Source organism: Kitasatospora sp. NPDC056138, from assembly GCF_042264695.1.
Lineage (GTDB): Bacteria > Actinomycetota > Actinomycetes > Streptomycetales > Streptomycetaceae > Kitasatospora.
In genome coordinates this window covers 1-57,671 of record NZ_JBHJVK010000029.1, presented here as the reverse complement: position 1 = coordinate 57,671, position 57,671 = coordinate 1, and the positions used below count along the sequence as shown (strand labels likewise).

The window sequence follows — 57,671 nt, the reverse complement described above, 5'->3', positions numbered from 1 at the left end:
AGGCGTCCGAGGCGGAGGTCCTGCCGCTGCTGACGGCCGAGGTGGGTGTCGCGGCGGTCAACGGGCCTTCGTCGGTGGTGATTTCGGGTGCCGAGTCGGCCGTTCTGGAGGTCGCGGAGCGACTGGCGGCCGAGGGTCGCAAGACCAAGCGGCTGACGGTGAGCCACGCGTTCCACTCGCCGCTGATGGAGCCGATGCTGGCGGAGTTCCGGGCGGTCGCGGAGGGTCTGACCTTCCACGAGCCCCGGATCCCGGTCGTCTCCACCCTCACCGGCAAGGCCGCTTCGGCGGCGGAGCTGTGCTCGGCGGAGTACTGGGTGCGGCACGTCCGCGAGGCCGTCCGCTTCCACGACGCCGTTCAGACCCTGGAGGGTGAGGGCGTCCGTACGTTCGTGGAGCTGGGCCCGGACGGGGTCCTCTCCGCGATGGGCCAGGACTGCGTGACCGAGACGGCCGTGTTCGCGCCGGTGCTGCGCGCGGACCGCCCGGAGGCCGGGGCTCTGACCGCAACCCTGGCGCAGGCGTACGTCCGTGGCGTGGCGGTGGACTGGCAGACGTTCTTCGCCGGCACCGGCGCCCGCCGGGTCGACCTGCCCACCTACGCCTTCCAGCGGCAGTGGTACTGGCTGGAGAACCTGGCGGCCCCGACCCCGGGCGTGGCCGCTCTCGACGCGGTGGATGCGAGTTTCTGGGAGGCCGTGGAGAAGGGTGACCTGGAGGCGCTGTCCTCGGCTCTGGAGCTGGACGGCGACCAGCCGTTGAGCTCGGTGCTGCCGGCTCTCTCGGCGTGGCGCCGGCAGAGCCGTGAGCAGTCCATGGTGGACGGCTGGCGCTACCGGGTGAACTGGAAGCCGGTCGGCGAGGCCGCCTCCGGCGTGCTGGCGGGAACGTGGCTGGTGGCCGTCCCGGCCGGGTGCGCCGAGGACTCGACCGTGCTGGACGTGCTCCGGATGCTGGCCGGACGCGGCGTGGACGTCCGCCGGGTCGAGCTGGACGGTGCCGATCGCGCTGCGGTGGCCGAGCTGCTGCGCGGCTCCGTCGCGGACGGCGCGGCGATCGCGGGTGTGCTGTCGCTGGTCGCCCTCGACGAGGGTGACTCCGTCTCGACCGTGCCGGCGCTGACCGCAACTCTCGTGCAGGCGTTGGGTGATGCGGGTGTCGGTGCTCCGCTGTGGTGTGTGACACGGGGCGCGGTGTCGACGGGTCGTTCGGACCGTCTGGTGAGTGCGGTGCAGGCTCAGGTGTGGGGTCTGGGCCGGGTGGTGGCCCTGGAGCACCCGGAGCGCTGGGGTGGTCTGGTCGACCTGCCGGAGGTCGTGGACGAGCGTGTGTTCGGTCGGCTGGCTGGTGTGCTCGCGGGTGCTGCGGGTGAGGATCAGGTCGCTGTGCGGGCGTCGGGTGTGTTCGCGCGTCGTCTGGTGCGGGCCGTGCGTGGTGAGGCTGTCGAGGCGTGGAAGCCGGGCGGCACGGTGCTGGTCACCGGTGGTACGGGTGCGCTGGGTGCGGAGGTTGCGCGCTGGCTGGCCCGCAACGGTGCCGAGCACCTGCTGCTGACCAGCCGTCGTGGCCCGGACGCGCCGGGCGCGGCCGAACTGCGGGACGAGCTGGTCGGGTTGGGTGCTGCCGTCACGGTGGCCGCGTGCGATGCGGCGGACCGTGAGGCACTGGCCGGTCTGCTCGACTCGGTCGAGCTGTCGGCGGTGTTCCACACGGCCGGTGTCCTGGACGACGGTGTCGTCGACGGCCTGACGGTGGAGCGTTTCGCCGCTGTGGCTCGTCCGAAGGTGGACGCGGCGCTCAACCTGCACGAGCTGACGGCAGGGATGGACCTGTCCGCCTTCGTGCTGTTCTCCTCCATCGCCGGTTCGGTCGGCAGCGCCGGCCAGGGCAACTACGCGGCGGCGAACGCCTTCCTGGACGCTCTCGCCGAGCAGCGCCGGGCCGACGGCCTGGCCGCGACCTCGATCGCCTGGGGCCCCTGGGCACAGAGCGGTATGGCCGCCGACCGCACCCTCGAGGAGCGGCTGCGCCGCGAGGGTGTCCCGCCGATGGCCCCCCAGCCGGCGATCACCGCACTGCAACAGGCCCTGGAACAGCGTGACGTCGCGCTCACCGTCGCCGACATCGCCTGGGACCGGTTCCTGCCCGCGATGACGGCCGGCCGCCCGAGCGAGCTGTTCAACGAGATCCCCGAGGCCCGCCTGGCGGCTGCCGGTGCCGCTGCCGGTGCCACCGGTGCGACCTCCGCACAGTCCGGGCGCCTGGCCGGCCTGTCGGAGGCCGAGCAGCAGCGAGCCCTCCTCGACCTCGTACGCACCAACGTCGCCGCTGTCCTGGCGCACTCCGGATCCGAGACCGTCGAGGCCGGGCGAGCGTTCAAGGAGCTCGGCTTCGACTCGCTGACCGCCGTCGAGCTGCGCAACCGCCTCAACGCGGCCACCGGCCTCCGCCTCCCGACCACCCTGGTCTTCGACTACCCGTCGGCCGCCGCCCTCGCGGAGCACCTGCGCTCCGAGCTGCTGGGCCGGGACTCGGCCACCGCGGCCCAGGTGACAGCACGGGCCGCCACCGACGACGAGCCGATCGCGATCGTCGCGATGAGCTGCCGATTCCCCGGCGGGGTCAGCACGCCCGAGGAGCTGTGGCAGCTGCTCACCTCCGGCGGGGACGCGATGGCAGGTCTGCCGACCGACCGCGGCTGGAACGTCGACACCCTCTACGACCCGGACCCGGACCAGGTCGGCAGGATCTACACCCGCGAGGGCGGATTCCTCTACGACGCCGCCGAGTTCGACGCCGCGTTCTTCGGGATCTCGCCGCGCGAGGCGCTGTCGATGGACCCGCAGCAGCGGCTGCTGCTGGAGACCTCCTGGGAGGCGTTCGAGCGGGCGGGCATCGACCCGGCCACCCTGCGCGGCAGCCGAACGGGCGTCTTCGCCGGCACCAACGGCCAGGACTACCTCGCTCTCCTGATGAATTCCCCGGAGGAGCTGGAGGGCCAGCTCGGCACGGGCACAGCAGCGAGCGTGGTCTCCGGCCGGCTCTCCTACACCTTCGGCCTGGAGGGCCCGGCGGTCACCGTCGACACCGCCTGCTCCTCCTCGCTGGTCGCCCTGCACCTCGCCGTGCAGGCGCTGCGCAACGGCGAGTGCTCGCTGGCGCTGGCCGGCGGTGTGACCGTGATGGCCACCCCGGACACCTTCCTTGACTTCAGCCGCCAGCGCGGCCTGTCCGCCGACGGCCGCTGCAAGGCGTTCGCCGCTTCGGCGGACGGCACCGCCTGGGGCGAGGGCGTCGGCATGCTGCTCGTCGAGCGGCTCTCCGACGCGCAGCGGAACGGGCACCCGGTGCTGGCCGTTGTACGCGGCAGCGCGGTCAACCAGGACGGTGCGTCCAACGGTCTGACCGCCCCCAACGGTCCGTCGCAGCAGCGGGTGATCCGGCAGGCCCTGGAGAACGCAGGACTGACGGCGGCTCAGGTCGACGCGGTCGAGGCGCACGGCACCGGCACCGCACTGGGTGACCCGATCGAGGCGCAGGCGCTGCTGGCCACCTACGGGCAGGAGCGTTCGGAGGACCGGCCGCTGTGGCTGGGCTCGGTGAAGTCGAACATCGGCCACACGCAGGCGGCCGCCGGTGTCGCCGGTGTGATCAAGATGGTCCTCGCCATGCAGCGCGGTGTGCTGCCGCAGACCCTGCACGTGAACCAGCCGACCCCACACGTCGACTGGTCGGCGGGCGCGGTCTCGCTGCTCACCGAGACGACCGAGTGGCCGGAGACCGGCGAGCCGCGCCGCTCTGCCGTGTCGTCCTTCGGCTTCAGCGGCACCAACGCGCACACGATCCTGGAGCAGGCGCCGGTTGTCGAGGTCGAAGCCGTCGAGGCGAGCGTGTCGCCGTCGGTGGTGCCGGTGGTGCTGTCGGCGAAGGGTGAGGTGGCGCTGCGGGCTCAGGCCGAGCGGTTGCTGTCCGCTGGTGATGCCGAACTGGTTGATGTGGCGTACTCGTTGGCGACGGGTCGGGCGGGGCTGGAGCACCGCGCGGTCGTCGTGGCGGGTGGGCGTGAGGAGTTCCTGCGGGGGCTTGGTGCGCTGGCTGCCGGTGAGTCCGGTTCGGGTGTGGTGCAGGGTTCGGTGGTTGAGGGCCGGACGGCGTTCCTGTTCACGGGGCAGGGCAGTCAGCGGGCCGGGATGGGCGCCGAGCTGTACGAGGCGTTCCCAGTGTTCGCGGATGCGCTGGACGAGGTGTTCGCGCACCTGGACCAGCATCTCGACCGTCCGCTGCGCGAGGTGATGTTCGCGGGTGAGGACGGTCTGCTGGACCGGACCGAGTACACGCAGCCCGCACTGTTCGCGGTCGAGGTGGCGCTGTTCCGCCTCACCGAGTCGTGGGGTGTGCGGCCGGACTTCCTGGCCGGTCACTCGATCGGTGAGCTGGCCGCCGCGCACGTCGCCGGGGTCCTCTCCCTGGCAGATGCTGCGGCTCTGGTCGCGGCGCGTGGCCGGCTGATGCAGGCGCTGCCCGCCGGTGGTGCGATGGTGGCGGTGCAGGCGTCCGAGGGCGAGGTCCTGCCGCTGCTGACCGCCGAGGTCGGTGTCGCGGCGGTCAACGGGCCTTCGTCGGTGGTGATTTCGGGTTCCGAGGCGGCTGTTCTGGAGGTTGCGGAGAAGCTTGCTGCTGATGGCCGGAAGACGAAGCGGCTGACGGTGAGCCATGCGTTCCACTCGCCGTTGATGGAGCCGATGCTGGCGGAGTTCCGGGCGGTGGCCGAGGGTCTGACCTTCGAGGCCCCCCGGATCCCGATCGTGTCGACGCTGACCGGCAAGCTCACCGATGAGTTGGTCACCCCCGAGTACTGGGTGCGGCACGTCCGTGAGGCGGTCCGCTTCCACGACGCCGTGCAGACCCTGGAGGGCGAGGGCGTCCGCACTTACGTGGAGCTGGGTCCCGACGGCACCCTCTCGGCGATGGGCCAGGAAGGCGTGTCGGAGGAGGCCGTCTTCGCGCCGGTCCTGCGCACGGGACGCCCCGAGGCGCAGACGGTGACCACCGCGCTCGCCCAGGCGTACGTGCGTGGCGTGGCCGTCGACTGGCAGGCGGTCTTCGCCGGCCAGGGCGCCAGCCGGGTGGATCTGCCCACCTACGCCTTCCAGCGCCAGCGCTACTGGCCGCGTACCCCGATCCTGGCGATGGGTGATGTCGCGTCGATCGGGCTCGGTGCGGCGGGGCATCCGTTGCTGGGTGCGAGTGTGGAGCTGCCGGATTCTGACGGAGTGGTGTTCACGGGCCGGCTGTCGGTGCAGTCGCATCCGTGGCTGGCGGATCACGCGGTGATGGGCAGTGTGCTGCTGCCGGGTACCGCGTTCGTGGAGTTGGCGATCCGGGCCGGTGACCAGGTCGGCTGCGCGGTGCTGGAGGAGCTGACGCTGGAGGCGCCGCTCGTTCTGCCGGAGCGTGGTGGTGTTCAGCTGCGGCTGGTGCTGGGTGCGGCCGATGAGAGCGGGCGGCGTGGTCTGAGTCTGCATTCGCGGGCCGAGGACGTGCTTGCGGATGAGCCGTGGACGCGGCATGCCACCGGCGTGCTGATGCCCGGTGTTGGTGCCGGGGCGTCGTTCGAGCTGGGGGAGTGGCCTCCGGCCGGTGCGGTGACGGTCGCGGTCGATGACCTGTACGAGCGGCTGGCGGCTGCCGGGTTCGGGTACGGCCCGGTGTTCCAGGGCCTGCGCGCCGCCTGGCGCAAGGACGGCGACGTGTACGCCGAGATCCGCCTGCCCGAGAGCGAGCACGAGGACGCCGAGCGCTACGGTCTGCACCCCGCGCTGCTGGACGCCGCACTGCACGCCCTCGGCCTCGACCTCACCAGCTCCGAAGGCACGGACGGCCCCCGCCAGGCCCGCATCCCGTTCTCGTGGAACGGCGTGACCCTGTACGCGACCGGCGCCGCCGCGCTGCGCCTGCGACTCTCCGAGACCAACGAGGACACTGCCTCGCTGCTGCTCGCGGACGAGTCCGGTCAGCCGGTCGCCTCGGTCGAGTCGCTGGTCTCGCGTGAGGTCTCCGAGGAGCAGGTGCGCAGTGCGCGCGGCGGCTTCGTGGAGTCGCTGTTCCGGGTGGAGTGGACCGCACTGCCGGTCTCGGCCGCACCCGCAGGCCGCTGGGCGGTGCTCGGGTCCGACGCTCTCGGAGCGGTCGGCGCCGGGGCCGAAGGATTCGCCGATCTGGCCGCGCTGGGCGCGGCGGTGGACGGCGGCGTGCCGGCCCCCGACGCGGTCTTCGTGTCGCTGGCGCCGATCGCAGCCGATGACTCTGCTGCCGACGCGGCCTCGACTGTCCGTACGGTGCTGCACGGTGTGCTCGCCGTGGTCCAGGAGTGGCTGGCGGACGAGCGGTTCGCCACCTCGCGCCTGGTCCTGGTGACCCGTGGCGCGGTGGCCGGCGGTGACGACCTCGTCCACGCCCCGGTGTGGGGCCTGGTGCGCTCCGCCCAGGTCGAGAACCCCGACCGCCTGGTGCTGCTGGACGTGGACGGCGGTGACTTCTCCCGCGAGGCGCTGTCGGCGGCGCTCGCCTCCGGTGAGCCCGAACTGGCCGTGCGGGGAGGCGCGTTGCGCGCACCCCGACTGGCCCGGGTGGCTGCCGCGTCCGGTGAGCTGCCTCCGGTGTTCGACGGTCGGGGCACGGTGCTGGTGACCGGTGCGTCCGGGATGCTGGGTGGTCTGGTCGCGCGTCATCTGGTGGCCGAGCACGGGGTGCGCAGTCTGCTGCTGGTTTCGCGTCGTGGTGCCGAGGCGCCGGGTGCGGCCGAACTGGCGGCCGAGCTGGTCGAGTCGGGGGCCGAGGTTGCCTGGGCGGCGTGCGATGTCGCCGACCGTGCGGAGCTGGCGGGCGTGCTGGCGTCCGTGCCGGCGGAGTTCCCGCTGACCGGTGTGGTGCACACCGCCGGTGTGCTGGACGACGGCATCGTCTCCTCGCTCACCCCCGAGCGCCTGGACGCCGTGCTGCGTCCGAAGGTCGACGCGGCGCTCAGCCTGCACGAGCTGACTGCCGGTCTCGACTTGAGCGCGTTCGTGCTCTTCTCCTCCGCCGCCGGCACGCTGAGCAGCCCAGGTCAGGGCAACTACGCCGCCGCGAACGTCTTCCTGGACGCTCTGGCCACCCGGCGCCGCGCCCAGGGCCTCGCGGCCACCGCGCTCGCCTGGGGCCCGTGGGCCGACAGCAGCGGGATGGTCGGCAGCCTGGACGAGCTCGACGTCCAGCGGATGAACCGCAGCGGCATCCACGGCCTCTCCTCGACCGAGGGCCTCGCGCTGCTCGACGCCGCCACCGCCACCGGCGATGCGGCGCTCGTCCCGATGCGGCTCGACCTGGCCGCGCTGCGCCCGCAGGCCGCCGCCGGGACCCTCCCCGCCCTGCTGCGCGGACTGGTCCGGGCCCCGGCGCGTCGGGTGGCGCGGGCCGGTTCGGCCGGTGGCTCGGAGCTGGCCGCTCGCCTGCTCGCGCTGCCTGCGGCCGAGCGGGAGCAGTCGGTGCTGGACCTGGTCCGGACCCGGGTGGCTTCGGTGCTGGGTTACCCGGACGTCAGCGCCGTGGAGGCGGGACGGGCGTTCAAGGAGCTCGGGTTCGACTCGCTGACGGCCGTCGAGCTGCGCAACGAGCTCAACGGCGCGACGGGTCTCCGACTGCCGGCGACGCTGGTGTTCGACTACCCGAGCCCGGTCGCGCTCGCGGCCTTCCTGGTCGCCGAGCTGCTGGGTGACGAGTCCGACCCGACCGGCGCAGCGCCGGTGCGGTCGGCCGGATCCCTGGACGACGAGCCGATCGCGATCGTCGGTATGAGCTGCCGCTACCCGGGTGGTGTGGAGTCGCCCGAGGACCTGTGGCGGCTGGTCTCCGAGGGCGGAGACGCGATCTCCGGCTTCCCGACCGGACGTGGCTGGGACCTCGACGGCCTCTACCACCCGGACCCGGACCACCAGGGCACGACCTACGCCCGCGAGGGCGGTTTCCTGCACGACGCCGGGCTGTTCGACCCGGACTTCTTCGGCATCTCGCCGCGCGAGGCGCTGGCCATGGACCCGCAGCAGCGGCTGCTGCTGGAGACCTCGTGGGAGGCCATCGAGCGGGCGGGCATCGACCCGGCCACCCTGCGCGGCAGCCGGACCGGCGTGTTCGCCGGTGTGATGTACCACGACTACGCCACCGGCATCAGCGAGCTGCCGGAGGGTGTCGAGGGCTACCTGGGCACCGGAGTGTCGGGCAGCATCGCCTCCGGGCGCGTCGCCTACACCTTCGGTCTGGAGGGCCCGGCGGTCACTGTCGACACGGCGTGCTCCTCGTCGCTGGTCGCCCTGCACTGGGCGATCCAGGCGCTGCGCAACGGCGAGTGCACGATGGCCCTGGCCGGCGGTGTGACCGTGATGGCCACCCCGGAGACCTTCGTCGACTTCAGCCGCCAGCGCGGCCTGTCGGCGGACGGCCGCTGCAAGGCGTTCTCGGCGGACGCGGACGGCACGGGCTGGGGCGAGGGCGTCGGCATGCTGCTCGTCGAGCGGCTCTCGGACGCGCGGCGCAACGGCCACCAGGTGCTGGCGATCGTCCGTGGTTCCGCCGTCAACCAGGACGGCGCGTCGAACGGCCTGACCGCGCCGAACGGCCCGTCGCAGCAGCGGGTGATCCGGCAGGCGCTGGCGAACGCGGGTCTGTCGGCCGACGAGGTCGACGCCGTCGAGGCGCACGGCACCGGCACCACCCTCGGCGACCCGATCGAGGCGCAGGCGCTGCTGGCCACCTACGGCCGGGACCGCGACGAGTCGGCGCCGCTGTGGCTGGGTTCGCTGAAGTCGAACATCGGTCACACGCAGGCGGCGGCGGGTGTCGGCGGGATCATCAAGATGGTGATGGCGATGCGACGGGGTGTGCTGCCGCAGACGCTGCATGTGAACGAGCCGTCGCCGAAGGTGGATTGGGCTTCGGGTGCGGTGTCGCTGCTGACGGAGTCGCGGCCGTGGCCGGAGACGGGTCGTGCGCGTCGTGCGGCGGTGTCCTCGTTCGGTATCAGCGGGACCAACGCGCACACGATCCTGGAGTACGCCGCCCCCGACACCGTCGCCGCTCCCGGTGCCGGCGACGAGCCGGCAGTCGACGACAGCGGCGTTGTGCCGCTGCTGCTCTCCGCCAAGAGCGACAAGGCGCTGGCGGGTCAGGCGGCTCGACTGCTCTCCCTCCTCTCGGAGCGGCCCGAGGTCGGCCTGCTCGACGTCGGTCACTCGCTGGTGGCGTCGCGGGCCGGGTTCGAGCACCGGGCGGTGGTGGTCGCGGGTGACCGTGAGGCTGCTGTCCGTGGCCTGGAGGCGCTGGCGTCCGGTGAGCCGGGTGCGGGTGTGGTGCAGGGTGTTGCGGGGTCTGCGGGGAAGGTGGCGTTCGTCTTCCCGGGTCAGGGTTCGCAGTGGGCGGCGATGGGTGCCGGGTTGTGGGCGGAGTCGGCGGTGTTCGCGGGGCGGATCGCCGAGTGCGGGGCTGCGTTGGCGCCGTTCACGGACTGGTCGTTGGAGGATGTGCTGCTCGGCCGGGCCGGTGAGGCGTGGCTGGATCGGGTGGATGTGGTCCAGCCGGTGCTGTGGGCGGTGATGGTGTCGCTGGCGGAGGTGTGGCAGTCGGCGGGGGTCCGTCCGGCTGCGGTGGTGGGTCATTCGCAGGGTGAGATCGCGGCTGCTGTGGTGGCGGGTGCGCTGTCGCTGGAGGATGGTGCGCGGGTGGTGGCCCTGCGCAGCAAGGCGATCGCGGCCGGTCTGGCGGGGCGTGGCGGGATGGTGTCCGTTGCGCTGCCGGTGGAGGCCGTGCGCGAGCGGCTCGCAGCCTGGGGCGAGGAGCGGGTTTCGGTCGCTGCGGTCAACGGGCCGTCGTCGGTGGTGGTTTCGGGTGAGCCGGCCGCGCTGGAGGAGCTGCTGGCCTCCTGCGAGGCGGACGGTGTCCGGGCCCGTCGGGTGCCGGTGGACTACGCCTCGCACTCCGCACAGGTCGAGTCCATCCGCGAGGAGCTGGCCGAAGCGCTGGCGGGGATCACTCCACAGGCCGGCCGGGTGCCGCTGCTGTCCACGGTGACCGGTGAGCTGGTCGACGGTTCCGGCATGGACGCCGAGTACTGGTACACCAACCTCCGCGAGACCGTGCGTCTGCAGGAGGCCACCGAGGCCCTGCTGGCCGACGGCTACGGAACGTTCGTCGAGGTCAGTGCGCATCCCGTCCTCGTGATGGCGGTCCAGGAGAGCATCGAGGCGGTCGGCCGGGACGCGGTGGCGTTCGGGACGCTGCGCCGTCACGAGGGCGGTCTGGAGCGGCTGTTCGCGTCGCTGGGCGAGGCCCAGGTGCGCGGTGTCGCGGTCGACTGGCAGTCGTTCTTCGCGGGCCGGGATGCCCGCCGGGTGGACCTGCCGACCTACGCCTTCCAGCGCGAGCGGTACTGGCTGGAGTCCGACGGGTCTGCCGCAACGGTCGAGGTTCCGGTCGACGCGGTGGATGCGAGTTTCTGGGAGGCCGTGGAGAAGGGTGACCTGGAGGCGCTGTCCTCGGCCCTGGAGCTGGACGGCGACCAGCCGTTGAGCTCGGTGCTGCCCGCTCTCTCGGCGTGGCGCCGACAGAGCCGTGAGCAGTCCACGGTGGACGGCTGGCGCTACCGCGACAGTTGGAAGCCGGTCACCGATGGTGGCGCTGGTGCGCTGTCGGGGACGTGGCTGGTGGCGATCCCCGCCGGGTGCGCCGAGGACGCGGCGGTGCTGGGTACGGTCCGGATGCTGGCCGGTCGCGGCGTGGACGTCCGCCGGGTCGAGCTGGACGGCGCCGATCGCGGAGCGGTGGCGGAGTCGCTCCGGCAGGCGCTCGCGGACGGCTCGCCGGTCTCCGGCGTCCTGTCGCTGCTGGCGCTGGACGGGACCGTGCTTGAGTCGGGTGTGTCTGCCGGGCTCGGTGGGATGTTGGCGCTGGTGCAGGCGCTGGGCGACTGCGGTGTCGCTGCTCCGCTGTGGTGTGTGACGCGGGGTGCGGTGTCGACGGGTCGTTCGGACCGTCTGGTGAGTCCTGTTCAGGCCCAGGTGTGGGGTCTGGGCCGGGTGGTGGCCCTGGAGCACCCGGAGCGTTGGGGTGGTCTGGTCGACCTGCCGGAGGTCGTGGACGAGCGTGTGCTCGGCCGTCTGGCTGCTGTGCTCGCTGCCACCGCTGGTGAGGACCAGGTCGCCGTACGTGCTTCGGGTGTGTTCGCGCGTCGTCTGGTGCGGGCCGTGCGTGGTGAGGCCGTTGAGGCGTGGAAGCCGGGCGGCACGGTGCTGGTCACCGGTGGTACGGGTGCGCTGGGTGCGGAGGTTGCGCGCTGGCTGGTCCGTAGTGGTGCCGAGCAGTTGCTGCTGACGAGCCGTCGTGGCCCGGATGCGCCGGGTGCGGTCGAACTGCGTGATGAGCTGGTCGGGTTGGGTGCGACCGTCACGGTGGCCGCGTGTGATGTGGCCGACCGTGCGGCGCTGGCCGGTCTGCTCGACTCGGTCGAGCTGTCGGCGGTGTTCCACACGGCCGGTGTGCTGGACGACGGTGTCGTCGACGGCCTGACGGTGGAACGGTTCGCCACGGTGGCGCGTCCGAAGGTGGACGCGGCACTCAACCTGCACGAGCTGACGGCAGGGATGGACCTGTCGGCGTTCGTCCTGTTCTCGTCGATGGCGGGTTCGGTCGGCAGCGCCGGCCAGGGCAACTACGCGGCGGCGAACGCCTTCCTGGACGCTCTGGCCGAGCAGCGCCGGGCCGACGGCCTGGCGGCGACCTCGATCGCGTGGGGCGCCTGGGCCGAGGCGGGCCTGGCGACCGACGACCTCGTCGCCGAGCGCCTGCGCCGCGACGGCGTGCCGGGCATGGCGCCCGCTCTGGCGATCACTGCCATGCAGCAGGCCCTGGACCACGGTGACGTCGCAATGACCATTGCCGACATCGTCTGGGACCGGCTCGCCGCCGAGTTCGCCGCCGTCCGGCCGAGCGCTCTCTTCCACGAGATCCCGGAGGTCGTCCGATTCCTCGCCGCCACCGAGTCGCAGTCCGAGGACTCCGGACCGGTGGCCGGCTCCTCGCTGGCGCGGCGTCTGGCGGGTCTGTCGGAGGTCGAGCGGAACCGTGCGCTGCTGGAGCTGGTGCGGGCCCAGGTCGCGGCTGTTCTCGGTTACGCGGGGTCGGAGGCGGTGGAGTCGGGCCGGGCGTTCAAGGAGCTCGGGTTCGACTCGCTGACCGCCGTCGATCTGCGCAACCGTCTGAACGCGGCCACCGGTCTCCGTCTCCCGGCCACGCTGGTGTTCGACTACCCGTCGGCGACCGCGCTGGCGGAGCACCTGCGGAGTGAACTCCTGGGCCAGGAGCCCGAGATCACCGTGCCGGTGCCGGTGGCGGCTGCCGCCGATGACGAGCCGATCGCGATCGTCGCGATGAGCTGCCGCTTCCCTGGCGGGGTCCGTTCGCCCGAGGAGCTGTGGCAGCTGCTCATGGCAGGCGGCGACGCGGTCGTGGACTTCCCGACCGACCGAGGCTGGGACCTCGACGGCCTCTTCGACCCGGACCCGGACCAGCTCGGCAAGATCTACACCCGTAAGGGAGCCTTCCTCCAGGACGCGACCCGGTTCGACCCCGCGTTCTTCGGCATCAGCCCGCGCGAGGCGACCGCCATGGACCCGCAGCAGCGCCTGCTGCTGGAGACGTCCTGGGAGGTCTTCGAGCGGGCGGGCATCGACCCGGTCACCCTGCGCGGCAGCCAGGCGGGTGTCTTCATCGGCACCAACGGCCAGGACTACATCTCGCTGCTCACCGAGGGACAGGAAGGCGCCGAGGGCCACCGTCTGACCGGTACGGCGACGAGCGTGGTGTCCGGCCGGCTGTCCTACACGTTCGGGCTGGAAGGCCCGGCGGTGTCGGTGGACACGGCGTGTTCGGCGTCGTTGGTGGCGCTGCACCTGGCGGTGCAGGCACTGCGCAACGGCGAGTGCTCGCTGGCGCTGGCCGGCGGTGTGACGGTGATGTCGACGCCGGACCTGTTCGTGGAGTTCAGCCGTCAGCGCGGGCTGTCGGTGGACGGCCGGTGCAAGGCGTTCGCGGGTGCCGCGGACGGCACGGGCTGGGGCGAGGGCGCGGGCGTGCTGCTCGTCGAGCGCCTCTCCGACGCCCAGCGCAACGGACACCCGGTGCTCGCCGTGGTCCGTGGTTCCGCCGTCAACCAGGACGGTGCGAGCAACGGCCTGGCCGCGCCGAACGGCCCGTCCCAGCAGCGGGTGATCCGCCAGGCGCTGGCCTCTGCCGGACTCACCGCCGACCAGATCGACGCGGTGGAGGCGCACGGTACGGGTACGCGGCTGGGTGACCCGATCGAGGCGCAGGCGCTGCTGGCCACCTACGGCCAGGAGCGGTCGGAGGACCGGCCGCTGTGGCTGGGCTCGGTGAAGTCGAACATCGGCCACACGCAGGCGGCTGCCGGTGTGGCGGGTGTGATCAAGATGGTGATGGCGATGCGGCACGGTGTGCTGCCGCAGACGCTGCACGTCGATGCGCCGACCCCGCACGTCGACTGGGCCTCGGGCGCGGTCTCGCTGCTGACCGAGGCGACGGAGTGGCCGGAGACCGGCCGTCCCCGCCGGGCGGGCATCTCCGCCTTCGGCGTCAGCGGTACCAACGCGCACACGATCCTGGAGCAGGCGCCGGTTGTCGAGGCTCCTGCTGCCGGGGAGACGGTCTCGCCGTCGGTGGTGCCGGTGGTGCTCTCGGCGAAGGGCGAGACCGCACTTCGGGCCCAGGCCAGGGAGCTCCAGTCGCGGGTCGAGGCCGACCCCGAGCTGACCGTCACGGACCTCGGTTACTCGCTGGCGACGACGCGAGCGGCTTTCGAGCACCGCGCAGCTGTCGTGGCGGGTGGGCGTGAGGAGTTCCTGCGGGGGCTGGGTGCGCTGGCCGAGGGCGAGTCGGCTGCGAATCTGGTGCAGGGTTCGGTGGTGGAGGGCCGTACGGCGTTCCTGTTCACCGGGCAGGGCAGCCAGCGGGCCGGGATGGGCGCCGAGCTGTACGAGGTGTTCCCGGTGTTCGCGGATGCGCTGGACGAGGTGTTCGCGCACCTGGACCAGCACTTGGAGCGTCCGCTTCGCGAGGTGATGTTCGCGGAGGGCAGCGAGCTCCTCGACCGGACCGGCTACACCCAGCCCGCGCTGTTCGCGATCGAGGTGGCGCTGTTCCGCCTCACCGAGTCGTGGGGTGTTCGGCCGGACTTCCTGGCGGGTCACTCGATCGGTGAGCTGGCGGCCGCGCACGTCGCGGGGGTTCTCTCCCTGGCTGATGCTGCTGCCCTGGTGGCGGCTCGTGGCCGGCTGATGCAGGCGCTGCCCGCCGGTGGTGCGATGGTGGCGGTGCAGGCGTCCGAGGACGAGGTTCTGCCGCTGCTGACCGCCGAGGTCGGTATCGCCGCGATCAACGGCCCGAACTCGGTGGTGATCTCGGGTGCCGAAGCCTCGGTGCTCAAGGTCGCCGAGCAGCTGGCGGCCGAGGGCCGCAAGACCAAGCGGCTGACGGTGAGCCACGCGTTCCACTCGCCGCTGATGGAGCCGATGCTGGCGGAGTTCCGGGCGGTGGCCGAGGGTCTGAGCTTCCACGAGCCGAGGATCCCGATCGTCTCCACCCTCACCGGCGAGCTCACCGACGAGCTGGTCACCCCCGAGTACTGGGTGCGCCACGTCCGCGAAGCCGTCCGCTTCCACGACGCCGTGCAGACCCTGGAGGACGAAGGCGTCCGCACGTTCATGGAGTTGGGCCCGGACGGTGTCCTGTCCGCGATGGGCCAGGACTGCGTGACCGAGGCGGCGCTCTTCGCGCCGGTCCTGCGCGCAGGCCGTCCCGAGGCGCAGACGGTGACCACCGCGCTCGCCCAGGCGTACGTGCGTGGCGTGGCCGTCGACTGGCAGGCGGTCTTCGCCGGCCAGGGCGCCAGCCGGGTGGACCTGCCCACCTACGCCTTCCAGCGCCAGCACTACTGGCCGGAGCGGGTGTCCGTGACTGCCGGTGATGTCACGGCGGTCGGTCTGGTGCCAGCCGGCCATCCGCTGCTCGGTGCCGCCGTGTCGCTCGCCGCCGTGGACGGTTTCCTCTTCACGGGCCGGCTGTCGGTGCAGACGCACCCGTGGCTGGCGGACCACGCGGTGATGGGGAGCGTGCTGCTGCCGGGTACGGCGTTCGTCGAGTTGGCGATCCGGGCCGGTGACCAGGTCGGCTGTGCGGTGCTGGAGGAGCTGACGCTGGAGGCGCCGCTCGTTCTGCCCGAGCAGGGCGGTGTCCAGGTACAGCTCTCCGTGGAGGCGGCCGACGAGTCCGGGCGGCGCCCGGTCAGCCTGCACTCCCGTCCGGAGGAAGCCTCCGGTGAGGAACTGTGGACGCGGCACGCCACGGGTGTGCTCGCCCCGAGCGCCGTTGCCGGATCCCCGGCTTCGTTCGAGCTGGGGGAGTGGCCCCCGGCCGGTGCGGTCACTGTTGCGGTCGACGACCTGTACGAGGTGTTCGGCGAGGCCGGGTTCGGGTACGGACCGGTGTTCCAGGGCCTGCGCGCCGCCTGGCGCAAGGGCGAGGACGTGTACGCCGAGGTCCGGCTGCCCGAGGGCGCGCGTGCGGATGCCGCGCTCTTCGGCCTGCACCCGGCCCTGCTCGACGCCGCGCTGCACGCGGTGGGCATCGGCAACCTGCTGGAGGAGAACGGCGGCGGACGTCTCCCGTTCGCCTGGAACGGTGTGACCCTGCACGCGGCCGGTGCGTCGGCGGTGCGGGTGCGGATGTCACCGGCGGGCAGCCGGGACACGGTCTCGCTGGTGCTGGCGGACGAGTCCGGTCAGCCGGTCGCGTCGGTCGAGTCGCTGGCGATGCGCGAGGTGTCCGAGGAACAGGTGCGGGCCGCCCGTGCGGGCTTCGTGGACTCGCTGTTCCGGGTGGAGTGGACCGTACTGCCGGTGCCGGCGGTTCCCGCGGGCCGCTGCGCGGTTCTGGGCAGCGACCCGATCGGGACCGGGGCCGAGATGTTCACCGGTCTCGCCGAGCTCGGTGCGGCCGTCGAGGCGGGGCAGACGCTGCCCGACGAGGTGTTCCTCGCGCTGGACGCCGCCGACGCCGCTGTCGAGACCGCCTCGGCTGTCCGTGCCGCGCTGCACGGTGTGCTCGGTGTGGTCCAGGAGTGGCTGGCGGACGAGCGGTTCGCCTCCTCGCGCCTGGTCCTGGTGACCCGAGGCGGGGCGACCGGCGATGACAACCTCGTCCACGCCCCGGTCTGGGGTCTGCTGCGCTCGGCGCAGTCCGAGAACCCCGGCCGGTTCGTGCTGCTCGACCTCGACGGAGCGGAGGACTCGGACCGGGCCGTGGCGGGTGCCCTGGCCTCCGGCGAGCCCCAACTGGCCGTCCGCGAGGGCGTCGTACGGGTACCGCGGCTGGCCCGGGTGGCTGCCGCGTCCGGTGAGCTGCGGCCGGTGTTCGACGCGCTCGGCACGGTGCTGGTGACCGGTGCGTCCGGGATGCTGGGTGGCCTGGTCGCCCGTCATCTGGTGGCCGAGCACGGGGTGCGCAGTCTGCTGCTGGTCTCGCGTCGTGGTGCGGAGGCACCGGGAGCGGCCGAACTGGTGGCCGAGCTGGCCGAGTCGGGTGCTTCCGTGGTGATCGCGGCGGCCGATGTCGCCGACCGTGCGGCGCTGGCTGACGCGCTGGCGTCCGTTCCGGCGGAGTTCCCGCTGACCGGTGTGGTGCACACGGCCGGTGTGCTGGACGACGGCATCGTCTCCTCGCTCACCCCCGAGCGGATCGACACCGTGCTGCGTCCGAAGGTGGACGCGGCGCTCAACCTGCACGAGCTGACCGCAGGTCTCGACCTGAGCGCGTTCGTGCTCTTCTCCTCCGCCGCCGGCACCTTCGGCGGGCTGGGGCAGGGCAACTACGCTGCGGCCAACGTCTTCCTGGATGCTCTGGCCACCTGGCGCCGCGCCGCCGGACTGCCCGCGACCTCGCTCGCCTGGGGTGCCTGGGCGGACGGCGGGATGGTCGGCAGCCTGGCCGAGGCGGACGTGCGACGGCTGAACCGTGGCGGCGTGCAGGGCATGCTCGCGGCCGAGGGCCTGGCGCTGTTCGACGCGGCGTGCGCTGCGGACGACCCGATGCTGGTGCCGATGCAGCTCGACCTGGTGGCGCTGCGCGCCGAAGCCCGGGCGGGCACCCTGCCGCCGCTGCTGCGCGGACTGGTGAGGACGCCGGTTCGCCGGGCCGTCGAGGCCAACTCCGCTGATGCGGCGACCGGTTCGAGCCTCGCCCGAAGCCTGGTCGCACTCTCCGAGGCCGAGCGGGACACGGTGCTGCTCGACCTGGTCCGGACCCGGGTGGCCTCGGTGCTGGGCTACCCGGACGTCGCTGCCGTGGAGGCGGGCCGGGCGTTCAAGGAGCTCGGCTTCGACTCGCTGACGGCGGTCGAGCTGCGCAACGAGCTCAACGGCGCGACCGGTCTCCGACTCCCGGCGACGCTGGTGTTCGACTACCCGACGCCGGCCGCGCTGGCCGGGTTCCTGCGGTCGGAGCTGGTGGGCGAGCAGCCCGCAGCCGTGGCGGTGGCCGGTCCGGTCGTGGCACTGGACGACGAGCCGATCGCGATCGTCGGTATGAGCTGCCGCTACCCGGGTGGTGTGGAGTCGCCCGAGGACCTGTGGCGGCTGGTGTCCGAGGGCGGTGACGCGGTCTCGGGCTTCCCGGCGGGCCGTGGCTGGGACCTCGACGGTCTCTACCACCCGGACCCGGACCATCAGGGCACCTCGTACGCCCGTGAGGGCGGTTTCCTGCACGACGCGGGCCTGTTCGACCCGGCGTTCTTCGGGATCTCGCCGCGCGAGGCGATTGCGATGGACCCGCAGCAGCGGCTGCTGCTGGAGACCTCCTGGGAGGCGTTCGAGCGGGCAGGCATCGACCCGGCGACCGTGCGCGGCAGCCGGACCGGTGTCTTCGCCGGTGTGATGTACCACGACTACGCGACGGGTGTCGGTGAACTGCCCGACGGCGTCGAGGGCTACCTCGGCACGGGTAACTCCGGCAGCATCGCCTCCGGCCGCGTCGCCTACACGCTCGGCCTCGAAGGCCCGGCGGTCACCGTCGACACCGCCTGCTCCTCCTCCCTGGTCGCCCTGCACTGGGCGATCCAGGCGCTGCGCAACGGCGAGTGCACGATGGCCCTGGCCGGCGGCGTCGCGATCATGTCCACCCCCGAGGTGTTCGTCGACTTCAGTCGTCAGCGGGCGCTCTCGGCGGACGGCCGCTGCCGGGCGTTCTCGGCGGACGCGGACGGCACGGGCTGGGGTGAAGGTGTCGGCATGCTGCTCGTCGAGCGGCTCTCCGATGCCCGCCGGAACGGGCACCCGGTGCTGGCGGTTGTGCGGGGTTCGGCGATCAACCAGGACGGTGCGTCGAACGGTCTGACCGCGCCGAACGGTCCGGCGCAGCAGCGGGTGATCCGTCAGGCGCTGGCGAACGCGGGTCTGTCGGCCGACGAGGTCGATGCGGTGGAGGCGCACGGCACGGGTACGACGCTGGGTGACCCGATCGAGGCGCAGGCGCTGCTGGCCACGTACGGGCGGGAGCGGGACGAGTCGGCGCCGTTGTGGCTGGGTTCGCTGAAGTCGAACATCGGTCACACGCAGGCGGCGGCGGGTGTCGGCGGGATCATCAAGATGGTGATGGCGATGCGGCAGGGTGTGCTGCCGCAGACGCTGCATGTGAACGAGCCGTCGCCGAAGGTGGACTGGTCCGCCGGGGCGGTGGAGCTGTTGACGGAGTCGCGGCCGTGGCCGGAGACGGGTCGTGCGCGTCGTGCGGCGGTGTCCTCGTTCGGTATCAGCGGGACCAACGCGCACACGATCCTGGAGTACGCCGCCCCCGACACCGCCGCCGGGCGGACAGCAGATGACGGCGTTGTGCCGCTGCTGCTCTCCGCGCAGAGCGCGTCGGCCCTGCGGGGTCAGGCGGCGCGGCTGAGCGCGCATCTGGCGGAGTGGCCGGAGCTGTCGCTGGCGGATGTCGGGTACTCGTTGGTGGCGTCGCGGGCGGGGTTCGAGCACCGGGCGGTGGTGGTTGCGGGTGACCGTGAGGGTGCTGTCCGTGGCCTGGAGGCGCTGGCGTCCGGTGAGCCGGGGGCGGGTGTGGTGCAGGGTGTTGCGGGGTCTGCGGGGAAGGTGGCGTTCGTCTTCCCGGGTCAGGGTTCGCAGTGGGCTGCGATGGCGGTGGAGTTGCTGGAGTGCTCTGCGGTGTTCGCGGAGCGGTTGGGGGAGTGTGCGGCTGCGTTGGCGCCGTTCACGGACTGGTCGCTGCTGGACGTCGTGCGGGGCACGGCGGGTGAGGCGTGGCTGGATCGGGTGGATGTGGTCCAGCCGGTGCTGTGGGCGGTGATGGTCTCGCTGGCGGAGGTCTGGCAGTCGGCGGGCGTTGAGCCGTCGGTCGTGGTCGGCCATTCGCAGGGTGAGATCGCCGCTGCTGTGGTGGCGGGTGCGCTGTCGCTGGAGGACGGTGCGCGGGTGGTGGCCCTGCGCAGCAAGGCGATCGCGGCCGGTCTGGCGGGGCGTGGCGGGATGGTGTCCGTTGCGCTGCCGGTGGAGGCCGTGCGCGAGCGGCTCGCGGTGTGGGGTGAGGAGCGGGTTTCGGTCGCTGCGGTCAACGGGCCGTCGTCGGTGGTGGTTTCGGGTGAGCCGGCCGCGCTGGAGGAGTTGCTGGCGTCGTGTGAGGCGGATGGTGTCCGGGCCCGTCGGGTGCCGGTGGACTACGCCTCGCACTCGGCGCAGGTGGAGTCGATCCGCACCGAACTGCTGGATGTCCTGAAGGACGTGGCCCCACAGGCGGGCCGGGTGCCGCTGCTGTCCACGGTGACGGGCGAGCTGGTCGACGGTTCCGGCATGGACGCCGAGTACTGGTACACCAACCTCCGTACCACCGTGGAGTTCGCCGACGCGACGCGTGCGCTGCTCGAGGAGCACGGCGTCGGGACCTTCGTCGAGGTCAGCGCACACCCCGTGCTTGCGATGGCGGTCCAGGAGAGCATCGAGGCGGTCGGCCGGGACGCGGTGGCGTTCGGGACGCTGCGCCGTCACGAGGGCGGTCTGGAGCGGCTGTTCGCGTCGCTGGGCGAGGCCCAGGTGCGCGGTGTCGCGGTCGACTGGCAGTCGTTCTTCGCGGGCCGGGATGCCCGCCGGGTCGACCTGCCGACCTACGCCTTCCAGCGTGAGTGGTACTGGCTGGAGCCGTCTGCCCCGGTGGCCGGTGTCGCACCGGTCGATGCGGTGGACGCCCGCTTCTGGGAGGCCGTCGAGCGTGAGGACCTGGAGGCGCTGGCCGCGACCCTGGAGGTCGAGGGCGGCAGCGAGCTGGGCGCGGTGCTCCCGATGCTGTCGGCGTGGCGCCGGCAGAGCCGTGAGCAGTCCATGGTGGACGGCTGGCGCTACCGGGTGAGCTGGAAGCCGGTCGCCGACGGTGGCGCTGGTGCGCTGTCGGGTACCTGGCTGGTGGTGGTCCCTGCCGGATTCGCGGAGGACGCGGCGGTGCTGGGCGCGGTCGGGATGCTCGCCGGTCGTGGCGTGGACGTTCGCCGGGTCGAGCTGGACGGCACCGGTACTGACCGTGTCGCGGTCGCCGAGCAGTTGCGTGAGGCGGTCTCCGATGGTGAGTCCGTCGAAGGCGTCCTGTCGCTGCTGGCGCTGGACGAGACCGTGCTTGAGTCGGGTGTGTCTGCCGGGCTCGGTGGGATGTTGGCGCTGGTGCAGGCGCTGGGCGACTGCGGTGTCGCTGCTCCGCTGTGGTGTGTGACGCGGGGTGCGGTGTCGACGGGTCGTTCGGACCGTCTGGTGAGTGCGGTGCAGGCCCAGGTGTGGGGTCTGGGCCGGGTGGTGGCCCTGGAGCACCCGGAGCGTTGGGGTGGTCTGGTCGACCTGCCGGAGGTCGTGGACGAGCGTGTGCTTGCCCGCCTGGCCGCTGTCCTTGCCGCCACTGCCGGTGAGGACCAGGTCGCTGTCCGCGCCTCGGGCGTCTTCGCCCGCCGTCTGGTGCGCGCCGCGAAGCCGGAGGCGTCCGCCCCGGCCTGGCGGCCCAGCGGCACGGTGCTGGTCACCGGTGGTACGGGTGCGCTGGGTGCGGAGGTTGCGCGCTGGCTGGTGCGTAACGGTGCCAAGCAGTTGCTGCTGACGAGCCGTCGTGGTCTGGATGCGCCGGGCGCGGCCGAACTGCGTGATGAGCTGGTCGGGTTGGGTGCTGCCGTCACGGTGGCCGCGTGCGATGCGGCGGACCGTGAGGCGCTGGCCGGTCTGCTCGACTCGGTCGAGCTGTCGGCGGTGTTCCACACGGCCGGTGTCCTGGACGACGGTGTCGTGGACGGCCTGACGGTGGAGCGGTTCGCCACGGTGGCGCGTCCGAAGGTGGACGCGGCGCTCAACCTGCACGAACTCACCGCGAACCACGACCTGTCGGCGTTCGTCCTGTTCTCGTCGATGGCGGGTTCGGTCGGCAGCGCCGGCCAGGGCAACTACGCGGCGGCGAACGCCTTCCTGGACGCTCTGGCCGAGCAGCGCCGGGCCGACGGCCTGGCGGCGACCTCGATCGCGTGGGGCGCCTGGGCCGAGGCGGGCCTGGCGACCGAGGACCTCGTCGCCGAGCGCCTGCGCCGCGACGGTGTCGTCGGCATGGCGCCCGGTCTGGCGATCACTGCCATGCAGCAGGCGCTGGACCACGGCGACGCGGCCCTGACCATCGCCGATGTGGACTGGAACCGAGTGGCGGCCGAGACCGTCGCGGTCCGCCGGAGCAACCTCTTCAACGAGATTCCCGAGGCGCGCAAGGTCATGGAGGCGGCGTTCGCGCCGTCGGGTGACGCCGAGGCCGACGGTGAGTCCTCGCTGGCGCGGCGTCTGGCGGGTCTGTCGGAGGTCGAGCGGAACCGTGCGCTGCTGGAGCTGGTGCGGGCCCAGGTCGCCGCTGTCCTCGGTTATGCGGGGTCGGAGGCGGTGGAGTCGGGCCGGGCGTTCAAGGAGCTCGGGTTCGACTCGCTGACCGCCGTCGATCTGCGCAACCGTCTGAACGCGGCCACCGGTCTCCGTCTCCCGGCCACGCTGGTGTTCGACTACCCGTCGGCGACCGCGCTGGCGGAGCACCTGCGGAGCGAACTGTTGGGCCAGGAGGCCGAGATCACCGCGTCGGTGCCGGTGGCGGCTGCCGCCGATGACGAGCCGATCGCGATCGTCGCGATGAGCTGCCGCTTCCCCGGCGGGGTCAGCACGCCCGAGGAGCTGTGGCAGCTGCTCGTCGCGGGTGGCGACGCCATCGCCGACTTCCCGACCGACCGAGGCTGGGACCTCGACGGCCTCTACCACCCGGACCCGGACAACCAGGGCACGACATACGCCCGTGAGGGCGGCTTCCTGGACCAGGTCACGAAGTTCGACCCGACCTTCTTCGGGATCTCGCCGCGCGAGGCCCTCTCGATGGACCCGCAGCAGCGACTGCTGCTGGAGACCTCCTGGGAGGCGTTCGAGCGGGCGGGCATCGACCCCACCTCGCTGCGCGGCAGCCAGGCGGGTGTGTTCGTCGGCACCAACGGCCAGGACTACGCCAACCTGCTGGTGGACGGCCTGGAGGGCGTCGAGGGTCACCGTCTGACGGGTACGGCGACGAGTGTGGTGTCGGGCCGGCTGTCCTACACGTTCGGGCTGGAAGGCCCGGCGGTGTCGGTGGACACGGCGTGTTCGGCGTCGTTGGTGGCGCTGCACCTGGCGGTGCAGGCGCTGCGCAGCGGCGAGTGCTCGCTGGCGCTGGCCGGCGGTGTGACGGTGATGTCGACGCCGGACCTGTTCGTGGAGTTCAGCCGTCAGCGCGGGCTGTCGGTGGACGGCCGGTGCAAGGCGTTCGCGGGTGCTGCGGACGGTACGGGCTGGGGCGAGGGCGCGGGCATGCTGCTCGTCGAGCGCCTCTCGGACGCCCAGCGCAACGGTCATCCGGTGCTGGCGGTGGTCCGTGGCTCGGCGGTCAACCAGGACGGTGCGTCGAACGGCCTGACCGCGCCGAATGGTCCGTCGCAGCAGCGGGTGATCCGGCAGGCGCTGGCCTCTGCCGGACTCACCGCCGACCAGATCGACGCGGTGGAGGCGCACGGTACGGGTACGCGGCTGGGTGACCCGATCGAGGCGCAGGCACTGCTGGCCACCTACGGCCAGGACCGTGACCAGACCTCGCCGCTGCTGCTCGGCTCGGTGAAGTCGAACATCGGTCACACCCAGGCGGCTGCCGGTGTGGCGGGTGTGATCAAGATGGTGCTCGCCATGCAGCACGGTGTACTGCCGCAGACGCTGCACGTCGACGCGCCGACCCCGCACGTCGACTGGTCTGCCGGCGGTGTCACGCTGCTGACGGAGGCGACGGAGTGGCCGGAGACCGGCCGTCCCCGCCGGGCGGGCATCTCCGCCTTCGGTATCAGTGGGACGAACGCGCACACGATCCTGGAGCAGGCGCCGGTTGTCGAGGCTGCGGGTGCCGTCGAGGCGCACGTGGTGCCGGTGGTGCCGGTGGTGCTGTCGGCGAAGGGTGAGGTGGCGCTGCGGGCGCAGGCCGAGCGCCTGCTGTCCGCTGGTGATGCCGAACTGGTTGATGTGGCGTACTCGTTGGCGACGGGTCGGGCGGGGCTGGAGCACCGCGCAGCTGTCGTGGCGGGTGGGCGTGAGGAGTTCCTGCGGGGGCTGGGTGCGCTGGCCGAGGGTGAGTCGGCTGGGAATCTCGTGCAGGGTTCGGTGGTGGAGGGCCGTACGGCGTTCCTGTTCACCGGGCAGGGCAGCCAGCGGGCCGGGATGGGCGCCGAGCTGTATGGGGCGTTCCCGGTGTTCGCGGATGCGCTGGACGAGGTGTTCGCGCACCTGGACCAGCACTTGGAGCGTCCGCTTCGCGAGGTGATGTTCGCGGACGAGGCCGGTCTGCTCGGCCAGACGGCCTACACGCAGCCCGCGTTGTTCGCGGTCGAGGTGGCGCTGTTCCGCCTGGTGGAGTCGTGGGGTCTGCGGCCGGACTTCCTGGCCGGCCACTCGATCGGCGAGCTGGCCGCCGCACACGTCGCGGGGGTTCTCTCCCTGGCGGATGCTGCCGTGCTGGTGGCGGCTCGTGGCCGGCTGATGCAGGCGCTGCCCGCCGGTGGTGCGATGGTGGCGGTGCAGGCGTCCGAGGACGAGGTTCTGCTGCTGCTGACCGCCGAGGTCGGTATCGCCGCGATCAACGGCCCGAAGTCGGTGGTGATCTCGGGTGCCGAAGCCTCGGTGCTCAAGGTCGCGGAGAAGCTGGCGGCCGAGGGCCGCAAGACCAAGCGGCTGACGGTGAGCCACGCGTTCCACTCGCCGCTGATGGAGCCGATGCTGGCGGAGTTCCGGGCGGTGGCCGAGGGTCTGAGCTTCCACGAGCCGAGGATCCCGATCGTCTCCACCCTCACCGGCGAGCTCACCGACGAGCTGGTCACCCCGGAGTACTGGGTGCGGCACGTCCGCGAGGCCGTTCGCTTCCACGACGCCGTGCAGACCCTGGAGGGCGAAGGCGTCCGCACGTTCATGGAGTTGGGCCCGGACGGTGTCCTGTCCGCGATGGGCCAGGACTGCGTGACCGAGGCGGCGCTCTTCGCGCCGGTCCTGCGCGCAGGCCGTCCCGAGGCGCAGACGGTGACCACCGCGCTCGCCCAGGCGTACGTGCGTGGCGTGGCCGTCGACTGGCAGGCGGTCTTCGCCGGCCAGGGCGCCCACCGGGTCGACCTGCCCACCTACGCCTTCCAGCGGCAGCACTACTGGCCCGAGGCACTGCCGACCGCCACTGCGGCTGCCGGCAACGGGCTGGGGACGGACCCGGCGGACGCCCGCTTCTGGGAGGCCGTCGAGAGCGAGGACCTGGCCGCGCTGGCCGCGACCCTGGAGATGGACGTCTCGGACACGCAGTCCCCGCTGAACGCGCTCTCTCCGGTGCTGCCGGTGCTCTCCGCCTGGCGCCGCCAGCAGCGCGAGCAGTCGGTGGTGGACGGTTGGCGCTACCGGGTCAGCTGGAAGCCGGCCGCCGACAGCGGTACCGCCGTCGCCGCCCTCTCCGGCAGCTGGCTGGTGGCCGTTCCGGCCGCGCAGGCCGGGGGCGGTGAGAACGGCTGGGTGGCCGAGGTGGTCCGTGCCCTCAGCGGGAGCGGCGCCGAGGTCCGAAGGATCACCGTCGACACCACGGCGTGTGACCGTGACAGCCTCGCCGGCGAGCTGCGTGCCGCGTACGCGGGGGCGGCGGGCCTGGCCGGAGTGCTGTCGCTGCTGGCCCTGGACGAGCAGGTGCACCCGGTGCATCCGGCGCTCTCCGCCGGGCTCGCCGCGACCGCGCTGCTCACCCAGGCCCTGGGCGACGCCGCGATCGACGCGCCGCTGTGGTGCGTGACGCGCGGCGCGGTCTCGACGGGCCGTACGGACCGCCTCGAAAGCCCGGCGCAGGCCCAGGTCTGGGGTCTGGGTCGAGCGGTGGCCCTGGAGCACCCGGAGCGCTGGGGCGGTCTGGTCGATCTCCCGGAGAGCGTGGACGAGCGCGTCTCCTCCCGCCTGGTGGGTGTCCTCGCGGACGCCGACGGCGAGGACCAGCTGGCGGTCCGTCGGTCGGGCGTGTTCGTCCGCCGGCTGGTCCGGGCCACCCGGGCGAAGGCGTCCGGTACGGCCTGGAGGCCGCGCGGCACGGTCCTGGTCACGGGCGGCACCGGTGCCCTGGGCGCCGAGGTCGCACGCTGGCTGGCCCGTAACGGAGCCGAGCACCTGGTGCTCACCGGACGCCGTGGCGCCGATGCGCCGGGTGCGGCCGAACTCCGCGCCGAGCTGGCCGGGTCGGGCGTCCAGGTCACCCTGGAGGCGTGCGATGTCGCCGACCGGTCGGCGGTGGAGGTCCTGGTCAAGCGGCTCACGGCCGACCTCGCCACCCCGCTGCGCGCGGTGGTGCACGCGGCCGGTGTCACCCAGGACACCGCACTGATGGACGGCGATCTGAGTGAGCTGTCCAGGGTCGTGGACGCCAAGGTCTCGGGCGCGGTCCACCTGGACGCCGCACTCGGCGACACCGAACTGGACGCCTTCGTGCTCTTCTCCTCGATCGCCGGGGTGTGGGGCAGTGGCGGCCAGACCGGTTACGCGGCGGCCAACGCCTTCCTCGACGCGCTGGCCGAGCGGCGCCGGGCGACCGGACTCGCCGCGACGTCGGTGGCCTGGGGGCCGTGGGGCGAGATCGGCATGGCGGCCGACGACGCGGCGGCCGAGCAGCTGCGACGGCGCGGCCTGCGGGTCCTGGCCCCGGAGCTCGGGATCGCCGCGCTCCAGCAGGCGCTGGACGACCTGGAGACGGCGCTGACCGTCGCCGACGTCGACTGGGCGCTGTTCGCACCCGCGTTCGCCGCCGCGCGCCCCCGGCCGCTGATCACCGGGGTCCCGGAGGCCCGCGAGGCGCTCGAGGCGGCCACCGACGAGGGCGAGAGCGGCAGCGGGGACCGGGCGGCCGCGTTCCGGGAGCGGCTGAGCGGGCTCCCCGCCGCCGACCGGGAGCGTGCCCTGCTCGACCTGGTGCGCACCGAGGTCGCCGCGGTGCTCGGTTACGCCGGGGCCGGAGCGGTCGAGGCCGGCCGGGCCTTCAACGAGCTGGGCTTCGACTCGCTCACCGCGGTCGAACTGCGTAACCGCCTCAACGCGGCCGTCGGACTGCGCCTGCCGGCCAGCCTGGTGTTCGACTACCCCAACCCGGCTGCCCTGGCCGAGCACCTGCGGTCCGAGCTCGTCGGGGACGGTCCCGCCGATGCGGCACCGGTGCTCGCCGAACTCGACGCGCTGGACCGGACGCTCTCCGCCATCTCTCCCGACCACGCCGAACGCGCCCGCGTCACGGCCCGACTCCAGGCCCTCCTGGCGAAGTGGAACGCGGGCGACGAGCCCGCCGACGGCGCCGACGACGACGAGTTGGAGAACGCGTCGGCCGATGACCTCTTCGACATCATCAACAAGGAATTCGGCAGGTCCTGACGTGACGACCACACCCCACCACGCGACGAGCGTGACGACCGCTCTTGTCCCGATTTCCCGGAAGGCAGCCCACTGATGGCAGACGAAAAGAAGCTCCTCGACCACCTCAAGTGGATGACCACCGAGCTGCGCCGGGCCAACCGCCGACTGCGCGAGGTCGAGGAGGCCGGGCAGGAGCCGATCGCGATCGTGGCGATGAGCTGCCGGCTCCCCGGCGGCGTGCGCTCGCCCGAGGACCTGTGGCGACTGGTCGCCACCGGAGGCGACGCCATCTCGCCGTTCCCCGGTGACCGGGGCTGGGACCTCGACGGGCTGTACCACCCGGACCCGGAGCACCAGGGCACCTTCTACGCGAGCGGCGGCGGATTCCTGCACGACGCGGCCGAGTTCGACCCCGAGTTCTTCGGGATCTCGCCGCGCGAGGCGCTCGCCATGGACCCGCAGCAGCGCCTGCTGCTCGAAGCCTCCTGGGAGGTGTGCGAGCGGGCGGGCATCGACCCGGCCACCCTGCGCGGCAGCCGGACCGGCGTCTACGTCGGCGGCAGCTACCAGGGCTACGGCTCGGAGCTCAAGGAGGTGCCCGAGGGTGTCGAGGGCCGCCTGCTGACCGGCAACGCGACCAGTGTGCTCTCCGGCCGGATCGCCTACACCCTGGGCCTCGAAGGACCGGCCGCCACCCTGGACACCGCCTGCTCCTCCTCGCTGGTCGCCCTGCACTGGGCCTGCCAGGCGCTGCGGCGGGGCGACTGCACACAGGCGCTGGTCGGCGGTGTGACCGTGATGGCGACCCCGGACGTCTTCGTCGAGTTCAGCCGCCAGCGCGGGCTCGCGGCCGACGGCCGCTGCAAGTCCTTCGCGGCCGCGGCGGACGGCACCGGCTGGTCCGAGGGCGTGGCGATGCTGCTGGTCGAGCGCCTGTCGGACGCCCGCCGCAACGGGCACCCGGTGCTGGCCGTCGTACGCGGCAGCGCGGTCAACCAGGACGGTGCGTCCAACGGCCTGACCGCACCCAACGGCCCGTCCCAGCAGCGGGTGATCCGCCAGGCGCTCGCGGACGCCCAGCTGACGGCGGACCAGGTCGACGTGGTCGAGGCGCACGGCACCGGTACGGTCCTGGGTGACCCGATCGAGGCGCAGGCGCTGCTCGCCACCTACGGCCGGGAGCGGTCCGAGGACCGTCCGCTGTGGCTGGGCTCGCTGAAGTCCAACATCGGCCACACCCAGGCCGCCGCCGGAGTCGCCGGCGTGATCAAGATGGTGCTGGCGCTCCAGCACGGAGTGCTGCCGCAGACCCTGCACGTCGACCGGCCCTCGCCGCACGTGGACTGGTCGGCGGGCGCCGTCGAGCTGCTCACCGAGGCCCGGCCGTGGCCCGAGACCGGCGCACCCCGCCGCGCCGCCACCTCGTCCTTCGGCGTCAGCGGCACCAACGCCCACACCATCCTGGAGCAGGCCCCCGTCGCTTCGGAGGCCGAGGACACCGTCGAGGGCGCCGACGCCCCGGAGGGCGACGGCAGCTCCGCCCCCGTGAACACGGCGCTGGTCCCGTGGATCCTGTCGGCGAAGAGTACCGAGGCACTGCGCGCCCAGGCCCGGCTGCTGCTGGAGCGCCTCGCCGCCGACCCCGGGCTCGACCCGGCCGACATCGGCTACTCCCTCGCCACCACCCGCTCGGCGCTGCCGCAGCGCGCGGCGGTCGTCGCCACCGAGGCGGACGCCTTCCGGGCCGGCCTGCAGGCGCTGGCCTCCGGCGGGAGCACGCCCCGGTACGTCGTCGAGGGCTCGGTCACCGACGGTACCCTCGCCTTCCTGTTCACCGGTCAGGGCAGCCAGCGGCCGGGCATGGGACGGGAGTTGTACGAGGCCTTCCCGGTGTTCGCCACGGCCCTCGACGCGGTCTGCGCGGAGCTGGACCGCCACCTGGAGCGTCCGCTGCGCGAGGTGGTGTTCGCCGGCGAGAGCGGTCTGCTCGACCGGACCGCCTACACCCAGCCCGCCCTGTTCGCCGTCGAGGTCGCACTGTTCCGCCTGGTGGAGTCCTGGGGGCTGCGGCCCGACGTGCTGGCCGGCCACTCGATCGGCGAGCTGGCCGCCGCACACGTCGCCGGAGTCCTCTCACTCGCTGATGCTGCCGTGCTGGTGGCGGCTCGCGGCCGGCTGATGCAGGCGCTGCCCGCCGGTGGCGCGATGGTGGCGGTGCAGGCGTCCGAGGCGGAGGTCCTGCCGCTGCTGACCGCCGAGGTCGGTATCGCCGCGATCAACGGCCCTTCCTCGGTGGTGATCTCGGGCGTCGAAGCGGCTGTTCTGGAGGTTGCGGAGAAGCTGGCCGCCGAGGGTCGGAAGACCAAGCGGCTGACCGTCAGTCACGCCTTCCACTCGCCGTTGATGGAGCCGATGCTGGCGGAGTTCCGTGCCGTCGCCGAGGGGCTGACCTTCCACGAGCCGAGGATCCCGGTCGTCTCCACCCTCACCGGTGACGTCACGGAGGAGATCCGCACCCCCGAGTACTGGGTGCGCCACGTCCGCGAGGCCGTCCGCTTCCACGACGCGGTGCGGACCCTGGAGCGTGAAGGCGCCGTCACGTTCCTGGAGTTGGGCCCGGACGCCGTGCTGTCCGCGATGGGCCAGGAGTGCACGACCGAGGACGCGGTGTTCGTACCGGCGCTGCGCGGCGACCGCTCCGAGGTGGAGGCGCTGACGACCGCGCTGGCCCGGGTGCACACCCGTGGCGCGGCCCTGGACTGGGCGGCCTTCTTCGCCGGCCGGGGCGCCCAACGGGTCGACCTGCCGACCTACCCCTTCCAGCACGGGCGGTACTGGCTGGAGTCCGGTGGCGCCCGGGCGGGCGATGTGGCCGCCGCCGGGCTGGGCTCCGCCGATCACCCGCTGCTGGGTGCCGCGGTCGCACTGGCCGGCCTGGACGGCTACCTGTTCACCGGGCGGCTGTCCGTCCAGACGCACCCCTGGCTGGCCGAGCACGTGGTGCTGGGCTCGGCCGTGCTTCCCGGCACGGCGATCGTCGAGCTCGCCGTCCGGGCCGGCGACCAGGTCGGCTGCGACCTCGTCGAGGAGCTGACGCTGCTGCACCCGCTGGTGCTCCGGCCCGAGCGCGGAGCCGTCCAGATCCAGCTGGTGCTCGGTGCGGCCGACGAGGACGGCCGCCGCACCCTGACCCTGTACTCGCGGCCCGCGGACGCCGCCGCGGACGACCCGTGGAGCTGCAACGTCACCGGCGTGCTGGCCCACGGCGGGCAGTCCCCGGCCGCCGAGCCGGCCGAGTGGCCCCCCGCCGACGCGGTCGCGGTCGAGACCGGGGAGCTCTACGCCGACCTGGCCGGGGCCGGGTTCGACTACGGTCCGGTCTTCCGTGGTCTGCGGGCGGCCTGGCGGCGCGGTGACGAGGTGTTCGCGGAGGTCGGGCTGCCGGAGGAACGGCATGACGAGGCCGCGGGCTTCGGCCTGCACCCGGCGCTGCTGGACGCCGCGCTGCACGGAATGTTCCTGCACGGCGACGCCGAGGCGCACGGGCGGCTGCCGTTCGCCTTCCGCGGCGTGTCCCTGCACGCGGCCGGCGCCACCGCCCTACGCGTACGGCTGACGCCGCAGGGGTCGGACAGCATGTCGCTCGTGCTGACCGATGCCGCGGGCGCACCGGTCCTCTCGATCGAGTCGGTGACGACGCGGGCGGCTTCGAAGACGCAGCTGGCCGACGCCTCCGACGCCCACCGGGACGCGCTGTTCCGGGTGGAGTGGGCAGCGCTTCCCGCCGTCGCCGCACCACCGGTGGCGGCCGGCGAGTGGGCCGTGGTCGGCGACGACGGCCTGGGGCTGCACGACGCGCTGTGCGCGGCGGGCGTGGAGGCCGCCGCCCGTCCGGATCTCGCCTCACTGGGCACGGAGGTGACGGTGCCCCGGATCATCTTCGCCCCGTTCGCCCCCACGCCGGACGACGACGTCGCCGCCGCGACGCACCTGGCCACCCGGAAGGTGCTGGGTCTGCTGCAGACCTGGCTGGCCGACGAGCGGTTCGCGAAGTCCCGGCTGGTGCTGGTGACGCGGGGCGCGGTGGCGACCGGCGCCGAGGCGGACGTCCGGGACCTGGCCCACGCCGCCGTGTGGGGCCTGGTGCGGTCTGCGGAGTCGGAGAACCCGGACCGGTTCGTGCTGCTGGATCTCGACGACCACCCGGTCCCCGGCGCGTCGGTGCCGGCCGGCACCACGCCGGCGGACGAGCCGACCCCGCTCGCCGACCTGCTGGCGGCCGCGTTGGCGGCCGGCGAGCCCGAACTGGCCGTGCGGTCCGGTGGAGTCCGGGTGACCCGCCTCGCCAGGGCGGCAGGCGACACCGGTCTGCTGCCCCCGGACGGAACGGCGCCGTGGCGACTGGACATCGCCGACAAGGGCACGCTGGAGAACCTGCGCCTGGTCGCCGCACCGGAGGCCGCCGAGCCGCTCGCGGCCGGCCAGGTCCGGATCGCCGTCCGCGCCGCCGGGCTGAACTTCCGCGACGTACTGGGTGCCCTCGGGATGTACCCCGGTGAGGTCCAACTGGGCGGCGAAGGCGCCGGAGTGGTGCTGGAGACCGGCCCCGGGGTGAGCGACCTGGCTCCCGGCGACCGGGTGATGGGCCTGCTGACCGGTGCGTTCGGCCCGCAGACGGTGGTCGACCGCCGGATGGTCGCCCGGATGCCGGCCGGGTGGTCGTTCACCCGGGCGGCCTCGGTCCCCATCGTGTTCATGACCGCGCTGTACGGGCTGCGGGACCTCGGCGGCCTGCGCCGGGGCCAGTCGGTGCTGGTGCACTCCGCCGCCGGCGGCGTGGGCATGGCGGCCGTGCAGCTGGCCCGCCACTGGGGCGCGGAGGTCTTCGCCACGGCGAGCACCGGCAAGTGGGACACGGTGCGCTCGATGGGCGTCGCCGACGACCACATCGCCTCCTCGCGCACCCTGGACTTCGAGCAGGAGTTCCTGCGGGTCAGCGGCGGCCGGGGGGTGGACGTCGTCCTGGACGCCCTGGCCGGGGAGTTCGTCGACGCGTCCCTTCGGCTGCTGGTCGGCGGCGGGCAGTTCGTGGAGATGGGCAAGACCGACATCCGGGACCCGGAGCAGGTCGCCGCCGAGTACCCGGGCGTGGCATACCGCGCGTTCGACCTGGTCGAGGCGGGCCTGGACCGGATCCAGGAGATGCTCACCGAACTGCTGGCGATGTTCGAGAGCGAGGCGATCAGTCCGCTCCCGGTGACCGCGTGGGACGTGCGCCGCGCACCGGACGCGTTCCGCCACCTCAGCCACGCGCGCCACATCGGCAAGGTCGTCCTGACCGTACCGGCGCCGCACGCCGCGGAGGGCACCGTCCTGGTGACCGGCGGGACCGGCAGCCTCGGCCGCCTGGTCGCCCGGCACCTGGTGACCGCGCATGGCGCCCGGCACCTGCTGCTGACCAGCCGTCAGGGGGCCGCCGCCCCGGGCGCGGCCGAGCTCGAAGCCGAGCTGACCGCACTGGGCGCCACGGTGGCGTTCGCCGCCTGCGACGCTGCCGACCGCGAGGCACTCGCGGACGTGCTCGCCTCGGTGCCCGCCGGACACCCGCTGACGGCAGTGATCCACACGGCCGGTGTGCTGGACGACGGCGTCGTCGCGTCACTGACCCCCGAACGGGTCGAGCGGGTGCTGCGCCCCAAGGTGGACGCGGCACTGAACCTGCACGAGCTGACCGCCGGCCTGGACCTGTCCGCCTTCGTCCTGTTCTCCTCGGCCTCCGGCACCCTCGGCAGCGCCGGACAGGGCAACTACGCCGCCGCGAACGTCTTCCTGGACTCCCTGGCCCAGCACCGGCGCGCCCTGGGCCTGCCCGCCACCTCGCTGGCGTGGGGCCTGTGGGCGGACGTCAGCGGCATGGCGGGCACGCTGGACGAGACCGACCTGACCCGGGTGACCCGCGGGGGAATGGCACCGCTGACCTCGTCGCAGGGCCTGGAGCTGTTCGACGCCGCCCGCGCATCCGACCACGCCGTCCTGGTACCGACCGCGCTCGACCTCGCCGCCCTGCGGACCGAGCTCGGGGCCGGCCCGGTGCCGCCGCTCTTCCGCGGCCTGCTGCGCACCGTCGAGCGGCGCACCGCCGCAGCGGGTGGCGGCACGACCGGGACGGGTCTGGTGGAGCAGCTGGCCGCCCTGCCGGAGAACGAGCGGGGCCGTGCGGTGCTGCACCTGGTCCGCACCCATGTGGCCGTCGTCCTGGGACACACGTCGCCGGACGCGGTGGACGCCAGGCAGGCGTTCAGGGGACTGGGCTTCGACTCGCTGACCTCCATCGAGCTGCGCAACCGGCTGAACGCCGCCACCGGGATGCGGCTGCCGGCGACGCTGGTCTTCGACTACCCGACCCCGACGGCGCTGGCCGACCACCTGCTGGCCGAGCTGCTCGGGGCGGAGGCCGGCACCGCCGCGACGGGCACGGTCGAGGGCGCAGCCCTGCCGGTGGTGGCCGGCGGGCCGTCGGTTGACGACCCGATCGTGATCGTCGGGATGAGCTGCCGCTTCCCGGGCGGTGTCCGTGCGCCGGAGGACCTGTGGCAGCTGCTGGCGACGGGGACGGACGCGATCTCCGGGTTCCCGACCGACCGCGGCTGGGACCTGGAGGCGCTCTACAGCAGTGACGCGCAGCAGCCGAACACGTCCTACACCCGCGAGGGCGGATTCCTGCACGACGCCGCCGAGTTCGACCCGGCCTTCTTCGGCATCAGCCCGCGCGAGGCGCTCGCCATGGACCCGCAGCAGCGGCTGCTGCTGGAGACGTCCTGGGAGGCGTTCGAGCGGGCGGGCATCGACCCGGTCACCCTGCGCGGCAGCCGGTCGGGCGTGTTCGTCGGCACCCACGGCCAGGACTACCTCACCCTCGCGGAGAACTCGCCGGAGGAGCTGGAGGGCCAGCTCGGTACGGGAACGGCCGCCAGCGTGCTCTCGGGCCGGCTCTCCTACACCTTCGGCCTGGAGGGCCCGGCGGTCACCGTCGACACCGCCTGTTCCTCCTCGCTGGTCGCCCTGCACCTCGCCGTGCAGGCACTGCGAGGCGGCGAGTGCACCCTCGCGCTCGTCGGCGGTGTGGCCGTGATGTCCACCCCTGGAGCCTTCATCGAGTTCAGCCGCCAGCGCGGCCTGGCCGTGGACGGCCGGTGCAAGTCCTTCGCGGCCACCGCCGACGGCACCAGCTGGGGCGAGGGCGTCGGCATGCTCCTCGTCGAGCGGCTCTCGGACGCCGAGCGCAACGGCCACCCGGTCCTCGCCGTGGTCCGTGGCTCCGCCGTGAACCAGGACGGTGCGAGCAACGGCCTCACCGCCCCCAACGGGCCGGCCCAGCAGCGGGTGATCCGCCAGGCGCTGGAGAGCGCCGGTCTGTCGGCCGGAGAGGTCGACGCGGTCGAGGCGCACGGCACCGGCACGACGCTCGGCGACCCGATCGAGGCGCAGGCGCTGCTGGCCACCTACGGCCGGGACCGCGACGGGAACGCGCCGCTGTGGCTGGGCTCGCTGAAGTCCAACATCGGCCACACCCAGGCCGCCGCCGGCGTCGCCGGCGTCATCAAGATGGTGCTCGCCATGCAGCACGGCGTACTGCCGCAGAGCCTCCACCTCGACGAGCCGTCGGACCGCGTCGACTGGTCCGAGGGTGCGATCTCGCTGCTGAGCGAGGCCACGCAATGGCCGGAGACCGGCCGACCGCGCCGGTCCGGAGTGTCGTCCTTCGGCATGAGCGGCACGAACGCGCACGTCGTCCTGGAGCAGGCCCCCACGCGGGCCGCTCAGTCCGCCGTCCCCGCCGAGCCGACCGCAACGGGCGTGCTGCCGCTGCTCGTGTCCGCGAGCAGTGAGGAGACGCTGAGGGCCCAGGCGAGCCGGCTGGAGTCCTGGGCGACCGGGTCCGAATCCGGGGCCGGGCTGCTCGACCTGGCGTACTCACTGGCCACGACGCGCTCCGCGCTCGAACACCGCGCGGTGGTGCTGGCCGCAGACGATCAGGGGTTCCTGGGGGGTGTGCAGGGGTTGGCCTCGGGGAACCCCGGTGCGAACGTGGTCCGTGGCTCGGCCGTGGGTGGCAGGTTCGCCTTCCTGTTCACCGGTCAGGGCAGTCAGCGGCTGGGCATGGGAGCTGAGTTGTACGAGATGTACCCGGCGTTCGCGGAGGCGATGGACGCGGTGTGCGCGGAGCTGGACCGACACCTGGAGCGTCCGCTGCGCGAGGTGGTGTTCGCCGGCGAGCGCGATCTGCTCGACCGGACCGAGTACACCCAGCCCGCACTCTTCGCCCTGGAGGTGGCGCTGTTCCGGCTGCTGGAATCCTTCGGCCTGCGCCCGGACGCGCTGGCGGGTCACTCGGTCGGCGAGCTCGCCGCCGCACACGTCGCAGGTGTGTTCTCACTGGCGGACGCCGCCGCACTGGTGGCCGCGCGAGGCCGGCTGATGCAGCAACTGCCCGCCGGCGGAGCCATGGTGGCGATCGAGGCCGCCGAAGCGGAGGTGCTGCCGCTGCTGGCGGGCCGGACGGACGAGGTCGGGATCGCCGCGGTCAACGGGCCCTCCTCGGTGGTGATCTCCGGCGACGAGCAGGCGGTGCTGGAGGTCGCGGCCGACTGGAAGGCCCAGGGCCGGCGGACCAGCCGGCTGGCCGTCAGCCACGCCTTCCACTCCCCGCTGATGGACGGCATGCTGGCGGAGTTCCGCACGGTCGCCGAGGGCCTGTCCTTCGAGGCCCCGCGGATCCCGATCGTCTCCACCCTCACCGGCCGGGTCGCCTCCGCCGCCGAGCTGTGCTCGCCGGACTACTGGGTGCGCCACGTCCGCGAGGCCGTCCGCTTCCACGACGCCCTCAAGACGATGGAGCACGAGGGCGTCCGCACGTTCCTCGAACTCGGCCCGGACGGTGTTCTGTCCGCGATGGCCCAGGACTGCCTCACCGAGCCCTCCGCATTCGCCCCGGCGCTGCGCTCCGGCCGGCCCGAGGCCCGGACCCTGACCACGGCCCTCGCCCAGGCCCACGTGGGCGGCGCGGCCGTGGACTGGCAGGCGTTCTTCGCCGGCACCGGCGCCCGCCGGATCGACCTGCCCACCTACGCCTTCCAACGGCAGCACTACTGGCCGAAGGCCCCCCTCTCCACCCCGGCGGCCGGTTCCGCCACCCCGGACGCGGTGGACAGCCGCTTCTGGGAGGTCGTCGAGCGCGAGGACCTCGAGGCGCTGACCGCCACCCTCGGCCTCGACGGCGACCAGCCGCTCAGCACGGCGCTGCCGGCCCTCTCGGCCTGGCGCCGCCAGGGCCGGGAGCAGTCCGTCGTCGACGGCTGGAGCTACCGGGTCACCTGGCAGCCGCTCGTCCGGACCCCCGTAGCCGCTCCCACCGGGACCTGGCTGCTGGCCGTCCCGGCCGGGCACACCGAGGACACCGCTGTCCGGACCACGGTCGCGGCCCTGACCGAACGAGGCGCCGAGGTACGCCGGCTCACGCTCACCCGGGCCGGCGCCGGCACGGACTGCACCACCGCCGTCGAGGCCGACCGCGCCGCACTGGCCGAGCGCCTGCGCCGGGAAGTGGCCGAGCACGGCGCACCCGCTGGTGTCGTGTCGCTGCTCGCACTCGACACGGCCCCGCACCCCGGACACCCGGTGATGCCGGCCGGCCTGGCCGACACCACCCTGCTCGTACAGGCGCTGGGCGACGCCGAGGTGCGGTCCCCGCTGTGGTGCGTGACGCGTGGAGCGGTCTCCACCGGCGGGACGGACCTCCTGGAGGACCCGGCACAGGCCCAGGTCTGGGGTCTCGGCCGGGTGGTGGCCCTGGAGCACCCCGAGCGCTGGGGCGGCCTGATCGATCTCCCCGGGAGCACGGACGAGCGGGTGCGGGAGCTGCTGGCCGCCGCCCTCACCGGTGTCGACGGTGAGGACCAGCTCGCCGTCCGGGCGTCGGGCGCGTACGTCCGCCGACTGGTGCGGGCAGCCCTCGGCGGGAACACCGCATGGAAGCCGCGCGGAACGGTACTGGTCACCGGCGGCACCGGCGCCCTCGGCGCCCACGTCGCCCGCTGGCTGGCCCGCAACGGCGCCGAGCACCTGCTGCTGACCAGCCGCCGTGGCGAGGCGGCACCGGGTGCCCGGGAACTGCGCGACGAGCTCGCCGGGTTCGGCGTGCAGGTGACCATCGCCGCCTGTGACGTGGCCGACCGCGAGGCCCTGGCAGCCGTGCTCGCCTCGGTCGGGCAGCCGCTGACCGCCGTGGTCCACGCGGCCGGTGCGGTCGCGAACGCCGCCCTGGCGGACAGCGCCGCGGCCGACCTGGCCGCCGTCATCGAGGCCAAGGTGGCCGGCGCGGTCCACCTGGACACCCTGCTGGCCGGGACCGAACTCGACGCCTTCGTCACCTTCTCCTCGATCGCGGGCATCTGGGGCAGCGGCGGCCAGTCCGCCTACGCCGCCGCCAACGCCTTCCTGGACGCCCTGGCCGAGTCCCGCCGGGCCCGCGGCCTGGCCGGCACGTCGGTGGCCTGGGGTCCCTGGGCCGAGGCCGGCATGGCAGCCGGTGCGGCAGCGGAGGAGCACCTGCGCAGGTCCGGTCTGACCGTGATGGCGCCCGCCTCCGCGCTGATCGGACTCCAGCGGGCACTGGACAGCGGTGAGTCCACCAGCGTCGTCGCCGACGTCGACTGGGCACGCTTCGCTCCGTCCTTCACCGCCACCCGCCCGCGCCCGCTGATCGGCGAACTGCCGGAGGTCCGGCAGCTGTCGGCCGTCCACCCGGACGGGACCGGCGCCGGCAGCGGGACAGGCGCCGACGCCGACAACGGCGAATCGGCCGCACTGAAGGCCAGGCTGGCCGCACAGTCCGACGCGGACCGGGAACGCGCGCTGCTGGAACTGGTGCGCACCGAGGTGGCCGGGGTGCTCGGCTACCCGGGTGCACAGTCGGTCGAACCGACCAGGGCCTTCCGGGCTTTGGGCTTCGACTCGCTGACGGCGGTCGAGCTCCGGAACCGGCTGAACACGGCCTCCGGGCTGCGCCTCCCGGCGAGCGCGGTGTTCGACTACCCGACCCCCGAAGCCCTCGCCCAGCACCTGCGGGACGAGCTCTTCCCGGACAGTGTCCGGGCGGCAGCCCTCGACCCCCAGGAGGCCGAGCTGCGCGCAGCGCTGGAGCGGATTCCGCTGGCCCGGTTCCGGGAGGTGGGGCTCCTGGAGACGCTACTGCGGCTCGCCGACCCCGGGACCGACGGTCCGGTCCCCAGTGACGGCGATGAGCTGGACCTGATCGACACGATGGACGTGGCGAGCCTCATCGACATCGCCCTCGACAGCAACGATTCCTGACACCTTCGAAGTGCGGAGCTCATGATGACCACGCCCAGCGAAAAGGTCGTCGCAGCGCTGCGGGCCTCCATCAAGGAGACCGAGCGCCTGCGCCGGCAGAACCAGCAGCTGATCACGGCTTCCAGGGAGCCGATCGCCATCGTGGCGATGAGCTGCCGGTTCCCGGGGGGCGTGGAGTCGCCGGAGGCCCTGTGGCAGCTGGCTGCCGACTCCGGCGACGCCATCTCCGAGTTCCCCACCGACCGTGGCTGGAAGCTCTCCGACCTCTACGACGCGGACCCCGACCGCCAGGGCACCTTCTATGCCCGCGGTGGTGGATTCCTGCACGACGCCGCCGAGTTCGACCCGGCGTTCTTCGAGATCAGCCCGCGCGAGGCGCTCGCCATGGACCCGCAGCAGCGGCTGCTGCTGGAGACGTCCTGGGAGGCGTTCGAGCGGGCGGGCATCGACTCGACCTCGTTGCGCGGCAAGGCGGTCGGGGTCTTCGTCGGCGCCTCCGCGTCGGGTTACAGCGGGGTCGCGGACGAACTGCCGGACGGTGTCGAGGGCTACATGCTCACCGGCAACGCCACAGCCGTGGTCTCCGGCCGGCTCTCCTACACGTTCGGGTTCGAGGGCCCGGCGGTGACGGTGGACACCGCCTGCTCCTCCTCGCTGGTCTCGCTCCACCTGGCGGTGCAGGCACTGCGCAACGGCGAGTGCTCGCTGGCACTGGCCGGCGGCGTGACGGTCCTCGCCACGCCGGACGTGTTCGTGGAGTTCAGCCGGCAGCACGGCCTGGCCCCGGACGGCCGGTGCAAGGCGTTCGCCGCTTCGGCGGACGGCACTGGCTGGTCCGAGGGCGTCGGCATGCTGCTCGTCGAGCGGCTCTCGGACGCGCGGCGCAACGGTCACCCGGTGCTGGCGGTCGTGCGCGGCTCGGCGGTCAACCAGGACGGTGCGTCCAACGGTCTCACCGCGCCGAACGGCCCCTCGCAGCAGCGGGTGATCCGCCAGGCCCTGGAGAACGCAGGGCTGACGGCAGGTCAGATCGATGCGGTGGAGGCGCACGGTACGGGCACGACGCTGGGTGACCCGATCGAGGCGCAGGCGCTGCTGGCGACCTACGGGCAGGAACACTCCGAGGACCGTCCGCTGCTGCTGGGCTCGCTGAAGTCCAACATCGGCCACACGCAGGCGGCGGCGGGCGTCGGCGGCGTCATCAAGATGGTGATGGCGATGCGGCACGGCATCCTGCCGCGAACCCTGCACGTGGACGAGCCCTCGCCACACGTGGACTGGTCTGCGGGCGCGGTCACGCTGCTGACGGAGGCGACGGAGTGGCCGGAGACCGGCGAGCCGCGCCGGGCCGGCGTCTCGGCGTTCGGCGTCAGTGGGACGAACGCGCACACGATCCTGGAGCAGGCGCCGGTTGTCGAGGCTGCGGGTGCCGTCGAGGCGCACGTGTCGCCGGTGGTGCCATCGGTGGTGCCGGTGGTGCTGTCGGCGAAGGGTGAGGTGGCGCTGCGGGCGCAGGCCGAGCGCCTGCTGTCCGCTGGTGATGCCGAACTGGTCGATGTGGCGTACTCGTTGGCGACGGGTCGGGCGGGGCTGGAGCACCGCGCGGTGGTTGTTGCGGGTGGGCGTGAGGAGCTCCTGCGGGGGCTGGGTGCGCTGGCCGAGGGTGAGTCGGCTGGGAATCTCGTGCAGGGTTCGGTGGTGGAGGGCCGTACGGCGTTCCTGTTCACCGGGCAGGGCAGTCAGCGGGTCGGGATGGGCGCCGAGCTGTACGCGGCGTTCCCGGTGTTCGCTGCTGCTCTTGACGCGGTGTGCGCCGAGCTGGACGGGCACTTGGAGCGTCCTCTGCGTGAGGTGATGTTCGCGGACGAGGCCGGTCTGCTCGGCCAGACGGCCTACACGCAGCCTGCGCTGTTCGCGGTCGAGGTGGCGCTGTTCCGCCTGGTGGAGTCGTGGGGTGTGCGGCCGGACTTCCTGGCGGGTCACTCGATCGGTGAGCTGGCGGCCGCGCACGTCGCGGGGGTTCTCTCCCTGGCGGATGCTGCCGTGCTGGTGGCGGCTCGCGGCCGGCTGATGCAGCAACTGCCCGCCGGTGGTGCGATGGTGGCGGTGCAGGCGTCCGAGGAGGAGGTCCTGCCGCTGCTGACCGCCGAGGTGGGTATAGCGGCGGTCAACGGGCCTTCGTCGGTGGTCATTTCCGGCACCGAGGCTGCTGTTCTGGCGGTTGCGGAGCGGCTGGCTGCCGAAGATCGGAAGACGAAGCAGCTGACGGTGAGCCATGCGTTCCACTCGCCGTTGATGGAGCCGATGCTGGCGGAGTTCCGCACCCTCGCCGAGGGGCTGACCTTCCACGAGCCCCGGATCCCGATCGTCTCCACCCTCACCGGCACGGTCACCGAAGAGCTGGTCACCCCCGAGTACTGGGTGCGGCACGTCCGTGAGGCGGTCCGCTTCCACGACGCCGTGCAGACCCTTGAGGCTGAGGGCGTTCGCACGTTCATGGAGTTGGGCCCGGACGGTGTCCTGTCCGCGATGGGCCAGGAGTGCGTGACCGAGGCGGCGCTCTTCGCTCCGGCGCTGCGCTCCGGCCGTTCCGAGGTGCAGACGGTGACCGCCGCGCTCGCCCAGGTGTATGTGCGTGGCGTGGCCGTCGACTGGCAGGCGGTCTTCGCCGGTCAGGGCGCCCGCCGGGTGGACCTGCCGACGTACGCCTTCCAGCGGCAGCGCTACTGGCTCGAAAGTGGCAACCCGGTCGGTGATGTCGCGTCGATCGGGCTCGGTGCGGCGGGGCATCCGTTGCTGGGTGCGAGCGTGGAGCTGCCGGACTCGGACGGGGTGGTGTTCACGGGCCGGCTGTCGGTGCAGTCGCATCCGTGGCTGGCTGATCACGCGGTGATGGGCAGTGTGCTGCTGCCGGGTACGGCGTTCGTCGAGTTGGCGATCCGGGCCGGTGACCAGGTCGGTTGTGCGGTGCTGGAGGAGCTGACGCTGGAGGCGCCGCTCGTCCTGCCGGAGCGTGGTGGTGTTCAGCTGCGGCTGGTGCTGGGTGCGGCCGATGAGAGCGGGCGGCGTGGTCTGAGTCTGCATTCGCGGGCCGAGGACGTGCTTGCGGATGAGCCGTGGACGCGGCATGCCACCGGCGTGCTGATGCCCGGTGTTGGTGCCGGGGCGTCGTTCGAGCTGGGGGAGTGGCCTCCGGCCGGTGCGGTGACGGTCGCGGTCGATGACCTGTACGAGCGGCTGGCGGCTGCCGGGTTCGGGTACGGCCCGGTGTTCCAGGGCCTGCGCGCCGCCTGGCGCAAGGGCGAGGACGTGTTCGTCGAGGTGGCGCTGCCGGAGGACGCACGGAACTCCGCCGCCTCCTTCGGCCTGCACCCCGCGCTGCTGGACTCGGCGCTGCACGCGCTGGGCACGGTCGACCTGCTGGACGACACCGGGCGCGGTCGGCTCCCGTTCTCGTGGAACGGCGTGACCCTCTACGCCTCGGGCGCCGCTGTCCTGCGGGCTCGCCTCTCGCGCACCGGTACGGACGCGGTCTCGCTGGAACTCGCCGACGAGACCGGTCAGGCGGTCGCCTCGGTCGACTCGGTCGTTCTGCGCGAGGTCTCCGAGGAGCAGGTGCGCGGTGCGCGCGGCGGCTTCGTGGAGTCGCTGTTCCGGGTGGAGTGGACCGCACTGCCGGTCTCGGCCGCACCTACCGGCCGCTGGGCCGCCCTGGGCGGCATCGACCCGACCGGTACCGGGGTCGAGTGCTTCGCCGACCTGACCGCCCTGGGGGCTGTGGTCGACGGGCGCGAGTCCGTTCCGGACGAGGTCTTCCTCGCACTGGAGCCCATCGGCTCCACCGAGCCCGTCGATGCTGCCGACGTTCCGTCGACCGTGCGGTCACGGCTGCACGATGTGCTGGCCGTGCTGCAGGAGTGGCTGGCGGACGAGCGGTTCGCCACCTCGCGCCTGGTCCTGGTGACCCGAGGCGCGGCCGCCGGTGTCACAGACGTCGTCCATGCCCCGGTGTGGGGCCTGGTGCGTTCCGCGCAGGCGGAGAACCCCGACCGGTTCGTGCTGCTGGACCTCGACGACCGGGGCGTGTCCGGTGAGCTTCTGGCGGGCGCTCTTGCCTCCGGCGAGCCGGAGTTCGCGATCCGCGAGGGCGTGGTCACGGTTCCTCGCCTGGCGCGAGTCGAGGTGTCCGACGCCGCGCCGGTGTTCGACGGCGGGGGCACGGTGCTGGTGACCGGTGCGTCCGGGATGCTGGGTGGTCTGGTCGCGCGTCATCTGGTGGCCGAGCACGGGGTGCGCAGTCTGCTGCTGGTTTCGCGTCGTGGTGCGGAGGCGCCGGGTGCGGCCGAACTGGCGGCCGAGCTGGTCGAGTCGGGGGCCGAGGTTGCCTGGGCGGCGTGCGATGTCGCCGACCGTGCGGAGCTGGCGGGCGTGCTGTCCGGGTACCGCCTGACGGCGGTCGTGCACACGGCCGGTGTGCTGGACGACGGCGTGGTCTCCTCGCTCACCCCCGAGCGCCTGGACGCCGTGCTGCGTCCGAAGGTGGACGCGGCCTGGAACCTGCACGAGCTGACGAAGGATCACGACCTCTCCGCGTTCGTGCTCTTCTCCTCCGCCGCCGGGACCTTCGGCGGCCCCGGTCAGGGCAACTATGCTGCGGCGAACGTCTTCCTGGACGCCCTGGCCACCCGGCGCCGCGCCACCGGTCTGCCCGCGACCTCCCTGGCCTGGGGCCTGTGGGCCGACGGTGCCGGGATGGCGGCAGGGCTGGGCGGCAGCGATGTCGACCGGATGGCCCGCTCGGGCGTCCAAGGGCTCTCGGCTGCCGAAGGGCTCTCCCTGTTCGACGCCGCGTCTGCCGCCGCCGACGCGACCCTGGTCCCGATGCGGCTCGACCTGGCCGCCCTTCGGACGGACCCGGGTCGCGAGGTCCTGCCGCTGCTGCGCGGACTGGTCCGGGCCCCGGCGCGCAGGGTGGCACGGGCCGGTTCGGCCGGCGGCTCGGAGCTGGCCGCTCGCCTGCTCGCGCTGCCTGCGGCCGAGCGGGAGCAGGCGGTGCTCGACCTGGTCCGGACCCGGGTGGCCTCGGTGCTGGGCTACCCGGACGCCACTGCCGTGGAGGCGGGCCGGGCGTTCAAGGAGCTCGGTTTCGACTCGCTGACGGCCGTCGAGCTGCGCAACGAGCTCAACGCCACCACCGGTCTCCGACTCCCGGCCACGCTGGTGTTCGACTACCCGACGCCGGCCGCGCTGGCCGGGTTCCTGCGGTCGGAGCTGGTGGGCGAGGAGCCCGAGAGCACGGCGGCCGTTTCGGTCGCGGTACTGGACGACGAGCCGATCGCGATCGTCGGTATGAGCTGCCGCTACCCGGGCGGTGTGGAGTCGCCCGAGGACCTGTGGCGGCTGGTGTCCCAGGCCCAGGATGCGATCTCCGGTTTCCCGGCGGGCCGTGGCTGGGATGTCGAGAACCTCTACCACCCGGACCCGGACCATCAGGGCACCTCGTACGCCCGTGAGGGCGGTTTCCTGCACGACGCGGGCCTGTTCGACCCGGCGTTCTTCGGGATCTCGCCGCGCGAGGCGATTGCGATGGACCCGCAGCAGCGTCTGCTGCTGGAGACCTCCTGGGAGGCGTTCGAGCGGGCAGGCATCGACCCGGCGACCGTGCGCGGCAGCCGGACCGGCGTGTTCGCCGGTGTGATGTACCACGACTACGCGACGGGTGTCGGTGAACTGCCCGACGGCGTCGAGGGCTACCTCGGCACGGGCAACTCCGGCAGCATCGCCTCCGGCCGCGTCGCCTACACGCTCGGCCTCGAAGGCCCGGCGGTCACCGTCGACACCGCCTGCTCCTCCTCCCTGGTCGCCCTGCACTGGGCGATCCAGGCGCTGCGCAACGGCGAGTGCACGATGGCCCTGGCCGGCGGGGTGACCGTGATGGGCACCCCGGAGACCTTCGTCGACTTCAGCCGCCAGCGCGGCCTGTCGGCGGACGGTCGCTGCAAGTCGTTCGCGGCTGCGGCGGACGGTACCGGCTGGGGCGAGGGCGTCGGCATGCTGCTCGTCGAGCGGCTCTCCGACGCCGAGCGCAACGGGCACCCGGTGCTGGCCGTGGTGCGGGGCTCCGCCGTCAACCAGGACGGTGCGTCGAACGGTCTCACCGCCCCCAACGGCCCCTCCCAGCAGCGGGTGATCCGGCAGGCGCTGGCGAACGCGGGTCTGTCGGCCGACGAGGTCGACGCCGTCGAGGCGCACGGCACCGGCACCACCCTCGGCGACCCGATCGAGGCCCAGGCCCTGCTGGCCACCTACGGCCGGGACCGTGACGAGTCCGCGCCGCTGTGGCTGGGTTCGCTGAAGTCCAACATCGGCCACACCCAGGCCGCCGCCGGCGTCGCCGGCATCATCAAGATGGTGCTCGCCATGCGGCACGGCGTCCTGCCGCAGACCCTGCACGTGGACGAGCCCTCGCCCAACGTGGACTGGTCCGCCGGCGCGGTCGAGCTGCTGACCGAGTCGCGGCCGTGGCCCGAGACCGGCCGTCCGCGCCGTGCCGCCGTCTCCTCCTTCGGAATCAGCGGTACCAACGTCCACACCATCATCGAGCAGGCTCCCGAAGCCGCTGCCGAACCGGCAGCGCCCGCCGAGCCCGTACGTTCCGCCGTGCTGCCGTGGCTGATGTCCGCGAAGAGCGATGACGCACTCCGTGCCCAGGCCGGACGTCTGCTGACCTTCGTCGAAGCCCACCCGGACGCCGAACTCGCCGACATAGCCTACTCGTTGGCCACCACTCGTGCCGCCCTGGACCGCCGCGCACTGCTGGTGGCCGAGGACCGCGAGGAACTCACCCTTACGTTGCGGGCACTGGCAGCCGGTGACGCGGTGCCCGGGGTCGTGCGCGGCTCCGCCACCGGAGGCAGGCTTGCCCTGCTGTTCACGGGGCAGGGAAGCCAGCGCATCGGCATGGGCGCCGAGTTGTACGAGGCGCTTCCGGTGTTCGCTGCTGCCCTGGACGAGGTCTGTGCCGAGCTCGATCAGCATCTCGACCGTACGCTGCGCGAGGTGGTGTTCGCGGACGACAGTGAGCTGCTGGATCAGACGGCCTACACCCAGCCTGCCCTGTTCGCGGTCGAGGTGGCGCTGTTCCGCCTCGCCGAATCGTGGGGTCTGCGGCCGGACTTCCTGGCCGGCCACTCGATCGGCGAGCTGGCCGCCGCACACGTCGCGGGGGTTCTCTCCCTGGCGGATGCTGCCGTGCTGGTGACGGCTCGTGGCCGGTTGATGCAGGCGCTTCCCGCCGGCGGTGCGATGGTGGCGGTGCAGGCGTCCGAGGACGAGGTCCTGCCGCTGCTGACCGCCGAGGTCGGTATCGCCGCGATCAACGGCCCTTCCTCAGTGGTGATCTCGGGCGTCGAAGCGGCTGTTCTGGAGGTTGCGGAGAAGCTCGCCGCCGAGGGCCGCAAGACCAAGCGGCTGACGGTCAGCCACGCGTTCCACTCGCCGCTGATGGAGCCGATGCTGGCGGAGTTCCGCACCCTCGCCGAGGGGCTGACCTTCAACGAGCCGAGGATCCCGATCGTCTCAGCGCTCACCGGTACGGTCACCGACGAGCTGGTCACCCCCGAGTACTGGGTGCGCCACGTCCGCGAAGCCGTCCGCTTCCACGATGCCGTGAAGGCTCTCGAGGCTGAGGGCGTCCGTACCTTCGTGGAGCTTGGCCCGGACGGTGTCCTCTCCGCGATGGGCCAGGAAGGCGCGTCGCAGGAGGGCGTCTTCGCCCCGGTGCTGCGCGCGGGCCGCCCCGAGGTGCGGACACTGACCACGGCCCTCGCCCAGGCCCACGTGTGCGGTGCGGCCGTCGACTGGCAGGCGGTCTTCGCCGGTCGCGGCGCACGGCGCATCGACCTGCCCACCTACGCCTTCCAGCGCGACTGGTTCTGGCTGGAGTCGGCGGCCCCGGCCCCTGGGGCGGCGGCGGCCGACGAGGTGGACGCCCGCTTCTGGGAGGCCGTGGAGCGCGAGGACCTGGCGAGCCTGGCCACGACGCTCCAGGTCGAGGGCGGCGACGAGCTGGGTGCGCTGCTTCCCGCCCTGTCGGCGTGGCGCAGGCAGAGCCGTGAGCACTCCACCGTGGACGGCTGGCGCTACCAGGTCGGCTGGAAGCCGATCGCCGACCCGACGTCGGGTGCGCTGTCGGGTGTGTGGCTGCTGGCCGTCCCGGCCGGGCAGGGCGCAGACGCGGTCGTGGCGGGCGTGACACAGCTGCTGGCCGATCGCGGTGTGGACGTCCGTCCGGTCGAGATCGACGTGGCCGGCGCGGACCGTGCAGCACTGGCCGTCCGACTGGGCGAGGCGGCGGCCCCGGAGACGGTGTCCGGTGTGCTGTCGCTGCTGGCTCTGCACGACGGTGCGCGGACGGCGGACACGTCGGCCCTGGTCCAGGCACTGGGCGACGCCGGTGTCGCCGCCCCGCTGTGGTGCGTGACGCGCGGCGCGGTCTCGACCGGCAGGTCGGAGCGTCTCGCCGACCCGGCACAGTCCCAACTCTGGGGATTCGGACGGGTGGTGGCCCTGGAGCACCCGGAGCGCTGGGGCGGTCTGGTCGACCTGCCGGAGACCGTGGACGAGCGTGTGCTCGCCCGCCTGGCCGCCGTCCTCGCCGCCACCGCCGGTGAGGACCAGGTCGCCGTCCGCGCCTCGGGCGTCTTCGCCCGCCGTCTGGTGCGCGCCGCGAGGCCGGAGGCGTCCGCCCCGGCCTGGCGGCCCAGCGGCACGGTGCTGGTCACCGGTGGCACGGGTGCGCTGGGCGGACAGGTCGCGCGCTGGCTGGCCCGCAACGGTGCCGAGCACCTGCTGCTGACCAGCCGTCGTGGCCCGGACGCGCCGGGCGCGGCCGAACTGCGGGACGAGCTGGTCGGGTTGGGTGCTGCCGTCACGGTGGCCGCGTGCGATGCGGCGGACCGTGAGGCACTGGCCGGTCTGCTCGACTCGGTCGAGCTGTCGGCGGTGTTCCACACGGCCGGTGTCCTGGACGACGGTGTGGTGGACGGCCTGACGGCCGAGCGCTTCGCCGCTGTGGCTCGTCCGAAGGTGGATGCGGCGCTCAACCTGCACGAACTCACCGCCCACCACGAGCTGTCGGCGTTCGTGCTGTTCTCCTCCGTCTCCGGCACGATCGGCAGTGCCGGTCAGGGCAACTACGCCGCCGCGAACGCCTTCCTGGACGCTCTCGCCGAGCAGCGCCGGGCGGACGGTCTGGTCGCGACGTCGATCGCCTGGGGGCCCTGGGCGGAGAGCGGGATGGCCACGGACGACACGCTGGCCGAGCGCCTGGGCCGGGGCGGTCTGCCCGCCATGGACCCGGAGTTGGGACTCGCCTTCCTCGGGCGGGCCCTGGCCGTGGACGACGCGAACGTGACCGCTGCCGACTTCGTCTGGGAGCGCTTCGCGCCCTCCTTCGTCGCAACGCGGCCCAGCCGCCTGTTCGACGAGCTGCCGGAGGCCAGGAAGGCGATCGACGAGGCGGTCGGCGAGTCGACGACCGGCGGCCCGGCCGCGCTGGCACAGCGCCTCGTGAATCTCTCCGAGGCCGAGCGCGAGGCCGCTCTGCTCGACTTGGTGCGGGCCCACGTGGCGACCGTCCTCGGCTACGCGAGCCCGGAGGGCATCGAGGTCGGCAGGGCGTTCCGGGAGCTCGGGTTCGACTCGCTGACCGCCGTCGAGTTCCGCAACCTGCTGGGCTCGGCGACCGGGCTCGCGCTGCCGGCCACGGTGGTCTTCGACTACCCGTCGGTGCGCGCACTGGCCGTCTACCTGCGGTCCGAACTGCTCGGCGGGACGGTCGAAACGGCGCTGCCGGTGGTCGGCCGCGTGGTCGACGACGAGCCGGTCGCGATCGTGGCGATGAGCTGCCGCTTCCCCGGTGGTGTGCGTACCCCGGAGGACCTGTGGCAGCTGCTGGCGACGGGGACGGATGCGATCTCCGGGTTCCCGACCGACCGTGGCTGGGACCTGGAGGCGCTGTACAGCACCGATGCCGAGCAGGCGAACACGGCGTACACCCGCGAGGGCGGATTCCTCTACGACGTCGCGGAGTTCGACCCGACCTTCTTCGGGATCTCGCCGCGTGAGGCCCTGGCGATGGACCCGCAGCAGCGGCTGCTGCTGGAGACGTCCTGGGAGGCGTTCGAGCGAGCCGGCATCGACCCCACCGCGCTGCGCGGCAGCCGGACCGGGGTGTTCGTCGGCACCAACGGCCAGGACTACCTCCAGTTGGCCATGGACGCCTCCGAGGAGCTCGGCGGCTTCCTCGGTACGGGCAACGCGGCCAGCGTGGTCTCGGGCCGACTGTCGTACACCTTCGGCCTGGAGGGCCCGGCGGTGTCGGTGGACACGGCCTGCTCCTCCTCACTGGTCGCGCTGCACATGGCCGTGCAGGCCCTGCGGCAGGGCGAGTGCACGATGGCTCTGGCCGGCGGTGTGACGGTGATGTCCTCGCCGGGTGCGTTCGTCTCCTTCAGCCGCCAGCGCGGCCTCGCGGCGGACGGCCGCTGCCGGGCGTTCGCGGCGGACGCGGACGGCACGGGCTGGGGCGAGGGTGTCGGCATGCTGCTGGTCGAGCGGTTGTCGGACGCCGAGCGCAACGGCCACCAGGTGCTGGCCGTGGTCCGGGGTTCGGCGATCAACCAGGACGGTGCGTCGAACGGTCTGACCGCGCCGAACGGTCCGGCGCAGCAGCGGGTGATCCGGCAGGCGCTGGCGAACGCGGGTCTGTCGGCCGACGAGGTCGACGCCGTCGAGGCGCACGGCACGGGCACCCGGCTGGGCGACCCGATCGAGGCGCAGGCGCTGCTCGCCACCTACGGCCAGGACCGCGCCGAGGACCGGCCGCTCTGGCTCGGCTCGGTGAAGTCCAACATCGGCCACACCCAGGCGGCCGCCGGCGTTGCGGGCGTGATCAAGATGGTGCTGGCGATGCAGCACGGTGTGCTGCCGCAGAGCCTGCACATCGACGAGCCGTCGCCGCACGTGGACTGGTCCGCCGGTGCCGTGGAGCTGCTCGCCGAAGCTCGGCCCTGGGCGGAGACCGGCCGTCCGCGCCGGGCGGCGGTGTCGTCCTTCGGCATGAGCGGTACCAACGCCCACACCATCCTGGAGCAGGCACCCCCGGCCCTGGCGGCCGTCGCCACCTCGGGGACCGACGGCTCGGCCGTCCCGCTCCTGCTGTCGGGCCGCACCGAGTCGGCCCTGCGGGGTCAGGCGGCACGGCTGAGCGCGCATCTGGCGGAGTGGCCGGAGCTGTCGCTGGCGGATGTCGGGTACTCGCTGGTGGCGTCGCGGGCCGGGTTCGAGCACCGGGCGGTGGTGGTCGCGGGTGACCGTGAGGCTGCTGTCCGTGGCCTGGAGGCGCTGGCTGCGGGTGGTGTTGCCGCTGAGGTGGTCGAGGGTGTTGCGGGGTCTGCGGGGAAGGTGGCGTTCGTCTTCCCGGGGCAGGGCTCGCAGTGGGCTGCGATGGCGGTGGAGTTGTTGGAGTGCTCTGCGGTGTTCGCGGAGCGGTTGGGGGAGTGTGCGGCTGCGTTGGCGCCGTTCACGGACTGGTCGCTGCTGGACGTCGTGCGGGGCACGGCGGGTGAGGCGTGGCTGGATCGGGTGGACGTCGTTCAGCCGGTGCTGTGGGCGGTGATGGTGTCGCTGGCGGAGGTCTGGCGTTCGGCGGGCGTTGAGCCGTCGGTCGTGGTGGGCCATTCGCAGGGTGAGATCGCGGCTGCGGTGGTCGCGGGTGCGTTGTCGCTGGAGGACGGTGCGCGGGTGGTGGCCCTGCGCAGCAAGGCGATCGCCGCCGGTCTGGCGGGGCGTGGCGGGATGGTGTCCCTCGCGCTGCCGGTGGAGGCCGTACGCGAGCGGCTCGCGGCCTGGGGCGAGGAACGGATCTCGGTCGCTGCGGTCAACGGGCCGTCGTCGGTAGTGGTTTCGGGTGAGCCGGCCGCGCTGGAGGAGCTGCTGGCTTCCTGCGAGGCGGACGGTGTCCGGGCCCGTCGGGTGCCGGTGGACTACGCCTCGCACTCCGCGCAGGTGGAGTCGATCCACGCCGAACTCCTCGATGTCCTGAAGGACGTGGCCCCACAGGCCGGCCGGGTGCCGCTGCTGTCCACGGTGACCGGTGAACTGGTCGACGGTTCGGGCATGGACGCGGAGTACTGGTACACCAACCTCCGTACCACCGTGGAGTTCGCCGACGCCACGGACGAGTTGCTGCGCAGCCACGGTGTCGGCACCTTCGTCGAGGTCAGCGCACACCCCGTCCTCGTGATGGCGGTCCAGGAAACCATCGAGACGGCCGGCCGGGACGCGGTGGCGTTCGGCACACTGCGCCGCCACGAGGGCGGTGCGGAGCGGCTGTTCACCTCGCTCGCCGAGGCCCAGGTGCGCGGAGTGGCCGTCGACTGGCAGCCGTTCTTCACCGAGCACGGCGCGCGCCGGGTCGACCTGCCGACCTACGCCTTCCAGCGGCAGCGGTACTGGGTCGAGCCGGTCACCACCGGGACGGCGGACGTGGCCTCGGCCGGTCTGGCGTCCGCCGAGCACCCGCTGCTGGGTGCGGCCGTCGAACTGCCCGACTCCGACGGGTTCCTGTTCACCGGCCGGATCTCGCTGCGCACCCACCCCTGGCTGGCCGATCACGCGGTGGGGAACACCGTTCTGCTGCCGGGCACGGCGTTCATCGAGCTGGCCGTCCGGGCCGGCGACCAGGTCGGCTGCGGTGTGGTCGAGGAACTCGCCCTCGAGGTCCCGCTGGTCCTGCCCGAGGAGGGAAGCCTCCAACTGCAGCTCGTGGTGGGCGGCCCCGACGGTTCGGGCCGTCGCTCGCTGAACCTGTACGCGAGGCCGGAGGACACCACGGGGTCCGAGCCCTGGACGCGTCACGCCGGCGGCACCCTGGCCGCCGGTGTCGCCGACACGTCCGCGACGTCGCCGGCCCTGGGCAACTGGCCGCCGGCCGACGCCGTCGAGCTGCCGGTCGAGGGCTACTACGAGCGGCTGGCGCAGGCCGGACTGCTGTACGGGCCCGCCTTCCAGGGGCTGCGCAAGGCGTGGCAGCACGGCGACGAGATCTACGCCGAGGTGGGTCTGCCGGAGGAACTCCAGGGCGAGTCGGGCTCGTACGGCCTGCACCCGGCACTCCTCGACGCGGCCCTGCAGTCCCTGGCCCTCGTGACCTCGCAGCCGGAGCCCGCCGACAGCAGGCCCGGCACCGACAGCACCGTTGACACCGACAGCACGGCCAGCACCGACACCAACGGCACCACCGACACCGACGGCGAGCCCCGCAGCCGCAGGCCGTTCGCCTGGAACGGGTTCACCCTGCACGCCGCCTCGGCGTCCGCGCTGCGGGTCCGGCTGACCCCGGTCGGAGCGGACGCGGTCTCCCTGACGGCAACCGACGGTACGGGCGCGCTGGTCGCCTCGGTGGACTCGCTGGTCCTGCGCGCGGTCTCCGCCGAACAGTTCGGCGGGGCGGACGCGGCCGGTCACCACGACGCGCTGTTCCGCGTCGACTGGACGCCGTTCGCCGTCCCGCAGGGGGCGTCGACCGGGGGCCGCTGGGCGGTGCTCGGGGCCGACGACTTCAAGGTCGGCCCGGCGCTGGAAGCCGCAGGCGTCCGTGTCGAGTCGTACGCCGACGTGCTCTCGCTCTCGACGGCGGTCGCGGACGGACAGCCTGCGCCGGACACCGTGGTCGTGGCCTGCACGGCGGCCGAGCCGACCACGGAGGACGCCGTGGCGGGCACCCCGGCGGGCGTCCCGGCGGGCCTGGTGCCCGCCGTGTACGCGGCGACGCACCGCACCCTCGCCCTGTTGCAGGACTGGCTCGCCGACGACCGGCTCGGCTCCTCCCGGCTGCTCCTGGTGACCGAGGGCGCCGTGTCGACCGACGCCGGCGCCGGGACGCCGGCCGATCCGGTCCACGCACCCGTGTGGGGCCTGGTCCGGGCTGCCCAGACCGAGAACCACGACAGGTTCGTCCTGGTGGATCTGGACGACGACGAGGCCTCCCGCCGGCTGGTGCCGGGGCTGATGGGCGCAGTCGCCTCCGGCGAGAGCGAGTTCGCGCTCCGCGCCGGCACCGCCCTGGTCCCCAGGCTGGCCAGGGTCGCCCGGACCGCCCCCGTCACGGATCCGGCCGACGGGTTCGAGGTGCGGCCGCTGGACCCGGAGGGCACCGTCCTGATCACCGGGGCCACCGGCGGCCTCGGGGCGCTGCTGGCCCGTCACCTGGTGACCGGACACGGCGTCAGGCACCTGCTGCTGACCAGCCGTCGCGGTCCGGCCGCAGAAGGCGCGGAGGAACTCCTCGCCGAGTTGCGGGCGCTGGGAGCCGAGCCGGTCATCGCCGCCTGCGACGCGGCCGACCGCGAGGCGCTGGCCGCGCTGCTGGCCGGGATCCCCGCCGCGCATCCGCTGACGGCGGTGGTCCACACGGCCGCCGTCCTGGACGACGGCGTGGTGGGCGCGCTCACCCCCGAGCGCATGGACCGGGTGCTGCGCCCCAAGGTGGACGCGGCGGTCAACCTGCACGAGCTCACCGAGCAGCTGGACCTGTCGGCCTTCGTCCTGTTCTCGGCCGCCGCCGGCACCCTCGGCGGCGCGGGGCTGGGCAACTACGGTGCGGCGAACGTGTTCCTGGACGCGCTCGCCCGCCACCGCCGGGCGCGTGGTCTGAGCGGGGTCTCCCTGGTCTGGGGTCTGTGGGCCGAACGCCGGGGCATGGCAGGGCGGTTGAGCGAGGTCGACCTCGCCAGGTCGGCGCGCGGCGGTGTCCTCCCGATGACTGCGGAGCAGGGCCTGGCGCTGTTCGACACTGCGCTGACGGTGCCGGACGAGCCGGTCCTGGTGCCCATGCACCTGGACCCCAAGGCGCTGCGCGCACTCGCGGCCACCCCGGGCACGCTGCCGACGCTGTTCCACGGCCTGGTCCGCGTCCCGGTGCGGCGTGCCGCTGCGGCCGCCGCCGTCCCGGACGGGGCCGGAACGCCGACCCTGGCCCAGCAGTTGGCCGACCTCTCGGCGGCGGAGCAGGAGCGCGTACTGCTGGAGCTGGTCCGCAGCCATGTGGTCGCGGTCCTCGGCTACACCTCGGTGGACCTGGTCGCCGGCGGGCAGGCGTTCCGCGAGCTGGGCTTCGACTCGCTCACCGCCGTCGAACTGCGCAACCGCCTCAACACCGCGACGGGGCTTCGCCTGCCGGCCACCCTGGTGTTCGACTATCCGACGCCGGCCCTGCTGGCGGCGCACCTGCGGGCCGAGGTCGCCCCCGGCGGCACCGGTGCGGAGCCGCAACTCCTCGAAGAGCTCGGCCGCCTGGAGTCCGTGCTGTCCTCGATCGCCGCCGACGACCTCTCCGTCGTCGCGCCGGACGACGCCGCGCACGCGCGGATCGCGGTCCGTCTGCAGTCCCTGCTGGCCACCTGGAACGAGGTCCGGGGCGACACCGGAGGCACCGGCGCGGCGGAGATCGACGACGCCTCCGACGACGAGATCTTCGACTACATCGACAAGAAGTTCGGCAGGGGCTGAGCGTGGCGGACACACTCCTGCGCAACCCCCTCGGCCTCCACTCCGACGACTCGAATGGGCACCGTTCCGATGGCCAATGAAGACAAGCTCCGCGAATACCTCAAGCGCGTCCTGAAGGACCTCGACGAGGCCCACGGCCGACTGCGCGACCTGGAGGACAAGGCCCGTGAGCCGATCGCGATCGTCGGGATGGGCTGCCGCTTCCCCGGCGGTGTGAACTCCCCTGAGGACCTGTGGCAGTTGCTGCTCTCCGGCGGTGACGCGATCTCCGGCTTCCCGGCCGACCGCGGCTGGGACGTCGACGGCCTGTACGACCCGGACCCGGACGCCCAGGGCACGGCCTACACCCGCGAGGGCGGCTTCCTGCACGACGCGGACCGGTTCGACGCCGCACTGTTCGGCATCTCGCCGCGCGAGGCGCTGGCCATGGATCCGCAGCAGCGGCTGCTGCTGGAGACGTCCTGGGAGGCCTTCGAGCGGGCCGGCATCGACCCGCTGGCGCTGCGCGGCAGCCGGACCGGCGTGTTCGTCGGCACCAACGGCCAGGACTACGTGCCGGTCCTGATGCGGTCGGCCGAGAGCTTCGAGGGCCACCTCGGCACCGGCAACACCGCCAGCGTGATGTCCGGCCGGCTCTCCTACACCTACGGCCTGGAGGGCCCGGCCGTCACGGTCGACACCGCCTGCTCGGCCTCGCTGGTCGCCCTGCACCTGGCGGTGCAGGCGCTGCGGACCGGGGAGTGCACGCTGGCCGTCGCCGGCGGCGTCACGGTGATGCCCAACCCCGGCACGCTCATCGAGTTCAGTCGCCAGCGCGGGCTGGCCGCCGACGGCCGCTGCAAGTCGTTCGCCGGGGCCGCCGACGGCACCAACATGGCCGAGGGCGTCGGGCTGCTGCTGGTCGAGCGGCTCTCCGACGCCCGCCGCAACGGGCACCGGGTGCTCGCGCTGGTCCAGGGGAGCGCGGTGAACCAGGACGGCGCCTCCAACGGTCTGACCGCGCCGAACGGTCCGGCGCAGCAGCGGGTGATCCGCCAGGCCCTGGCCAACGCCGGTCTGACGGCGGACCAGGTGGACGCGGTGGAGGGCCACGGCACGGGCACCACGCTGGGTGACCCGATCGAGGCGCAGGCGCTGCTGGCCACCTACGGCCGGCGCCGCCCGGAGGACGGCCCGGTGTGGCTGGGCTCGGTGAAGTCCAACCTGGGCCACACCCAGGCGGCCGCCGGCGTCGCGGGCGTGATCAAGATGGTGCTGGCGATGCAGCACGGCGTGCTGCCGCAGACCCTGCACGTCGACGAGCCGTCGCCGCACGTGGACTGGTCCGCCGGTGCCGTGGAGTTGCTCGCCGAGGCGCGCCCGTGGCCGGAGACCGGCCGTCCGCGCCGGGCCGCCGTCTCCTCCTTCGGGATCAGCGGCACCAACGCCCATGCGGTCCTGGAGCAGGCGCCCGTCGAGGACGTCGCCGATCCGGCGGCCGACCGTCCCGCCCCGGCCGTTCTGCCGTGGCCGCTGTCCGGCCGGAACGGGGCCGCGCTGCGCGCCCAGGCGGCGCGGCTCCGCGACCGGCTGGAGGCCGAGCCGGGCCTGCGGCCGTCCGACGTCGCGTACTCGCTGGCCACCAGCCGCGCGGCCCTGGACCACCGCGCGGTGGTGGTGGCCGGTGACCGCGCCGACCTGCTCCGTGGCCTGGAGGCGCTGGCCTCGGGGGCCGGTGACGCGCAGCTCGTGGGCGGCAAGGCGGTCGAGGGCAAGAGCGCCTTCCTGTTCTCGGGCCAGGGCAGTCAGCGGCTGGGCATGGGCGTCGAGCTGTACCGGACGTACCCGGTGTTCGCCGGGGCCTTCGACACGGTCTGTGCCGAGCTGGACGGGCACCTGGAGAGCCCGCTGCGCGAGGTGGTGTTCGCGGACGACAGCGAGCTGCTCGACCGGACCGGCTACACCCAGCCCGCGCTGTTCGCGGTCGAGGTGGCGCTGTTCCGCCTGGTCGAGTCGTGGGGTCTGCGGCCGGATTTTCTGGCGGGGCACTCGATCGGCGAGCTGGCCGCCGCGCACGTGGCCGGAGTCCTCTCACTCGCGGATGCTGCCGTGCTGGTGGCGGCGCGCGGCCGGCTGATGCAGCAACTTCCCGCCGGCGGTGCGATGGTGGCGGTCGAGGCCGGTGAGGGCGAGGTGCTGGCGCTGCTGGCCGGTCGTGAGTCCGAGGTGGGCATCGCGGCGGTCAACGGTCCGCACTCCGTGGTGATCTCCGGTGCCGAGCAGGCGGTGCTGGAGGTCGCGGAGGAGTGGGCGGCGCAGGGGCGCAGGACCAAGCGGCTGGCGGTGAGCCATGCGTTCCACTCCCCGCTGATGGAGCCGATGCTGGCGGAGTTCCGCACGGTGGCGGAGGGTCTGGTGTTCGAGGCCCCGCGGATTCCGGTGGTGTCGACGCTGACCGGCGAGGTGGCCTCCGCCGAGGAGCTGCGGTCAGCGGAGTACTGGGTGCGACACGTCCGCGCGGCGGTGCGTTTCGACGACGCGGTGCGCACGCTGGAGCGTGAAGGTGTCCGTACGTTCGTGGAGTTGGGGCCGGACGGGGTGCTGTGCGGGCTGGGCGAGCACTGTGTGGACGGGGCGGTCTTCGTCCCGGTGCTGCGGCCGGGGCGGTCGGAGGCGCTGACGGTGACGACGGCACTGGCACAGGCGCATGTGCGCGGTGTGCCGGTGGACTGGCCGGCCTTCTTCGCCGGGACCGGTGCGCGCCGGATCGACCTGCCCACCTACGCCTTCCAGCGCCACCGCTACTGGCCGGAGGCGGCCGAGGCCGACGGCCCGGCATCCCGACTGGCCCTCGTCGACGCCGAGTTCTGGGACATGGTGGAGCGCGAGGACCTCGACGCACTGACCGCGACCCTGGGCATCGATGGCGACCTGCCACTCGGCTTCGCCCTGCCAGCGCTGTCCGAATGGGTCCAGCGGCAGCGCGCGGAGCGGGCGCGTCCTGCCGCCGAGGACGAGCCGGGCGACGCTGCCGACGCCGCCGGGCTCCCCGCCGAGGCCCCGCTGCCGGAGCGGCTGGCCGGGCTCTCCGGGACCGAGCGCGAAAGCGTGCTCGTCGCCCTGGTCAGGGCAGAGGCGGCCGTGGTGCTGGGCTATCCGGGACCGGAGGAGGTCGACCCGGGCCAGGCGTTCCGGGACCTGGGCCTGGATTCGCTGACGGCGGTGCAGCTGCGCAACCGCCTCGCCGAACTCACCGGTCTGACGCTGCCCGCCTCGCTGGTCTACGACCAGCCGACCTCCGTGCTGCTCGCCGCGCACCTTCGCAACGAGCTGTTCCCGGACGGTGCGGCGGCCGCCGCCGCAGTGATGGGGGAGCTCGACCGCCTGGAGGCCGCGCTCGCCGCGACCACCCCGGACGGTGTCACCCACGCCCGGATCCGGATGCGCCTGCAGGCGCTCGCCACCCGGTGGAGCGAGTCGCAGCCGCTGGCCGACTCCGGGGTGACCGAATCCGGTGAGCTGGTGGATGTCGAGAGCCTCGAATCGGCCTCGGATGAGGAGCTGTTCGCGTTCATCGACGACAGTCTCGCCTGATCCCCGATCACCCGGGGGCGACAGGCAGGGGGCGGCGGCCGAGGAGGCCGCCGCCCCCAGCCTGTTAGTCGTCCC

General features: G+C 73.2%; 3 protein-coding genes and 1 pseudogene (1 of these 4 running past the window's edge). All 4 read left to right on the top strand.

Annotated features, from left to right (window positions below; translation table 11 throughout):
* A protein-coding gene (locus ACFC1R_RS19195; protein ID WP_375940020.1) for a type I polyketide synthase crosses the window boundary here: on the top strand, positions 1 to 27,095 show its 3' portion. The gene continues 7,669 nt to the left of window position 1, outside the view; 27,095 of the gene's 34,764 nt are visible here — the last part of the coding sequence; its start codon lies off the left edge, out of view; it ends in the stop codon at positions 27,093 to 27,095.
* A 72-nt stretch (positions 27,096 to 27,167) separates the two neighbouring features.
* Positions 27,168 to 38,450: a type I polyketide synthase gene (locus tag ACFC1R_RS19190; protein ID WP_375940054.1), complete on the top strand. Its 11,283-nt coding sequence runs from the start codon at positions 27,168 to 27,170 to the stop codon at positions 38,448 to 38,450.
* Positions 38,451 to 38,507: 57 nt separating this feature from the next.
* Complete coding sequence (locus ACFC1R_RS19185) at positions 38,508 to 54,023, top strand: type I polyketide synthase (protein ID WP_375940052.1); 15,516 nt, start codon at positions 38,508 to 38,510, stop codon at positions 54,021 to 54,023.
* A gap of 96 nt (positions 54,024 to 54,119) precedes the next feature.
* Positions 54,120 to 57,596, top strand: a pseudogene (locus tag ACFC1R_RS19180) (type I polyketide synthase); the annotation flags it as partial.
* Between the last annotated feature and the right edge of the window lie 75 nt (positions 57,597 to 57,671).